The following is a 57,671-nucleotide window of genomic DNA, read 5'->3' as shown; positions in this document are numbered from 1 at the left end:
TCATGCAAACGTTTCTTATTACCAATCAGTTCTGCTTATCAAGATTTAGATTTAATTAATTGTAATAAATCAGGTGGGGGGTTATGCAGAAATGCTTTCAGGAAAAAGTTTTATAAGGAAATAAAAAATGCAGCAGTGAAAAAAATTAAAACTCGTAATTTAAGACATCCACACGCAACTATACTATTGAAACAAGGAGTTAATCCTAAAATTATCAGTGAGAGATTAGGTCATACAGACATTTCATTAACTCTTAGGATTTATTCTCATGTTTTACCGAACATGCAGGAAGAAGGAGTAAAAAATTTTGGTAAAAATATCTTTGGATAGCTAACGTTTGTAGAATGTTTGCATTTTATAACAAAAAGCCAAACTAATCTTGTATTAACAAGGTTTATTCACTTTAACATATGTTATTATGTATAATACATATGTTAAGTAAATTCAGAATAACGAGGCAAATATTATGAACTTTGTTTATATTAATCAAAACGTATTAAATAATCTTCTATACATTTTATGTAGTATATTTGTTTTTTATTTCATATATGATAGCCGGCACTATTTAAAGAAATATAAAATACTACTGATTACCCTTTGTTCTAGTATCCCGCTTATTTTATGTATGCGATACCCTATCTATATGGATGAAAGTTGTATTCATGATTTAAGACAAATTCCGGTCATAATAGGTACGCTTTATGGTGGATTCCCTGTCGGTATCATATTGTTTACAATTTTATTAATTACGAGATTTTTATTTTATGGCTTTAACATGCTGACAGTTGTTGTTTACGGAATAATGTTCATCGTTACAGCACTCGCATCTTCAAAATTTAATACATATAATAGAAAACTTAAAGTAGCTTTTTCCATGTTTTTAACCTTTTTCCTAGCAATATTTACAACTTTAATTGTATTAACCTTATCAGATTTTGAAGTGAATAATTTGTATATTATTTATTTCATGGTATTACCGACTACTTTAATGTTATTTATTGTTTATATAAATGAAGTTATTAAAGATGCTGTATTAATGCGCTCAAAATTAATTAAAATGGAAAAAATGGAGATTGTTAGCCAACTCGCTGCAAGTATATCGCACGAAGTAAGGAATCCCTTAACGGTTGTAAAAGGATTTACACAGCTTTTAAAAACACAAAATTTAACTCCTGAATCAAGAGACGAATATATTAAACATATACTTGAAGAGTTAAATCGTGCCCAAGAAATTATCGATGATTACTTAACGTTTGCCAAACCTGCTCCAGAAAAATTAGATCAAATTTCAGTAAAACAAGAGTTAAATCGAGTTATTAATATGATATTGCCATTGTGTAATATGAATACGATACATATTACACAGGATTTTTCTGAGGCAACCATTGTTGGTAATAAACAGCACTTTCAACAATGTTTTTTAAACTTAATAAAAAACAGTATTGAAGCAATGCCTAATGGTGGTACCTTAAGTATTTCCTCATCTATCAATAATAGTAAAGTTGAAATACGAATTGAAGATAGCGGAGTTGGAATGTCACAGGAGCAAATACATCGATTCGGTGAACCGTATTTTAGTACAAAAACAAAAGGAACTGGTTTAGGTACAATGGTTGCTGTTAAGATTATTGAGACGATGCATGGAAGTTTAAAAATCAGAAGTATCGTTAGTAAAGGAACGACTTTAACGATTACGTTCCCGAAATATAGTAAGAATACGCATTAAAACAAATAAAAAAGGAGCATAGTCGCTCCTTTTTTATTTGTTTCGATACATAAGTATCTTCAATGTTTTTTTAGTTTACATTTGTGAAGACTAATTAAAAATTAGTATCCTCCGCCCCAGCAGCTGCATCCTACAATTATTAATAGAATGAATAACACAACTAATAAAGCGAAACCTCCACCAAAACCACAAGAACCACCGTAACTCATATTTTCTCCTCCTTTTGGTTTGAAAACTAATAGGTAGTTGATCATTTTAACTGGTTCGTATTATACATTATGTGTATATCCCTTTTTTGAGCATGTCTACATAAAAATAAGTAAAAGCACTCATGTAAGAGTGCTTTAAAACGGATACCAAAAGTTTTGAAATACGTTTAATTTTAAATATACCGCAACAATGAATATGAAAAAACCGGCAAATAAAGCGATGAAATCTTCACATTTCGCCTTACTTGTATAAAACCATGTACGTTTATCCTTCTTTCCAAATCCTCTTAAATCCATTGCATTTGAAACCGTATCTATTCTTTCTAGAGAATGAATGATCAGTGGCCAGAAAATTAAAACACGGTTCTTCATACGAACCCATAAACTTGCTTCTCCTTTTTCAAAAGCCACTCCTCTTGCTTCTTGCGCGTGTTTAATAATTTTATATTCAGACTGGATCTCAGGAATATAACGTAGTGCAATATTTATTGCATATGTAATCTTATAATGAATACCAAGTTTACTTAAGCTACTTACAAATTCGCTTGGATCTGTCGTGTAAATAAAAAGAAGTGTAAATGGTAATAACGTAAAATACTTTAATGAAAGTGTAGCTGCATAAAATAATGTTTCATATGTAATCGTTGCATATCCAACATGTAAAAACGCGGTATATGATTCAGTTAATTCAGATCCATGAGTTGGTGTAATAAATAAAATCATGACAGAGTTTAATAAACTAAATGTAAATATGACACTAAAAACAATTAAAATTTTACGAAATGGAATTTTAGCAATGCTGAGTCCGATACACCCAATAATAAATAATATTAGCAACACCCGAAAATCAAAAAACAAAAAAGTAAGCGTCATACAAAAAATAAATAAAAACAATTTCACTACCCCATCCATACGATGAAAATATGTACTATGCACCTTCCTCCCTCCTATTACTGTCTAAATAAAGCTCCATAAATTTTTCTGGAGATGCAATCCCACTAAATTTAACAAGCTTGGTTAAAGAACTCTCTCTTAAGTTGGCTCTTTGAAACGTTTCTTGATCACCAAATACATTAGACACTGTATTATCCGCAATAATTTTCCCTTCATGTAGAACTACTGCACGGTCTGCATATTCTAGTACGAGATTCATATCGTGAGTGATAAAAACAAATGAAATACCCTTTTTAGCTAAAGTTTTAATAAACGACATAAATTGTTTATAATGATAATAATCTTGTCCCGCTGTCGGTTCATCTAATATGATAAGCTTAGGATTTGTTGTTAATACAGATGCGATTGTTAATCTCTTTTTTTGCCCATAGCTTAGCGCTTGAATTGGCCAATTACGAAATGGATATAAACCACAAATTTTTAAAGTTCCTTCTACTTTATTCTTAATTTCTTCCTTAGAAAAATTATGTAATGTTAATGTAAATGAAACTTCTTCAAAAACAGTAGGCTGTGTAATCATATGATTTGGATTTTGCATCACGTAAGATATGATTTCCCCACGTTTACGAATAGACCAAGAATTAATATCTTCACCTTTTAACAAGATTTTCCCATTTTTCATTTTGTTTATGCCTATAAGACTATGAGCTAATGTTGATTTCCCTGCTCCATTATGTCCTAACAGTGCCACAATTTCTCCTTCATATATTGAAAGGTTTACATTTTCTAATATTTTTTGTTTATTAGGGTATGAAAATGATAAATTCTCCACTTTAAGTAATTCCTTGTTTTTAGTATTCCCTTTTAATATGACTTGTTTCTCCATCCACTCTTTTATAACGTTGCTTACCTTTTCTTTTTGAAGGTTTTCCATTGGATATATTACGTCATTATTACTATCAAAATGTAATCTCTTTAATGCTTCGATGTAAATAGGCTCTCTTAAGCCGATACGTGGTAATATATTTGACGCTAAGATTTCTTTTGGTGTTCCTATCGCAATAACTTTACCTTCATCAATTAATATAACTTTGTCTAAATCCAGTTTTAAAATTTCTTCTATTCTATGTTCGATAATAACAATCGTTTTATTATATTGTTCATGTATATCTTTCATAAGTTCTATCGTATGTAAGGCGCTTAGTGGATCTAAATTAGCTAACGGTTCATCGAACAATAATATATCCGCATTTGTTGTTAATAAACCCGCTAGAGAAACTGTTTGCTTTTGACCTCCTGATAATTCATGTGGACTTTGTTTATGAAACGTATGCATCTTCACCTTTCTTAATGAGTCCGAAACAATCTTTTTCATGTCATCTTGCTTTACACATTCATTTTCTAAATAAAAAGCTACATCTTCTTCTACTGTCAGACCAATAAATTGAGCATCTTGATCTTGCAAAATTGTTCCTACCTGTTTACTTTGTTCAAAAATACTTCCTTCCCTCGGATCTTTACCGGCAATTAAAACGTTACCTGTACTATTCCCTTCGTAAGAAAATGGGATTAGCCCATTTATACAATGAGCTAATGTCGACTTTCCTGAGCCACTTCGTCCAGCAATTAGCACTTTTTCCCCAGGGTATATATGAAAGGTAATATCACTTAAAGTAGGCTGCACAGCATGCCCATATTGAAAGGTGAATTGTTCAAACGAAATAATTGGTTGCATGTTAACATCCCTACTTTTCAATTTTTAAATGTGTATGTTTCTTATTGGATTTCGCCAAACCAATTGTAAGTGGCAATCCAAGTACTAAGAAAACGATGACATCGGAAATTGTTGCTCCTAATACTTGTATAACAATTTTGTCAAATGGTTCTCCCATCACAATAATATCGAATGCCCCAGCAAATATAATAGCAATGACAATACCAACTAGCCCAGTAATTGCTAAATAAGAAATATCCCCCTTGTTAAATGACCCGTTTTTCACACTAAAACCAACTCTTTTTTGAATAAGCCCCATTGAAAAACCAATAATACCTGAACTAATAACCCAGCCCCACCAAATACCCCAGCCAGCAATCGTATCTGTTACGGTATGACCGATAAGTCCGATTAACAGTCCTGCCACTGGACCAAATAATGCTCCAAAAACAGTTAATATAGCTAATGCTGGTTTAATAAATGTATTCGGTGCAATAGAAAATCCCCAAAGTCCTAATATCCCGTATAATGCTGCTCCAATACCGATTGCTACTACTAACTTTGTTGATAATTTGTTCATGACAATTCCCCTCTCATATTAGTCAACTTTTATTACTCTATATTTAATTTAAAAATGAATTATGCATCGACACTCCCTTTCTATACAACAAAAAAATGACCTCTTACATAAGAGGTCATTTTCTTTCACGTTCAAGAATCCTCTTATCTTTCAAAAAACACATCGTGTCCTCTGCGGAATTAGCACCTTCCTATAAAATTGCATAGGGGTTGCTGAGGTTTCTTAGGGCCGTTCCCTCCACCTCTCTGGATAAGTATTAATTTGTAATTCGTATTATGGCACTAAAGAATGTAAATTTCAACACTTTTCTTACTATTTTTATTTTTTTGTTAAATAGATCATTTAAATCATTGTATTCTTATCGGAATTATGAAATAATAAATTCAAAATCGTTTCGGGAGGAATGCATTATGAAAGTTATTGGTTTGATTGGAGGATTAAGTTGGGAATCTACATCATTATACTATAAACATATTAATACACTTACACTCTCTCAATACGATCAAAATGCAAAGTTAGTTTTATATAGTATGGACTTTGGTGAAGTAACTACTTTATTACAAAATCATCAATATGAAGAAGTGAAAAATGAACTAGTTACAGTTGCAAAGAAAGTTGAAAAATCTGGGGCTGAATGTTTATTAATGTGTTCAAATACTGTACATCTATTTGCCGAGGAGGTAGAACAAGCAATATCTATCCCGCTTCTTCACATTGGTGATGTAAGTGCTAAAGAAATGGTAGAACAGAATATAAAACGTATCGGACTATTAGGAACAAAACAAACGATGGAGCAAGATTTCTATAAATCACGATTAGCGAAATATAACATTGAGACAATTATCCCAAATGACGAGGAAAGAACTTTTATCCACCATGTCATATTAGATGAATTAAGTAGAGGGATCATTTCAGAAACATCTAAAGAAAAGTTATTACAAATTACAAAATCATTAATTCAAAACGGCGCTGAAGGTATATTATTAGGCTGCACTGAAATACCTTTACTCATCTCCCAAAATGATCTTACTATTCCCGTTTTTGATACTGCTTTTTTACATGCAAATACTGCTGTGCAATTTGCTGGATAAGAATATACAAGCATAAAGGTGAAAACCTCTATGCTTGTATATAGTTACGACTATTTATCCCGCTATTTGCGGGCAGTAAAGCCCCCACCAATTAAAGTTTTACTTTATTTAAAAGAGATTCAATAACTGCAATTGCTTCTTTTGAACCACCACATTCTATAAAGCTATCATTAAGTTTTCTTATACCATGTTTATACTTTTCATTTGAAAGAACATCTGTTACGGCCTCTTTTAAAGTGTGCACATTAACATGTTCTTTCAATAGTCTATGTGCCGCTTCAAGCTCAGTTAATCTTTGCGCTATCATTGGCTGGTCTTTATCATGCGGTATTATTACAAATGGGACATTATAATGAATGGCATCGTGTACGCTATTCATACCGCCATGTGTAATAAAAACATCTGCTTCATTTAATATTTCTGATTGAGGTACGTATGGAGCAATTATAAAATTATCTGGTGCTTTCTTAATTTTAGAAATATCATTTCTATCACCAATTGCCATTACAACTATCCCATCAAAATCTGAAAAAGTATCAATACAAGTATTAAAGAATGGTTCGAGTCCTTCAAGCAGTGTCCCCATTGAAATATAAATAACTTTCTTTTCTTTAAGTGATTCCAGTGGAAACTTTATATTTGTTTTACGCTTTGAAATACTCGGTCCAATAAAAATGTTATTTTCTCCGAACGATTCGCTATTAGGTTGGAAATAACGACTTGTGTATACGAGACAAACATCACCCTTATTATTCATAAATTGAAGATTATTCTTTGGTTTTACTCCAAATTTATGTTCCATCTGATTTAGTAATTTTTCAGAGATTTCCTCTGTTTGGAATGGCATATCTGCATTTGGATGAAAAGGTAATGTCTTCAAAAATTCTGGCGGAATTAAAAATATAGGTGAGGACACTACACCTGGAACTTGTAAATACTCCTTTACTAACTCTCCTGCGCCAAATATATCATAAATTACGAAATCAAAATTTATACTTTCACATAATTGTTTCGTAATTTCTAATATATATAAAGAAGTTTGAACATGCACATGAAAAAAAGCATTTAACCCAGATGAGGTTTCAGCATCAATAGAAATCTCTTTTAATAGATCCGGATGAGTATGTACAGTAGCTCCTAAATCTTCAATTCTATCCTTAAAGTTTGCCGTTGTAATATAATGTACATTATCCCCTCGTTCAGTAAAGGCTTTTACTAAATTTAATGTAGGGTTTACATGTCCCTCTGCTGGAAAATTAACCACTAAAATATTTAGCACTTATTCCTCACTCCTTACATTTCATTGTTTTAATTAAGCATACTGTTATTTGTACAAGTAATCTTCCCCTAATAGTCCTAATATGCTTGCTACATTATATTGATAAATAATTTTCAGTCATCAACATAAAAAAAAGCATCTACCTATGTAGATGCCTAACCGTGATAAGGAGTGTTCTGTGAGGTTAGAACAAGCGTTTCTGCTTGTCCTATGCTATCAATATATGATTTATTTTATAAAATGTGAATCGTTAATAGAATTATTTTATCCATTTTATATGATCAAATGGATAAAATACCATTTCTACTTTACCTATTATATTTGATTCATCAATAAGTCCAAGTGTATTCCTACTATCTTTACTATGATTACGATTATCACCTAACACAAATAATTTATGCGTAGGAACTTTTATTTCTCTAAAATTTGAAAAACGATTGGATACTTGTGACATATCTAAATGTATATACGACTCATCACGCTTTTTACCGTTAATAAATACCTCATCCTTTTTTAGTTGTATGTTATCCCCCGATAATCCAATAATTCGTTTCACATAGTAAGTAGGCTCGTCTTCTTTTTTTATAATGACAACATCTCCATGATGAAAAGACGATAAACAGACGTTTACCTTATTAACAAGTATATAATCTTTTTCATTCAAAGTAGGTTGCATCGAAATTCCTTCTACCATACAAAATAAAAAGGACTTATTAATAAAAATAATCCCTATTATAATTAATATGTAGCTACATATGTTCCTCCAATATTTTAGAATAAACAGCTTCATATATACCTCATTTCTAATCTATCCCCAGATAAAAACGCCTCTAGTTTACAGGAATGCTAGAGACGTTTCGTACATTTTAATTCTCTTTAGAGGCATCTGTTTTTGGCGCTTCACCAGTTAACCGCTTATTTTTCAAATCAAAATAAGCATCTAAAACTTCTTTTCCAATATCGGAGTTAATGCCCGATTTATCATTTTCAACCCACGGTACTACAACAGAAAATGCTACTTCTGGATCATCATATGGCGCATATCCAGCTAATGTTAAGTTATAACATTCTCTACGATCGCCTTTCGCATTTCGCCCAATTGCATTTTCTCCACCATATACAGTTTGTGCGGTCCCTGTTTTACCAGCTGGTTTATATGGTGCTTTTTGGAACGCTCTTACTCCTGTTCCATCTCCTTCTTGAAATACTTTTCTAAATCCTTCTTTTACTTGATTAATATATTCTTGTTTCATATCGATTCTATTTAAAACAACGGGTTCTATTGATTGTACTACTTTACCAACCTCATCTTTTTGAACGGTTTGTTCTCTAATCTCTTGAACAATTTGTGGTTTCATTCGATATCCTCCATTTGCGATAGTCGAAATATATTGTGCAAGCTGAAGTGGTGTATACGTATCATATTGCCCAATAGAATAATCTAATAAGAAACCAGGCTGATTATCTTTTTTTCCAATTTGCCCTGCAGTTTCATTCGGTAAATCAATACCAGTTTGTACGCCTAGTCCAAATTGCCTGAAATAATATCTCATTTTATCAAAATATTCTTGTTTAATATCTAGTGAACTATTTTTCACATAATCCACACCAGCAATTTTTAATGCTATATTAAACATATAAACGTTTGAAGAAACTTGTAACGCTCTTAGATCGTCTATATCACCAAAATTTTTCCAAGACTTCTTTTCCTTAGTTCCTTTAAACTTCATAGGTGCATCATAAAAATGTGTTCCAGGAGTTATTGCATTTGTTTCAAACCCTGTTAACACTGTCGCACCTTTAACCGTTGATCCAAGCTCATATGAACTTGTCAGCGTGCCTAAAGCATAATCTTCTACTTCCATTTTCCCGTCTTTTTCTACAAGCCTTTTCCCAGCCATTGATAATACTTGGCCATTTTTAGGATTCATCATCACTACGAAAGCACGGTCTAACATTGATTCTGATCCTTTATATTGTTTTAATATTTTTTCTATGCTCTCCTCTACTTTTTTTTGCAATTCCATATCTATTGTTAAAGTTAAATTTTTACCGCTTTTCCCTTCAGTAACAGTTTCCGTTCTAATAGTATTTCCTTGTTTATCAGCAATGCTTCTTACTTCTTTTTTTGTACCGTGAAGTACATCTTCGTATTGCTGTTCGATATAACTTTTGCCGACCCTATCATTTCGGCTATAATCACGCACTAAATAATAATCTAATCGTTCACGTGGCAATCCTTCATCAGCATTTGAAACGTTACCAAGAATAGAACGGAATAGATCATCATTTACATAGATTCTCTCCCAATCAACTGATGCGTCTACTCCTGGAAGGTTCGCTAAATTTTCACTAATCACCGCATATTCCTGTTCACTAACGTTCTTTTTAATAATTTGAGGTGCCATTTGAAAACCTGAGGTCATTTTACTTTTAATAGCTAACACTTCTATATCTTTAGCCGTTAGTTCTTGAAGATTTTTGTCTGTAACGCGTTTCCTTTTTAAATCTTCTATTTTTTTGTCTAGCTCTTTTCCGGTAATATCCTTATCTCGGAACTTATCTATTTCTTTTTTTGATACTAAGTCTTGAGCAAGTTCTGGATTTAATTGCATCCAAAAGTCTTTCTTATCAGTCTCCGTTAACTTATCTATATCTTCTTGTGGCATTTCAATAATGTCTGCAAGTTGTCTTGCTGATTTTAATATTTCTTCTTGTTTTACACCTTTCACCTTTGTATATGTAATCGCACGTAAAGACTTATTATCAACTACTGGATTTCCTTCACGATCAAATATTTTCCCACGTGGTACAGAAAGGCCCACGGTTGCATTTTCTCTCTTCTCTACTTCATTTTTATATGTTTCTCCATCAAAAATTTGCACTTTCCCTAACTGAATAATAATGCCAGAAAATAATAAAAATACACAAAGGAATAAAATATTTAACCGGAGAGGTACTACTCTACCACTTTTCTTCTCTTGCTTTTTCACCTTGTCATAATCTCCTCCTTACAATATTCCAAATAATAATCACATTTCTATATTAAAAGTAATGTACAATTTCTATACATTGCTTTGTACAAATATTAATATAGTGTTTAAAACTTAATAGAAATTAAAACAAAGGTAAAGAAAAGGTAAAGTTTACTAAATTAAATATAAAAAATACCCAATAACAAAAAGCTTAGTTTTCACTAATCGCTTTGTTATTGGGTATTAATTGATTTAAGAATTACTACTATTGCGTATTGCTATACATTTGTCGTCACAATTAGAAAGAGATTGTTTACTTAGTACTTTCGGTAAGTAAATAGTTACTGTTGTCCCGACACCAACCTCGCTCATGATACTAATTGTCCCTTGATGACTTTCAATAATTTTATAACTTAACATTAATCCAATACCAGTCCCTTTTTCTTTCGTACTATAAAAAGGTTCACCTAATCTCTTAATTCTTTCTTCAGGTATTCCTATTCCTTCATCTATTACATGAATGATGACACCATCATCATTTATTTCTTTTATGTGAATTGAAATTTCCCCACCATTTGGCATAGCTTCGATTGAATTTTGCAAAATATTAATAAATACTTGTTTCAATTGATTTTCTGAGCATTCAATAATTATATCTTTGTCATCTGTAAATAGTTCAACTTGAATATTTGTCATAATTGCTTTTGTATTCATTAACGATACGACATTTTTAAAAATTTGATAAATATTTTTCTTTTCTGTGTTTATCTCATCTGTTTTGGCAATTGATAGAAATTCTTGTAGGATTGCTTCTATCCTTTCAATTTCAGAAAGCATAAGATCAAAATATCTTTCTTGATCTTCTTTATTAATTTGGAATAACTGTATAAAACCTTTAATTACAGTTAAAGGATTTCTTACTTCATGAGCCACGCCAGCTGCTAATTGACCAATTGCTGCAAGTGTATCTGATTTATTTAGCAATTCTTCTGTCTTTTTTCGCTCTGTAATGTCGCGTACAATAATCATAATTTTATCATGTAATAATGGTAAGCACCTAGCCTCAAAGAAATCAATACTTCCATTAAGTGTGAGTGGATATTCTACAATTACATTCGTTCCTTTTTCCTTCACTTGATTAATGGCTTCCTGAAACTGCTGTGCTACTGAAGATGGTAATACTTCGTAAAACTTTTTTCCCATAAAAGCTTCTGCGGGTACGTAAAACTTTGTAGGAGATCCTGCCTTGTAATCTATAATTGTGCCGTCATCTTCTGTTAAGAAACATAAATCTGGTAAAGCTTTAAAAATTAATTCCAGTTCAGATGTTTGTTGTTTTAACTGCTCTTCTATCGCTTTTAAATGTGTAATATCTACACCAACAGCCCAATAACTATATCCTGTTACAGGAAACTGTTCTGATATATTCGACCACATTATTGTTTTGACTTCACCATTTTTACATGTTAAGTGCATTTCCCAATCTCTGAAATTTTTTCCACAAGTTAAAAATTTCTTTTGTATTTGATGGCGATAATTATAATCAGGATACAATAATTGCAGTGCATTGGGATTTCCAATTATTTCTTCAGCGGTATAACCTGTTACAATTTCACATTCTCGATTCCACAAAACAAAATCTCCATTATAATCAAGCGCATCGACCATAACAGGCATGTTTTGTAAAATCGTATGTAGTTCCTCCTCTTTCCGAGAAAGCAACGTTGTATTTTTACTTTGAAATACTTTTATTGCGCCATCTAAAATTAAACTTGAGAGCATTTCAAAGTATTTTTGACAACTAAAAATTTCACTTTTTTTGGACCATACAACAAAAGATCCTAAATGTTGATTGTATAAGAAAATGGGGATTTCAATCTTTGGAAGTTTACTCTTTTTTATCTCATTCATTCCGAATGAAAAAACACACTCTTTTTCAGCATCAAGAAGTTGATGTGATATGTTAGTTAATTGATAAAATTGTTCTGCCATGGTTTCTATTGTACTCACATCAATAAGTTCCATTAGCCGCGAATTCATTCCTTTTTCACCTCAATATGTAAAATTCATACAAATCTAAAATTCATACTTCTTCATTATACGAAGAAAGCTAGTGTAGGTATATAGCTGTAGAATAATTATTCGAACAAATTTTATTTTTCAATTAAAACAAGAAAAGAATATATATACTGAAGATACCTTTAATTAGTATATATTTCGTTGATTCCTCACTTATTGTCTAGGTAACTTGAATTCCTCCTTACATTCACTGAATTTTCACTTGAGAGTCATACACGTTACTAATAGCGGTATAAACATGCAATAAGTATAAAGTTCATAAAATATTCACAATTTTTATGAAAAATATAAACATTTATTCCAATATATTCTATATAATAAAATGTAATAAGGCTTCTATGAATCTCATAGAATACCTTACCCCTAATAAAAAGAAAAAAGAATCCACTTGGATTCTTTTTTCTTTTTTAATTACATTACATATTTATATAAAGCATGTGCCACACCATGTTCTTCATTTGATAACGTTTCGTATTTACACATTGCTTTTATTTCTTCTACTGCATTCCCCATTGCAATTGATATGTTCGCTTTTTCCATCATAGAAACATCGTTTAGCCCATCACCTATCGCTACAGTGTTTTCAACCGGAATATTAAGATGTTCTGCTAAAGTATATAATCCATTCCCTTTTTGAGCATCTCGATGATTAATCTCTAAATTGTGCCAATATGAAGATGTAATTGCTAAATCTGTATTATGAAGAAATGTTTCTTTGAGTTTTTTTAATTTCTCAATTTCATAAGAAAATGGTAATAGTTTATGCACATGTATATCTGTTTCTACAATTGGTTTACAACTTTCCGCACTATGAAACGCTGTATGCTCAAGATATAATGCTGCGATTGTTTCTAACTCTTTCAAGTCGAAATTTTCTTTTGAATTCTTCACATACTCAATTTCATTACGTACACTCTCTACTCCATAATCCGGTACATACACACCTTTATCAGTATAGAGCTGATAATATAAACCATTCTCTTCAAGATATTCTACAATCTCAAGTGCCTGCATATTTTGAATTGGATATCTCTTCATCATTTTTTTATCTTTATATATAAGAGCCCCATTTTCCGCAATGATTGGACACTCTAAATCAACTTCTAACAATAATCGCTCAATGTCAACAATAGAACGTCCTGTACAAATTGCTACAACATGGCCAGCTTCTTGACATGTTCGAATTGCTTCTGCATTTTCTTTACTTATCATTTTATTCCCCGAAAGAAGAGTTCCATCTAAATCAATTGCGATTAATTTCATTATTTCTTCACCACTTTCTATAAATACACGAGTTCTAATTAATTATTAGGTATCGTTTTCATACAATCCTCGTGAGGTACTTCTTATTTATAATTTATGAAAAGCGTTTCAGGTCAAGAAATAATTAAAAATAAAATCCAAAGCTTTTCTTTTTAAAAAGCTTTGGATTTTAAACTATGAATTATAACTAATGTATTTTGTCTCACACATGTACACATTTTTTTCTTCAGTTGGGATATATACTTTAAACTTTTCTAACCGTTTTCCATAGACATGAATCGTAATAACGCTTTCATTTTTGCTAATTTCAAGAATATGACAATCCGCTGGTGGAATTACTTTATCTGTTTCTCCTTCTCCCAAATAAAGATTTCCTGTATGTGTTAAATAAACAAGTGAATTTCCAAGTTGTTTCGTTTGTATAAAGTTCTGCACCATAATCCTTCCTGAAAAAACGCCTTCTACTCCCCATGTGCCGTCATGATCATGTAAAGGTGTAGATTGTCCATCTTTCCATACGAGAGCTAGTACTTCAAAACGTTTGAGCGGATCTTCATACAATAAATGTCGTGCATATTGAGTCAAATTGGCCTTCTGTTTATCTAACGGAAGCCATGTTTTCTTTTCTAAAAGTTCTTCTAGTAACTTTTCAATGCCACACACTATTTCTTCTTCAAATAAACCGTTTTCCATAAGATCTGTAACACCTTTAATAAACTTTTGAAATGATTTACTTCCATTACAAGTCAACATAAGAATCCTCCTCTACGTTTTATACAATTCCATATTAAGGTGATTACCGAAAACTCACAATTGAGAAACAAAAAACAAGATGCAAATGTATGCACCTTGTTAAGATTTTTATTTAGCTTTCAAACGAATAGGTAAGTATTTTAATGTTTGTTCATTTTCCAATATACATTTTTCTAAACAGAAAGATGGAGATAGCTCTATTTTTTCAAAAGCATTTATAAAGGTAGTTAATGCAATCTCAGCCTCTAAACGTGCAAGTGGTGCTCCTAAGCAAAAGTGAGGACCTTTCCCAAAGGTTAAATGCTTTTCATTTCCTGTTCGATGTACATTAAATTGAGAGGCTTGTGAAAATTTTTTCTCGTCTAAATTCGCTGCACTAACCCACGCAACAATCATCTGATCCTTTTTCATTAAAGAACCAAATATATTTGTATCCTCTGTAATCCTCCGGGCTAATGTAACAGGAAAGCGATACCTTAATACTTCCTCAATCGCTTTTGAAATTAAGTTAGGTTCTTTTCTTAACTCTTCATAAATTCCAGGTGAATCTACTAAAAAGCAATAAAAGCTATTAATAATTAAATTTGTAGTGGTTTCATTCCCAGCTGCTAGTAAACCTAATGAAAAGGTTACAATTTCTTCATCGGTTAATCTTTCGCCTCCATATTCAGCTCGAATTAAATCAGAAATGATATCATCGGTTAAATGATATCTCTTTTCCTGAACAATCGGTAGAAGGTATGCTTTGAATTCATTTAATGCCATCCCTTTCTCAGCATCCAGATCATTAAACTTTTCTTTACTATACGGCATAAATAAAATATCAGACCATTCTTTAATTTTTTTACGATCTGTTGTTGGGACTCCTAATAAATCAGAAATAACGGTAACGGGTAAAGGTGCAGCAAACTGTTCAACGATATTAACTTCACTACATTTTTCGATATGTTGTACAAGTTCATCTGCGATAGCCTGTATTCGAGGTTTCCACTGTTCTAAACTTCTTGGAGTAAATGCCTTAGAAACAATGGAACGTACATTGCGATGTTCTGGTGGATCTGTAGAGTTTATATTTATTCTAGTTTCTAAAGGAGGGATTGAGAATTGTCTGCGCTCCCTTCTACTTGAAAATAAGCGATAATCTGATAAAACACGATTTACATCATCATATAAAAAAACATTCCATACATCCTGCTCTTCATCATAATGAACTGGGTGATTATCCCTCATCAAACGATACCATTCATATGGATTCCATAATTCTTCTTTTGTTTTCAGCTTTGAAATTTCATGAACTAAAATAACATTTTCAGGTGAAGCCATAGTTCTTTCCTCCCTTTTCTTTTACAATAAAAGTGATAGGTCGGCAGTTCAAAGTTGTATAAACTATCATATGTTATTTTAACATATACTAAAGGGGATTTTTCATTAGAGAACTTGAGAAATATATAAGGGGGATTTTTATGTACGTTGATATTTTACTACTAGCAGAATTAACGACCGGACCAAAACATGGATATGAAATCAAAAAAAATGTTCAAAATCGTTTAGGTGAGAATTTTGAATTAAATCACAACATGCTTTACCCTGCCCTTCGGCGCTTTGAAAATATGGGTGCTATAACGAAAAAAATACATAAACAAGTTGGAAAACCAAACCGAAATATGTACGATATAACAGAAACAGGAGAAGAAATTTTTTCTGAAATGTTACGAGAGTTTCCCGAAAAACTTGCGACAAATAATGCAGAATTTCTTGTTCGTATCGCGCTATTTGAAAAACTTGAATATGAAGCTAGAAAAGTGATTTTGGCTGTACGTCAAAACGTACTACATAATCAACTTACCGCTATTCAGTCTCTAGAGGTTACCTCACCCTTTATTACTGAAGTCATTGAATTTAGTAAATCACGAATTGAACATGAATTGAGTTGGATTACTTCACTTATGAAGAAAATATGAAAAAATAACAAAAAAAGCTAAAATTAATGAATGAAAATGATATTTATTATCAATACTATCATTAATAAAAGGGCAACCACGATTTGGCTACCCTTAAAGAATTTACACTTCTGGATCGAATGTTTTGCAATCTGTTTCTTCCGTTGTAGATGCATGTTTACCTTTATGACTTACTACGTAAATTGCCTCTGCACTACATTTATTACCGTTCGCCCAAAATTTACAGTTGTTTACTTCACATAAAACGTCTTGTGCCATAGTATCACACCTCCTTGTTCTATTATCATTAACAAAATTCGGAGGTATGATACTATTTGTCATCCATTTTTCATTCCCTTTTTAGCTTTCTTAATGGTTCAATATCTCCGCGTACAATAGCATCAATATTTCCAGTTATTTTTTCAATATCAAAATGCCACCATTGAATTTGCAATAATTCTTGAATTATTTCATTTGAAAATCTCTCTTTTATTTTATTTGCAGGGTTTCCACCAACAATTGTATATGGTGCGACGTCTCTAGTCACAACAGATTTAGCTGCAATGATTGCACCATCCCCTATTTTTATTCCGGGCATAATTGTTGTATCCATACCAATCCAAACGTCATTTCCTATAACTGTATCACCTTTATAAGGTAAATCAGACAAACTAGGTGTATACTTCTCCCACCCATTTCCAAATATATTAAATGGATATGCCGAAAATCCATCCATCCGATGATTGGCTCCGTTCATAATAAAGTTAACTCCAGATGCAATACAACAAAACTTTCCAATAGTAAGGCGATCTCCAAGAAATTCATAATGATGTAATACTCGATCTTCAAATGTTTCTCCATCTTTCGCATCATAATAAGAATAGTCACCAACAAGTATATTAGGTTTTGTTATTATATTTTTTATAAATTGAACGTTTTGATTGCCTTCAATAGGGTATTTAACATTTGGATTAGGATTCATTTTGTATAGCACTTCCTTTACCACTTATTTCACTTTCTACCGCTATTACTGGCTTTAAATTGTATATAGGTAAAATAAACAATAATCCAATTATAAAAAGTAAAGCCGTCCCTTCATACATCATACTTAATGAAAACATCTCTTTTAATGAGCCAGCTATACTCATCGTTACTACCATTGAACCGGTAAAAAGCGGACTTAAAATACCATTTACACGACCTATAAAATCGGTATCGCTATTTTGAATAATAAGCGTATTAATACCAATTTGGATACAAGGAAGAGCTAAACCACTAAAAAGCTGCGCTGTAAGTGTCACCCATAAATTTGTAGAATATCCTATAATGCCAATACCAATTGCTTGACCAAGCATACCGATAATTAACATCTTTTGCGGAGCAACGTTTTTCGCAAATACCATTGCTAATGCTCCGCCAACAATCATTCCCGCACCATTTACTGTTAGTAGCCACTGTAAACTCTCTTTTGATAATCCTAACTGCTCAGTCACAATAAATATACCTAATGGCTGAATTAATCCTATACCTAGTCCTGCAGCCATAAAACAAAGCCCTAGCAAAGTTAATGCTTTTTTCTTTTTGACATACTTAATACCATCCTTCATCTCCTGCAACAGAGTGATATCCTTCTTTTCTACGTCGTTTTCAAGATCTTTCGGAAGGAATAACAATACAACTGCCGCAAGTAAAAACGAAATACCTGTTATGATGATTGAAATATAAATTCCAAAACTATGAAAGATAAATGTCCCTAGTATTGGTCCTAATACCATAAATATTGCAAATATCGTTTGATATATAGACATTGCTAATTGAATTTGTTCCGTTGATAAATGTTGTTTAAACAACTTCATTCCAGATGGTTGTGAAAACTGTGAAAGGATTGCAGAGATGAGTGTCACAAAAAACACAATTTTCCACGTTCCAAACATAAGCGTAATTAATACAACGAATACTGAAATGGAACTTAACGTTTCACACCATATCATTGTCTTCTTTGGCTTCCACCTATCAGCAAAAGTACCGCCAATAAATGAAAAAATAAAAATTGGAGCGAATTCAGCAACTGAAATCATCGAAATAGCAAAAGCATCACCTTTTGTCATTTCCATTACATATAGTAATACCGCAAAGTTTCGAACCCATATTCCTATTTGTAAAAATAATGCTGATGCTAAAATCCCTTGAACAAACCGATTTTTTAATACTTGTGATACCCCATTGTTTTGTTTCGTTACTACATTTGTCGACATAAAAAAGCCTCCTATTTCATGTTCTGAACAGGAGGCAGCACAAATCATATAAAAAGACTATATATTCGCAGAGCGATATACATCCCTTTTCTATAAATGTACAGACTAACCCTATTCAGAAGAATATTTCGTTTTTTAACGAAGATCTCTTACAAATAGAATTAGTTGATCATTGGGATGTTTTCACCCTTCCGTTTCGAATTTAAATAACACATACATACTCTATGTAAATCATTTTCGATGTATGCATGTCTCCTTTTAACTATTCTAGAAAGTTAAAGGCAATTCCTCTAAAGAACGCATTAAATAGTTACCTTGCCATTTAATTTCTTCACGATTCCCTTTTATTTGTAGTTCAGGCATTCGATTAAACAAAGTAGTAATAGCAATCTTTGCTTCTAACCTCGCAAGTGGAGCGCCTAAGCAGAAATGGCTACCATGACCAAAGGCAATATGACGATTATTTTCCCGAGTAATATCGAATACTTCTGGGTTTTCAAATACAGTTTCATCACGGTTTGCAGAAGCTAAGGCAATGACAACCATATCTCCTTTTTCGATTGTTCGGTCGTGAATTTGAAAAGGTTCCGCTGCCCATCTTGCAGTTGTAACCTCAACTGGAGAATAATATCGTAATCCTTCCTCAATAGCAGCATCAATTAATTTTGGGTTTTCTTTTAATAACTGTAATTGATTTGGATTTTCAAGAAGTGCTAATACCGTATTTGTAATTAAATTCACTGTCGTCTCGTGTCCTGCTACAATTAATAGCATTATCATTGAATATAGTTCCCGAGCGCTAAGTTTATGTCCTTCACTCTCTGCAAGTATTAAAGCACTCACTAAGTCTTCTTTTGGCTCTTTTCGTTTAATATCAACTAAATATTGAAGATATGTAATAAACTCAGATAGTTGTTTTTCGGTCTCTTTTATTTCTTCAGGTGTTTCTGGTGATGCAATAACAGCATGAGACCAAATTCTAAATTTCGCTTGATCTTCTTTTGGAATACCGAGCATCTCACTTATTACAATAATCGGTAATGGAAATGAATAATCATCCACAAGATTTAATGTACCTTTTCGCTCTATATCACTTATCAAATCATCTGCTATTCTCTCAATTCTTTTGTCTAATTGTGCAATCATCTTCGGTGTAAAAGCTTTTTGAACTAAAGATCGTAAACGACTGTGGTTAGGTGGATCTGAATTTAACATATGTGTTGTTAAGTGGTCACTATTATCAACGGAAAGATACATGTTCTTTATATCTTGAGAAAACACATTTGTCCAATCTTTTTTTAAACGATTATCTTTTAAAAGTGGCAGAGCATCTTCATATCTAGTAATGAGCCATTCTTTACCGATTTCAACTTGGTTTACAAATAATATAGGTTGTTTTTTTCGCGATTCTTTATAAATTTCATACGCATCTTCTTTAAACTGAGCTGAAGCTAAATTAATGCCATCCTCTATGCTTAACCCAACTTTGTTTTTCATTGACATTGTATTCCCTCACTCTCATTTGTTTTTGAAAACCAACCCAACATATGCATTATACTCTAATAAAAACGTGAAAATTGTAAATTTTTAATCAAAATCTTACTTCGTATATTGAAAAATAAAAAAGTGAGAGAGTAAAATCGTTTCACTCTCCCACTTCTCTTTATGCGAAGCACATAAAATTACTAATTTGTTGATAGCGATAACTTACTTTACGACGACGACCACCTTGCCACGTGTAACCTGACACTCCATTTCTTCTCACTTCAGTCGGAAAAAACCATAAGTCCCTTCCCAAAGGACCAGGACGATGTAAGCGTAAATAGCCCCATCTTCCTAGACAGTTACACATCCATGATTTCATATTACCTGATTGAGCCGGAGAAGCAAATGTAGACGGTAACGACGGCGCCTGTGACGGTGGTGGTGACGTTGGAGCATCTTCCGCATCATCTGGTCTGTAATCTTCTTGTTCAATATCTCTCACTTCATTTGTAGGTTCATACCCGTAGTCATGTGGATTATAATACATCGCTTGATCATATGGATAATTTTGTTGGTTATACATATTAACAAATCACCTTCTTTTCATTCATTACCTTTACCATTCATATGTGATATGCCCTCTCTGGGAAGCTTATGTATAGCCCAAATTCAACTTAAAAAGCTCGTATTATTAAAAATACGAGCCTTTCAAAAATAGAATGTGTTTATTATTTCCTTAACTTCACACTATAAAAACGCATTTCATCTAACGAACCTTCAAATTCAAATACTTCTTGTTTAATTAATTGTTTCAAACGATATTCTAAGAAAGTATCTCCAACCAATTGTTCAACAAGACCAAGTGCTTCACCAATTACTCTAGGAGCTTTGAGGAACTCTCGATCAGCACCCACACTTTTCGCGCATTCAATTATAAATTGATCAAAATAATCTTCCTGTACAGAATGCACTTCATTTTCTTTCCACACTCTTAAACATTCTATGCTTTCCGAAAATCTATCCCACTCATTTTCAAACTTCATGCGCTTCTCTTCAGTTAAATAAGGTAGCTTTATAAAACTTTTTTGGAATAGAGCTAAACTTTCAGGTGGTAATTCTCCCGTTCCACGAATATCATACTCTTGTTTTAATATTTCTCTACTTGCTTCAGACGTATTAATAACTCGAATGTTTTTCTTATCCTTTAATTGTGCCATTACAAAACTTAGGCCTACATGTTCATGTGCATTATCAGCCTTCCAAATTGTAATAGGCGTTTCAACAGGAATAGTATGTAGTTCTTCTATAGTTGCTATAAATCTTGATAAATATTCTTCTTCAAAATAACTATCATAAGCTGTTAAGTTATTTATTAACCACTTCTGTCTTGCTAGTTGCCCCTCATTCGTATGCAACCTATATATCGGTCCAATTGAAAAGAATTCCGAAAAAGCAACAACACTCTCTTCAAATAATTCTTCTTGACTTAACATATATTTTAAGCAACCAGCCGTTGAATCATCAAAAGCAATATGTACGTGCATACTTTCTTTTACATTCCTTTTATAAGTAGGATTACTTGTTAATTGTTTCGGAATATCCATCAAATTTTTAATTGTATCTTCAGTATAGTTTTCTTCTAATAAGTTTAACTGTATGAGAATACTTTGAAGTAAATCTTTAGCCTCATCTTCGTACATATCCTCTACAGCATTTTTAATTTTATCTATCACACAAATCCCTCTATTCAATTCAAAAATAACGTAGATTATAGTGTATCATTTTAGTATAGTTCTTTAAAGTTAAATCCAGATTACTACAGCAATCTGGATTTTCAACAAAAGCTCTCCTTATATTTTTGAATTGCTAAATATTTTCACTTTGAAAATCCTTGTATCTAAATGTATAATTATATAAAAACAAAAATATAGGAGCTATATTTATGGATAAAGTACTTACAAATTATAAACATTACTTAAAAAATTGGAGATTTATATTTATTTGCATACTACCTGCTATTGCCTTATTCGTTACTTCCGATGTCATCTTTGAACTACTGTTTCATCAAAATTTCTACTTATCTAACTTAATTTCTGCTATCATATTATTTTTAATATTTATTAACGTTAAAGATAAATTTAAAATTAAAGGCTAAAAAACACTATTTCAAAATAGCTATTTATTATTGCATCCTACTATAAAATAAGGCTCGTATTAGATTTTCATAAAAAATAAGAGCACCCTGCAATTGGATGCTCTTATGTGATTAGAGGTTTCTTCTGAGTATTAAGTAGGACACGAAGATCTTGTCCTACTTAATAATATATGCTTGTACTTATTATTTCGTGCATATATTAAGCACCATGTTCAGGTACTTAATATATGCATAGTCATTGCTAAAAAATCTACTCAAATATTCACTGTACAATTTCATATTTATAAATTAAAAAACATCCCCAATGGATGTTTTTTATCTAACATTTTAAGCTTCCATAAACTTAGCCGGTACACCAATTTTTTCAACTACAGAAGATATATTAGTAGGATTAATCATTACATTTTCAATACATACTAATTTATTTTCTAATATCCCATTCTCTGTAGTAATAAGTTCTTCAAACCGATCTAAAGTCATTGAGAATTTATGTTCACTTCCACCATTCATACTAACTTTTACATACTTCATAGTGTCACCGCCTTTCATAATAATTTACATTTCGACAAGAAGGCGCTTACATCCTTTTTATTTACTCTTAGATTTCTCACGTTTACATATATGTTGAGAAAAGAAACTACTATTATTCACTCACAAAATTATTGCTAATAAGAAAGATAAAGATAAAAATGCACAAAGTGGAATATATAAACCCGTATCCATTCTTGCAAAGTGCGTATCTTTTTGTCGTTTAAAGATACCAAAATAGTCAAACTCACCAATTACTCTAATAGAAAAGACAATCATACAAATCCAGGAACCGACTTGAATAATAACATTAGGAACTGCAAAATGAACAATATTTGCTTGTTGCAACAAAATCATTGCTGCCATACTTAATAATAATGCAATGAACAATGTCATTCCGGTGCGAGGTGTAAACGCCTTTTCCCCTGATTTAGTTGGAATAACACTATTTGTCCCCCAATTACCTCCGAAAGCCCAATATACATGTAAAAAGCTAACTAAGAATAATATACAAGCAGATATATATGTAATGATAAGCATTTTATCCTCCCCTTATTTTAGTTCCTATCTATAAAATATGCTATTCCCCTCCGCAATAGCAACCTTCATTTCATTACATAAAAAAAACGTAATGATTTATCAATATTAAGATAAGTCATTACGGGGTTATTAAACTTCATTATGCATTATACCTATTTCTTCGGCGTTCCATCCTTGTTTGACCTTGAACTGCATTTTCTTTGTATGGATCTATTTGCTCTGTCATTTCATATGTTGCAACTGGTTCTTCGTACTTATACTCATGGATTTTTTCTGGCATTTTACTTTTAGATTCTTTCCCACCAAACTTAAATAGTTTCATCCTTAGTTTCGGTAATCTTGGAAGACGAATCTTAAATGATAATCTTTTGCGTTTCTTTTTTGGTCCAAGTAGATTTATATTTTCTTTATTATTATCTTTCTCTTTGCGGTGAATGAACATCGCAAGTAATCCTCCTATTACAAGTCCTCCAATTAATAGTAATATATATACATAATGGCTTGTCATTAAACTCGTTATGCGTTCAAGTATGACTAACGACTGTACTTCTTTTATATCCCATAGTAAAGCGGCCCATAATGAGAATAAGCCCAAAGTAAGTCCATATGTACGAAAACGGAATAAACATGGAATTAACGCGACACATGCAGCAATTTTCGCATTTGCTATGATTGAGCTTGTTGAAATATCTTGATGCCAAATAACTAACAGTAATGTTATAAATGGCGCATACGCTATCCAACTGCATATACGTGAATACATCTTTTTAGCAAAATAACTACCGAAACTAGTAAAAAATAAAAGCCCTCCAATATATATAGATTGTTCTAGAGGGATTTGCTTTGTAAGTCCTGCAATTGGAAAGAGGCCGCTCAGTAGCATTAAGAGCACATCTAATTTCTTCACAATTCCCCATTCCTTTCAAATTTTTTCAATTAATAAAAATCGTTTTTCCATATGAAATAGTTTTTGTATTTCTAAAAAACATATTAATCCTGTCTGCACATAAAGTAAATATGTAAACGAAAAGATACTTGACAAAGGATATCCTTATTTACATAAAAAAATGACAAATCCTGATCGATATAACGAGCAGGATTTGTTTACTAGTATTTAAAGTAGAATAATTGAACCTTTCTTTTCTACTTTTACTACATCTACATCCAATTCATCATCAAATTCTTTAAACTCTCTTGCATCTATGTCAGTAATATAACTCTTTATTACCTTTTCCATATGCATGGAATATGTCATGTGTACATTCTTTTTCGAAAGCATACTAGAATTACAGCACATGTAATGTATCATTTTAGCGATATAATCCCTTTCTACAGGTTTTACACCTAATGGTAGAATTTCAAGTATATATCGCTGAAAAATCCCACTACAATTAAGTGAATATTCACCAGTGCTATAATACATCCCTTTTTGATCTGCATATAAGCCAATGCTATCTAAAGCATCATCACATTCTATTAAACCGTAACTTGGTACATCAAAACCTGTATTTATTCTAATAATATTTAAATTTGGAACCTTTAACACCTCTGGAACAATTTCAGGTAAAATATCTGTATTAATTTCTTTATTTTGTAACTCTTTTATCCAATACCTTCTCAAATTTGCATCTACAATGAAATAAACTTGTTCATTTTGTTCTTTTGCATATTGTACAATTTCCATTAATGTTTCGGAAACATATTGTTTAAAAAGAGCTCCCATATCATTTCTCTTTGATGGTTGTGGTAAAAATGCATTATGTTTATTTATATTTAATAATACGTAATCAATCGTTTGCCATTCTGTATTCCCATATAATTTATATAAAATTTCTTTTCCTTTTATTTTTGAAAGAATAGGTAAGAAATCAAATTTCGATATTCGTTCAATTGATAAATTAACATATATACAAGGTAAATTTATCTTATTCCAACTACGCTTCAAAAATCCTTTTTGCTCTAATAAACTAAAAACACTATTTACAATTGTTTTACGAGATACACTTTGGCCTATAAATAAATTAATAAATGTTGAAATACGGTTTGCTCGTGCAAATCCCTCTCTAATGATTTGTTTTGGATCAATTTTTTCTCGTCCATCACAATTTTTCAATGCGATTAATGCTAATGTCGCATCACTGCGCTCGCCCGCGGTAGCATAGACAGCTTTCGTAACATCATCTACAAGATTTGTTTTATATTTTTGGCAATATTGCATTTTATATGGATTTTGTAACACCTTTTCAATATTGTATCTCACAATCTTTAATAACACTGGAAAATCTGTATTCAAAACATAAGAATTTTCACCAACTTTAGTCAAAACAATTTGACTCTCAAGTAATGCTTGTTCTATTTCCAGCACTATATTTTCAGACCAAACTTCTAATGTTAATGTCTCTAATCCTTTTGGTGCAAATAAAGGAAATAATTCATTTTTGTTATTTGTTGCTATCTTTTTACATTCTGGAAGTATTGTGAAATAAGAGAATTTACGCTGAAATTCTTTAAATAAATACTCTCTTTCCTTTACTTTTATACCCGGTTCTATTTTAGTACCTTGAACTTTATAAATTCTCTCATTGTATGGAAATAACACCCTTTTATTTTCCCCTACAATATAATCTTTCGGATATTGGAGAATATGGTCTAAATCCACCTCTCCCCCTATTTGAAAATCATCTTTTAAATTTCTAAATATTTTAATCCATTTCATACCGGTTGTAGCTTGTTGTATTTTTAGTTTTACAAACCGTATTTTTTTATTATTTGACGCAAACTCTGAGGTAGAAATCAATATCATGCCTCGTTTCCGTCTTAAAAGTAAAGGAATATCTGGATGATTATATTCTTGATAAAATCTCCGAATCCCTATTGAAATATTTAATAATGGAGCGTTCTCACCACCACGGGTTATGCATTGGAATCGATATACATAGGAGAAAAAATCTTGTGTTTTTTCATCTTTTATCGGCTCTGACATCGCCTCACAAATATTTTGTGATCTAAGAGGAGAAAAATAGATTTCTTCTTCATTTGTATTTTCTAAATATATAGGACGCTCACAAAAAATATGTGAGATTAAAGCGGGTACCCACTTAGAATACGTTTCATTATCATGTAGTACTGGCAAATTAGAAATCAAATCGGATTGCCATTCATATTTTGGTGGTTCTACTAATCTATTTGGCTTCCAATCATGAATAATCTCATACCAACTTTGAAAAATATAATCGAGTTGCTCTTGTTTAATAGGTTCTTTTGATACAATCCATGGTATATTTTCATTTAATACGTACGGATTATGCTGAATAAACAATATATCCGAAAACATATCATATAATCTTTTATTCAAACGTTTCAACTTACTCGTTAATAAAAACGTCTTATAATGTATCTCTACGATGTCCAGCCATTCAATAGGAAAGTATATAAATGATACCTCTTCATTTAAAAGGGGTTCTACTATATTTTCAAATGTTAACAGCCTTAATTTTTTCATAAAATGATTCCTTTCTTCGATTGTCTTGATTATCAAAAAGCTAGAACAATAATTACTTAATCTAATTCATTTAAACGAAGTATTTAAAAGAAAAGTAAAAACTATTTATCTAAACAAAACATTATCAAAATGACTCTTTTAAAAATTAAAAGTAATTATCATATACAGCACCCCTTACATTTATATTTTAATACATTTGAATTATACAATTTACTTGGTATATTGTACTTATCATTTACAATAAATTTACAAAAAACTAAAAAAACACCTTAAATCGGTGCTCTCTTTACAAATATTAAGCGTTATGTGACTGAACATATAGATAACAGTAATGCTCCAAATGAAATTGCTCCTAGTAAACCTACTACAAATCCTGTTAAACAAATACAATCAGCGAGACAAATAGAAGACTGCGATAATGGAACGAATGACCTACTTGTACCCGACCCATATTGTTTTATTTTTTTATAATTCATATCTAACATTAAATGTAGACATGTTACACCATCCTCAATAGTATGTAGAGATTCTTTTTCTAATCGCTCCAATAATTTACTATCAAAAGAAACTGATAGAGGATACTGCTTATCTAATTTCATATTTTCATAAATTAGTTGCAAACGAGATAACATATTGTTTTTCTTCTTTTCAGATGTTACTGTACATTTCATATTATTAAATTCATTTAATAACAGTGATAATTCATCTCTTTTTCCGTATAAATCTTTAGCTATTTTTCTCTTTAGTTTATACGAATGGAAAATAGATTTTAGTTCAACCATATTCATACACTTCCTAATTACATATTATTTACCCAATTATTTTATAGATAAACAGTACTTTTTAATCTTATTTAAAATACACTCAAGCAACTTATTTTACTATCGATTAACATTACATTAACCTTACACGGTTGTAATAAAATCATTAGCTAGAAGGAAGCAATTCCCAAACTAGACAGATATTTAATGATAAAACCATAAGAAAAAAACAATGATTAGATTTTAAATCTAGTCATTGCTTTATCCATCACATCTTGATTACATCTATATATCTTATTGTTACTCTTTTACTTGAATGATTGAATATATCCATGAATAATGGCTATATTCTTTGTCGGCACGTACATATATAACTAATGTTTTTTAATTGATAAAGTGAAAATTTAATCAGCTCTCACCAATCGGGATTTTATGGGCAGTCCGCCACCTAACTTCTCTTTGCTCTCACTGAATTTTTTGGGGGATGTTACTACCCGCAACTAGCAAGATAGATGTTATCAATATTCATACGTTACAATAGTACCGGTAGTATCAGTAAAACCATCAAAACAGTTAGAGCAACCACCACAGCCGCCACAACCTCCGCAACCTCCACAACCTCCACAACCAAAACAACCGAAGCAACCAATACAACGGAAGCCACCACAACGGAAGCCGCCACAACGACCTCCACCACAACCGCCACAACGACCACAACCGCCACAGCGACGAGCAGCATCTTCAATATAGTAATACGGATATTGGTTTTGCTGGTCCCAATAGACGATATTTCCAGACCGGTAATCATTAAGGCTTAACGCTTGTAGTTCTTGTTGAAACTGATTCATTTTCATAACCTCCGTTTATAAAATACAACCTCATCAATACTTCCCTATATTCCTGTTCGTTACATCTAAGTAGAAATAGCGCTATAAACTAAGTTCAATACGTACACCAACAAAGTATGACTTATCACTAGATGATGCACCTTGTTCATATACCTATTTTTACTATGGGCTCATTTTTATAAAGTGAAAATTTAATCAGTGGGGTTTTGTTCATCCCCTACCTAACTTCTTTGCTTCCGCTGAATTTTGAGGTGGGGGGCTTACTGCCCGGCAAATAGCGAGATAAATAAAAATTAAAAAATATGAATTCTAGCGTCATATCTTCATACTTACTAAGTTTAATGAATTTTTCAATAATTATGATCCATATCCTATATATTTCCGTCTGCTGCTTAGATTTTTCTGTACTGTAAATGGCTTTCGCTATAACACCTCCAAGTGACCAGTTTCTATGACGGTTAAGAAATTCCAACAAAAAAAGCCCTAATTAGGGCTTTTCATTCTATTTCTCCAGCAAATCTCTATATGAAATTGCTAATTGAAAAAAGACACATTTAGATTGATGCGTCTTTTTTTGATGCCTCTTTTGTGAAATCATATAAAGCAATTGCGCCTAAAAGAACAAGTATCCCTTGAGGAACATCTAGCAAAATAGTTTTCCAAATTTCTGGAATTACCCATTTAATATCTGCTGCTGTTTCAAGATATGTTTGGAAATAGCTGATTGTAAAATTAATTATCCCTAAAAATACAAATAACGATAAACCAAATCGAATTAATTTCTTATTTGTAAACATATAACACCTCTCAAAATTCATTGGATATTCCTGCTTTTGCTTCTTTATATTCGCATATCTCTATATCTAATTTTAACACATAAAGAACTCAAAAAGATACAATATGCATATTTGCATATTGTATGAACAGCATTCCATGATGATTTAGCAATTCCCGTAAAGAAAAAGCAAATCCATTACAATTAACAGAGCCGGTTTCTTTTCTTATTTAACTTCATACCACCAATCTTTACGTTTTTTGAATGTAAAATAAATGTGGCAGAAATTTATCCAGTTAATTCGTAGACAATTAAATTAGCTAACTTATTGATATTCTATTTCGCCATATCCGTAGCACTAATGACTTTACACAAATTTGACAAGAAAAAATATATAGATAGGTATGATCCACACCTATCTATAACATTACTTCTATTCTTTATCCAATTACGTCTTTTACGTCTGTATCCACTGGCCACTTTTCTAATGTATAAGCCATTTCCCAAAATGAATATTCATATTGACTGCTAATAATAAAATGCTGTTTCATACGCTTGCGGTCTGCCTCTGTTACTTTTTCAGCAATAGTATCTAACCGTGTAATTTGTTCTTCAACTAGCGTACGGAACCAATCAGATCCATAAGCAGAAATCCACTCGTTATAAATTGCCTCTTCCGGCTGGCACTCTTTTAAGCGTTCACCAATTTCATAATACAACCAATAGCAAGGTAAAATTGCTGCAATAATATCTCCTAAATGCCCTTCATACGCAGCACGATACATATGTGAAGTATACGCATATGCAGTTGGCGCAGGAATAAAATTATCTTTTTCTTCTTTTGTTATCCCTAGCTTTTTAGCAAAATTCTCATGTAAAGATAACTCTGCTTCATATGTATTTTGAGCATGATGTGCCATACGAGCTGTCGTCTCTAATTCAAGAGCTTTTGCAGCTCCTAAAGTTTGTACTCTAGCAAAATGGCTCAAATAATATGAATCTTGAAGCACATAATAACGAAAACTAGCTAAATCTAACGTTCCTTCACCAAGTTTTTTTACAAAAGGATGGTTAAAACTCGCTTCCCAAATTGAATCTACTTCTTTACGTAATGATTGTGAAAAAGTCATTTAAATCCCTCCAATAATATATAAAATATAACTATTTATCCACAATTATTAAAGCTGTAAAATAAAAAACTTTCTTTACAGGCGTAAAGAAAGTGAAATTGACAGTATTTATTTACTCATTAAATAGCAACGTCTTTCCCACTTCCCTACGCTGGCATTAACCAGATCAGGTACTAAGAGTCTCAAAATCACATTTGATCTCAGCCTATAAAAGGCCCCCCTAGTGGATAAATATTTTGTTTTTATAATGTATTCATCATAGCATACTTCGTGAAACTGTCAAAAAATTAGTTATATAATTCCCTTAAAACCCTTCTTCTTTTCTAACTTTTAATGATGTTTCAATAATCATATCTAATAGTTTGCTATAACTAATTCCCGCTGCTTCTGCACTTTTTGGCAATAAACTTGATTGTGTCATCCCTGGTAATGTATTAATTTCCATTACATATGGAATTCCGTCCTTCACCATCATATCAACTCTTGCATAAACACTACATTTTAATGCTTTATAACAAGCAAGTGACGCTTTATTTACACGTTCATTAATTTCTGCTGGAAGTTCGATAACTTCCTCAACTGTACTAGTATCATCATATTTTGCATTGTAGTCAAAGAACTCGGCTGCATGTCGAATTGAAACTATAGGTAACTGTTTTCCATCCAGAATTGAACATGTAATTTCATCACCTTTTATATACTTCTCAATTACTACTTCAGAATCCCATTCGAATACAGTTTCTAGCATTGAGATCAATTCATTTTTATTATAAACGATTTTCACTCCGACACTCGATCCGCCAGAGTTTGGTTTTACTACTAATGGAAATCCTAACTTATCTAACTCATCAAGATTTAGATCCTCCATTTTTGTAAGTTCAATCCAATCTGGTGTTTCTACACCTTCATAACGTAAAATCTTTTTCGAAATATTTTTATCCATACATATACTGCTAGATAACATATTACTTCCGCTATAAGGAATTCCTAAACTCTCCAGTGTTCCTTGAACTGTCCCATCTTCTCCGTATTTTCCGTGTAACGCGAGCAACGCAAAGTCAATGTCTTTCGCTTTTTCAATTAAATCTACTTTTTCATTTAATGTAATTGGAACTATTTCATACTTATTTTTATCTAAATGAGCAATCATTTCATTCCCCGTCATAATTGAAACTTGTTTTTCAGACGATACCCCGCCCATAATAACACCGATTTTCATTTTCTCAACTCCAAATTTCATTTTTTATTGTATCACCAATTATTTTAATTCCCCGAACTATTTCTTCTTCTTTCAAGCGCGAAAACCCTAATCGGAAAGTGTTCGCTCCTTCTCCATCAGAGTAAAAAACATCTCCAGGTGAAAACGTAACGCCTTTCTCATAACACTTTTGTAAAAGTGTGCGGGCATTCATATGCTCTTCTAGTTCTATAAATAAATGAAGTCCACCATCTCCAGTCATTCTTTTGAAATGAATGTACTGGTTACATGCCCCGACAGCTAACTCATATTTTTTCTTATAAACAGATCTTGCCTTTTTTAAATATTTCTCAAAATATCCCTCATGTAAATATTGAAACAGAACAGCTTGATCTAACGTAGATGTGTGGATCGTTCTTGCTCTTTTTACGCTTTCTAAATAATGAATCAGCTCTTTATCTGCAATAATCCAGCCTACACGTAAACCAGGGAAAAGTACCTTTGAAAAGCTACTAATATAAATCACATTATTGCCAGCTCCAGCAAAAGTTAATAATGGAGCTAAATGTGAACCTGAATAACGTAATTCTTCATTAAATCCGTCCTCTATAATAGGAACCTTGTATTTTGAGAATAACCTCATCAATTCCGTCCTTTTCTCTGAACTCGTAACAATACCAGTTGGATTATGATAAGAAGGAATTAAATAAGCAAAATCAAAATCTTTTTCACGCAAACTTTTTTCAACTTCATTCGTATCAATACCATCCTCATGCATATCAATCCCATGAACTTCAAGTCCATGTAAACGGAAAAGCTTAAGTGCAGCGTGGTGAGTTGGATTCTCACAAATGACACGCCCGGATTTTTTTGATAAAGAAGAGAGTACAATATCCAATCCTTCTGTAAATCCATTTGTAATTAGAATATCTTTATTCGAAATGTCTACACCTTTCATTTCCATGTAATGAAGTAAATAATTCATTAACGGTCTATATCCCTTTGCATATCCGTAGTTCAATACGATGTCTCCTTCAATGGACATACGAGTAAGAAAAGCTCTTTTGAAATTTTCAACATCAAATAGCTTCTCATCCGGGGCTATACTATTAAAAACAATCATTCCTTTTTCCCAACGAACACCATGTTTCATTAAATCTAATTCATCCGCTAATGCGGTCACTGTATTAAGTTTATTTTTCCAATCTATTTCAACAGACGAAGTGTTAGATATATCCACCTTCGCAACAAAGTTCCCTTTTCCTTTAACTGCATAAATGAGTCCTTCTTGCTCTAAATCTGCATAAGCAGCGAGTACAGTGTTTCTACTCACACTTAGTAATTCACTTAGTTCCCTTGTTGATGGGATTTTTTGATCCCCGAGCAAATGCCCTTTCATAATCATCTTCTTCAAATAATCTTTCAATTGAATATAAACGGGACGATCTTTAACAACTTTAAAATCCTTAAACAATTCCTTACCCCCTGCAATCATTTTTGCATATTTATTTCATTCTCAAAAGGTCCACGACATATGTATTTTTTATAAAGGGCGGTACGGTCTTACAAATCTTTTCGATATAAGTTAATTACATCTTTTAAAGCTGCAGCTGCAGCGCCTCGTGGATTAGAAGCCCCACCAATTGTAGTAACTTGTCCCATCGTATCTGTAAAGAACGTAATTCCTTTTTCGGTCCCATTTACTTTTGCTAACGGATGATTTTTTTCTATTTCGCACGGTTCAACATTTAAATTGACATTGCCCCCCTCATCCTTATATGTTGATGCTATTAATTTAATAATTTTATGTTGTTCCTTAGCATTTCTAATTTGCTGTTTTGTAACGTGCTCGATTCCTTTTATATGTATATCAGTAAGTGTTTTCTCTGTTCCCATTAAGCTGTTTGTCAAAAGTAACAATTTACACGCACTATCTGAACCACTTATATCTAATATAGGGTTTGTCTCAGCAATTCCTTTATCTTGTGCTTCTTTCAGTGCTTCTTCAAATATCACATCTTCCTCATACATTTTCGTAAGAATATAATTAGTTGTTCCATTTAATATTCCTTCTATTTTTTCAATACTGCAACCCGCTAAACTAAATTGTCCGATATCTAGGGTCGGTAGTGCAGCGGCTGTTGCACCGCTATATCGAATTCGTACATTTGCGCCTCTTGCTGCTTCATTTATTTCTCTCCAGTTTGTAACGAGCGCCCCTTTAGAAATTGCTACTATATCCATCTGTTTCTCCATCGCTTGTTTCATATATTGTTTCCCTGGATTTCCATCTTTAAGATTTGTAACTGTTGATTCTACCAATACAGTACCACTTATGCTAGTTGTTGCACGTTCCTTCGGATGATACTCTAAATATTTTTCAATTGCAGCGGTACCGCCACCATACATCAATAAATGATGAAGTGATAAGCCGTCTTCATTATGTATCGCAATATTTCTCCCTAATACGCCACTTACAACTAATTGAATCCCATATGTTTCATATATATATGAATATTTTTCATTTAATAATTTTATAAACTCTCTACCTACTGTTCCGTATCCTGATAATACAACTTGAATTTTCATAATATCCCCCCATATTTTTCTACCAAATCCCTCTTTCAATATAATATAAAGCGCTCTCGAATTCCATCGAGAGCGCTTTATTATTACCTATTTCGGTAAACGTGATAGCTTTTCAGCAATTGTTCTATAAAACTCTTGAATGCTAGAAAAACCTAATGAGTCTGAAACACTTAATCCTACCATATCGAGATGATCCCAATTCGCTTTCGTTTCGATATGATTCCATTTTCCAATCTGTAATGACTCATTATTATTTACAGCAACATTAGAAGAGGGTGCAATCATAGAATTTGTATTTACTACACCATCATTTTGCCACCAAGAAGTATCAACTAACGGACGGTTTTCTTCATATCTCGCATAAGAACCTAAGAAAAATGCATTTCCCATTAACACTTTATTCATCGTTATATGAGGCAAATGTAAACCTGTTATAGGTGCTGCTTGTGATGCATGCCCACTATAGGATAAGTAATACACATCTGGTTGCGTCTTTACCCAATTATTTAACTCCTTTGCACCATCTGTACTTAAATCCCATTGACTTATATCTTTTGTATTTTTCCAAAGTGAACTATTTAGAATACGATTACTATATTGGAAAAAGGACTCTCCAGCATTTTTCTTTATACCCCATTGATCCAATTTAAAATCATATAATGATAAATTATTGTTTCCTCCAAAGCTTGCAGCTGTAATGAGTAAATCTTTAACGAACGGCAGTAGAAGACTACCATCCGCAAGTGTTGTACCGTTGTGAGGGGTTGCTAATGTTGTAACACTATGAACATATGATTTTCCGCCTTCAAATAGTGGTGATATTTTGGTGTCTGGGTGATTTTTTACATAATTCTTTTCTTCAAAACTACCTTCTTTTAATAGCTGTACTAATGTTCTAATCGTTTGTCCACCCATGCTATGTCCAACTAAATGAACTTTATTTGTTTCACTCCAATTCGGCGCAAAACCACTATAAGTTCTGCCAAAACGATTATGTCCATGTTTCTCAGCATGTACTGCACCATAGTCTACTGTCCCACCGCTAATTTGTGCATACAATTCACATGCACGATCCCAGTTACTAGAAACAGGTCCAACAGCTGCGGTATGTACCGTATAACCATTGCGTTTCAAATCTTCCTGTATATCATGAACACCACCCCAATATTTTACGCCAAGCATTTCTTCTCTACCCCATCCAGCAAATCCATTCACCAATATGATAGGATAATTATTTTGTTGCCTCTCTTCAGCGTATGATATTTTCGCTGCGAATGAACATACGGTCACTAATGCGAAAAAACATATTTTTAAAAATAACTTCCCCATACTTTCTCCCCCTAATAAAACGTTTACATTTTTCTTTTTTAAAAAATAACAGAATACTTTAATAACTTAAACATAATGTAAAGTATTTTATATACGTTGTATATATAGAAAACATATACAGATGTTGATAAATATTAATTCAAATAAACATTTACTTTTTACAATACAACTTGTAAATCTGTTTATTAGAATTTATAATTAAATATAGTTTCCTCATGTTAAAAAGATTTAAAAACCATAAGAAAACTAATCTCATTGCTTGAAAAGGAGGAAAAAAGCATGCAAATCGGATCAAATATTCATACATTATCTCAACCTACTAAAATAACTCCATCTACTCTTGAGCATAATACTATCTCTTCTACTAAACTTGAAAGTAAGAAAGTAAATGATCCTATCAAGTTCGATATTCGTTCATCCGAAAAAGAAATGAAACAGCCTGAACATAAATTTAATGAATTAGATTTATGGAAGATGTTAAAGGATAAAGGTGTTCCTTTATGGATTATACTTGAAATGCTACAAAAGGCTCGTAAAGAAAAAGAAGCACAAAATAATTCAGTTCAAAATTCAAATGCGATTGAAGAAACGAGTGAGACTCGATTAAATGAAGTAATGTAAAGCATAATAATTGATTTGTCTATAAACTAAAAAGAGTTCGAAGCTGATGAAATTTTTATCAACTTCGAACTCTTTTTTAAGGTTTTTCGCCAATCGTTACAAAGTGAAAAGATACTTCTCCTTCCAAACCTTTAATTAACTTTTTTACTTTGACATTTTCATTAACCAATGTATTATCTGTCGACATTTTAGGTTTTTCGTCACCTAGTGATTTTTTCAAATGAAGAAGATGCATTTTCATTTCATTTGCCTTTATTTCTTTATAAACACTATTTTTTGCTACAATCATATACCATTCCGTTGAATATTTACGATTGTTACCTATCCAAGCATCACTATCGTATGTAACAGGAATCTCTTCCTCTCCTATTTTAATACTTTTCATAGTCTTATTGTCTTCACTTGTAAATAATAGCGCCCCTTCTTTTGGGAATTTCGGTAACGTATCTATAATATAATTGGAGCCATTATCTTGTTTTCGAAAAAGTTTTTCTTTAATCAATGCTTGTGCTGTAGATTCATTTAAAATTAAGACATTTCCATTTCCAACTTCCCCTTTTTTCACAGAAAACACTTCATTTTCTTCCGTAATTTCCTGATAACGATTAATAATTGGTGAAATATTATTTTCATCTCCAATAATTAATACACCGTTTGCAGGAAATGGATTTTCCTTTTTAGAACATGCACTAAAACTTATTAATAGTAGTATCGTTAACATAAAAATAGTTAAAGTTCTTTTCATCTCGTTTCCTTTCATCATACAGTTCATTTTTCTACATACTTTATTGTAGTCTTACAAGCTAATAAATTCTATTGCTCCATAACCTTATAAAGCTTTTGCAGATAACGCCAACGGGTTATAAAGAAATATAAAACTTGTATACATATAAATGAAATTAAAATAACGATAGAGCTATTTATGATAGAAAAATCGACTAATTGCTGTAATGCTATATAAGCGACTACAGTATGAATCACTGCAACGACAATTGGTAATAAGAACATTAATAATAACTGTCTCGTTACAACTTTTTTTAACTCACCTTTACTTAATCCCATTTTCGAAATCATTTTATATTGCTGCTGATCGCGATCCAAATCTGTATATAATCGGAAATAAATAAAACTAGCAGCGAATGTAAAAAAGACGATTCCGACTAAAATACTTACCATAAGTAATAAACCATTCTTTTGCTTTGCTTCCAACAAGTTTAATGTTAAAGCTTCAAAGTAGAAATCTCTGTCCCTAAGATCTTTATCGAATATACTCTTTAATTGATTGGAAATCTCTTTCGTTTTTATCCAATCATCTACAACAAATCCGTAAGTACGATATGGAATTTCTTTATTAACTGGGTCACTAGTAAGAGGCATTCCATCATATACCTGATCTTGAACAGCGATATAAATAGTTCTAGAATCGTGTGGTAAAACTAAATTTTCTACAGCTTTTTTCACATGAAATGTCTTTGTCCAGTCACCTTGAATGACTTCTATATTCTTTTTATACTCGCCATTTTTAAATTCTCGTTTTTGTGATACGACTCCAGGAATTAATAAAATTTCATCTTCTTTTTCAATTGTTTCTTGTTGATAGCCTAGTGCTTTAGCAAGATCGTTGTATTCACTTAACTTCATTACATTTACGCCATTTTCTGTGTATATATATGAAGATGAAGCCATTCGATACGGAATATTAGCATCAGAAAGGTGCTTTTTTATAATAGAAAGATTTTTATTCAATACTTTGTCATTTTCAAAACTTCCATACAAAAATGTATACGGATTTGTCATCCTTACCAAATCCCTATTTCCAATTGCGGCTGTTGTACCAATTGCTGTAAATGCAACTGCTGAAACAATAGATACTATAAAAAACATCGTTGCATTATCTTTCATACGGTAAATTAATTCAGAAAATGTTAATATATTTGTTCTCTTTAAAAAGAAAGATTCTCTCCTTTTAGCAAGGCGCAATATATACACGCTACACTGTGTATATAAAAAGTACGTTCCTATAATTACTAGGAGCACACCTATTCCAAGCGTAATAAAATTGGTACTTGGTATGAAGCGAAATACTGAAAAATATCCATACCCTATACTAATTAAAGAAAGTAGCGATAATAAAACTGAAGATTTCGGTTCAGGTTTTGGCTTTTCCTCTGCTCGAATAAGTTCCACAAGTTCCGTTACTTTTATCATTTTAAATGTAAATAATGAAACAATTAAAAACAAGAAAAGAAATGTGATAACTGTTAATAATACAGCCCGCACTGGTATATAAAAAGGTAAACCATTATTAATCATTAATACACTTGCACTTATCAATAAGACTAGTTTAGAAAATATGAGTCCAATGAAAATCCCTATACAAATTGAACCAAGTCCAATCAACATATTTTCAATTAATAATAATTTCTTAAGCTGTCTCATTGACATACCTTGCATCATTAAAACGCCAAATTCTTTCTTACGCGTTTTTAAAAACGAACTAACTGAATATAAAATGAAGAAAAATGAAAATACAAAAATCAATCCTTGCGAAACTGAAAATCCCAATGTACCAAATGCACTTATTGTTGCACTTGTCGATTTCAACTCACCTTGTAAATCAGGATGAAATAATAAAAGAGCATACGTAAAGAAAATCATAATAGAAAATGCACTACTTAAAAAATGGGCAGCATATGTACGCTTATTACGAAAAATATTATTAAATGCGAACTGACGAAAAGTCATGCCTTTTCCCTCCTAACAAAGAAAGGACATCCATAATCTTTTGATAAAAGGCTTGTCTGCTTTCACCACAATAAATTTCGTTATATAGTTGACCATCTTTAATAAAGATTACTCGGCTGCAAAAGCTCGCTGCATACGGATCATGTGTAACTAACATCATCGTTGCTTTTTCTTCTTTATTTAGAGTATCCAGCATCTCCATTACATCATTTGAAGATTTAGAGTCCAAGTTCCCTGTTGGTTCATCTGCAAGTAATAATTGCGGCTTATGAACAATCGCACGAGCGATTGCTGTCCTTTGAGCTTGTCCCCCTGATATTTCAAACGTTCTTTTATTCAATATATCTGTAATATTTAACTTCTCTGCAATCTCTTCCAATCGCTTGTTCATTTCTTGCACGGAAACACCATCTAAAGTCATCGGCAATACGATGTTTTCTTTTACAGTAAGTGTGCTAAGAAGATTAAATGATTGAAAAACAAATCCTAATTGTTTTCTGCGGAATAACGCTAATTCTTCTGATGATAATTGAAAAGGATTTGTGTCATTAATAAATATTTCTCCCGATGATGGAGAATCAATAGTAGATACCATATTTAATAACGTTGTTTTTCCGCTACCTGATGGACCCATAATTCCTACAAATTCACCTTCTTGAATTGATAAATCAATATCTACTAATGCTTTATAAGGTACTTTCCCTTTATATACTTTACTAATACTTTTTGCATGTAAAATTTCCATGTATATTCTCCCTTCATTTCCACTGCTCACTATAAAGTGTAAATGAATTGTCTTACAGCTCATATTGATTCATCTTTCATTTACCTTACACGCTTGTAAGATTTCTAAAAAAACTGACAACATAATTATTTCAAACTAAAATTAACGCATAACTATCTTATAATAATTGTATAGTAGTAGGAAATATAATGTATAATAAATCTTTATTATATAAATGAGAAAAGACCGATTGCTATCGGTCTTTTACTACCAAACGTTATATTTTTATCCACTCAGATTTTCTCAATATATAATGATTATATATTTGATTTTCTATCCTCTGTTGGCTCTTATAAATAAACCCGCATTTTTCAATAACTTTATTTGATGCTACATTGTTAATTAAAGCAATTGCGTTAAGGACATTTAAATTTGTTTCTTTAAACAAATAGTCAATTAAACCTTTAGTCGCTTTTGTAGCATGGCCATGATTTTGATATTCATTTGAGATAGCATACATTATCTCTCTGTTTGGTGAAGGGAGTTCTTCTTTCATACCTGTGCAGCACCATCCAATGAGTTCATTTGTAGCTTTCTTAAATATTCCTAGCTTTAACATATAATTATCTATGTTATTCGTAGTTTTCACTGCATCAAGAAATGCTTTGTTTGCTGGTATTTCATAATCTGCAATCCAATCCACCCTTTGTTCTTTCGTTGATTTCCAGTCTGGTAAAAATTTTGCTATTTTATAAATACTCTCTGCATCTTTGACCGTAAACTCTTGCAAGTATATATCTCCACAATCTATTTTAAATAACTTAGTGAATCTCTCTTCTCCCATGTTAATCCCCCTTACTTACGTTATAGCTCCTTAATCTGCTTCGTAAGTTCAATAAACCGTTCATCCAGTGCTTTATATTCTTTGTCTTTAGAAGTTAAAAAGCTTAATTTCCCTAATACTTCTTGTCTCTCTGTTTCTAACGTTAAACGTAGCTCTTCAATATCATCTCTTGTTTTAGTAGGTTCTTCTAGCTGCTTTTGTATCGTATTGTTTGAAAACACGAGTTTTGTGTCAGTTGTTTTCTCCAGAAAATATCGATCGTGAGATACAATTACTAATGTTCCGTTATACTCAGCTAATGTATTTTCAAGTTGTTCACGTGAAGGTAGATCCAAGTGATTCGTCGGTTCGTCTAAAATGAGTACATCTTTTTCATCTAAAATATAAGCCATTAGCTTACACTTTACTCTTTCTCCCATACTCATATGCTCAATCGGCTCTTTCCATTGAGACGCTTGGAATCCTAAATGTTTCATTAAATTTTGGACTTTTCCTCGTTCTTCAAACGTCTCTTTAAAAAATAAATTTTCTGGTGTTTTATCAAGCGGTAAATCAAAAACTTCTTGTGTTAAATAGCCGATGTTTGCTGAAGGTGAAATCCATATTTCTCCTTCAGCAGTTTCCATTCCCATAATCATCTTCAGTAATGTTGTTTTCCCACTACCGTTTGGTCCAACAATCGCAACTTTCTCACCGTGCTGAATTGTAAAATTAACGTTTTCAAATAATACTTTCCCATGAAAGTCTTTTTTTAATTGCTTTACTTCTAAAAAGCGTTTTCCTACTTTTTTGTTCGCTTGAATAGAAAACTCAACTGAATACTCTTCTTTCACACGTTCTACTTTCGTTTTCTCCAGCTCTTTTTCAAGTCGTTTTCGTTTTGACTTCACTTGTGCATCCATTCGCTTCGCTTTTACACGATAGAATTCTTTCACACCTTCTTGTTTTGTAGACTGCGCGTGTGCCTTTTGTGACCATGAACTCAATTCTTTTATATGTGTTTCTACTTGTTCTATCTTTTTTTGCTGCTTTTCATATTCACGCTGCTGCGACTTTCTTTTTTGCTCACGTGCTTTCATGTAGCTCGTATAATTACCACTATGCTCAATTAATTTTTTGTCCTCAATTGACCATATTTTTGTTGCGACAACATCTAAAAAATATCGATCATGTGATACAACGATAACTGTACCTTTCATGTTTTTTATTTGTTTAATGAGAAATCCCGTACTGATCTCATCTAAATGATTTGTCGGTTCGTCTAATATTAAGACATTAGGATTTTCAGCAAATCCTTTTGCTAATCGAATTTTCAGCTTTTCACCACCACTTAAAGTATGAAAATCGTTCGTTGGCACGCCCCATTTCGCAAGAAGTTCTGCTTCTTTTGCAATTACATCATTACTAATAAAAGATTCTATTTCTTGCTCAACATATGCGGTTGTCATATTCATTTGCTGCCATTCAACAATCCCTTTTGAAGGCTCAATCTTTCCATTTATTAATTGAAGTAACGTTGATTTACCAGCACCGTTTTTACCAATTAATCCGATAACATCCCCTTGTTTTACTGTCACATTCATTTTCTCTAACAACATATTTTCTTTTATTTCAACATAAACATCATTTAATTTTAATAGTTCTTTCATAATACCGATCCCTTTCATTAAGGGAGAATAAAAAAATCCTCCCAAATAAATTTGGCAGGATTAGTCGTTAAAATATTTACACCCAAATAAGCTATTACGTAACATAAATAGCAATACCGTTCTATGGAAATTGGGCAGACTAATCCTATTTTTTAGAAATTGAAATTTATTGAATTTCAACATTTAAAAATAAGATTAGTTAATCATCGTCCACCCATCATTCCTTTCTGTCATTAATAACCATATTGTACCATGATAATACTGTATGCGTAAATATTATTATTTGTACTTCAAAAGCAATTATTTTTCTTCAAGTTTATTTTTACAATTTCATGTGCTCATATCTTTAATTTTTACTAATTTGTATCATTTATTCATATGAAAACTTTTTAAAAAATACAAAACAAGGCTAAAAAACTTATCTCCAACGTTCTTTAGCCTTGATCAATTTTTACACATTAAAAAATATTACTCGTACTGCCGTACCTTTATCAACTTCTGAATGAATCTCTACACTATGACCTAATTGTTTTGTAATTTCATATACAAGATATAGCCCCATTCCAGTTGATTCTTTAAAATCTCTACCATTTTCTCCTGTAAAGAAAGGTTTGAAGACTCTTGGTAAATCTTGCTTCGGTATACCTACGCCATTATCAGCAATTTCAAGTATAACGGTATTACCTTCCTTACAAGCTTTCACTTTAATCTTTTCTCTACTACCTGATGAATATTTAATCGCATTCGATAGTATTTGCCCAATTAAAAATTGTAACCATTTCGCATCACTTTCTACAGTAATGTCCTTATCAATTTCAAGCTCTGGATATACAAAATTCCGGATAAAGAACCGTTTATGCTCATGTACCGAATCATTCACTATTTTATGTAGTTGTACTCTTTCTACATAAAAATCTTGTGTAAATGCTTCTAAACGTGCGACATACAGAGCCATTTCTAATCCCTTTTTTAATCGATCAGTTTCCTCATTTATACTTTCAAAACGTGAATCTACTTCATCCTGTGTAATTAATTCTATTACAGATAAAGGTGTTTTCATTTGATGAATCCACTGATTCATAAAGGTTAAATGGTCATTATTTTTTCTCTCTTGCATTTGCAGCTGATTTTGATAATGTCGATATTGCACCTCAAGTAGTTCTTGAAGAGCAGCCGATACAGCTGCAAAATCAGATTTTTGAACAGATTCATCCAAAGATTGCATCGGGTTTGCTAAGCGCTCATAAAAAGAACGATGTGTAAAATAACGAAACACTAAATAACTTCCCATAAAGAAAGCCCCTAGAAACATTGCATATAACGCCGTTGTAATATGATTATGCCCATCAAACCAATATACGAGAAATATAGCTAGTAGTTGAATTATAGTAAAGCAAATAAGTGGTATATGATCACGTATAAACAACCTTATCATTTTTCTATACCAGTATCCCAAGTAATATGCAATCTATATCCAACACTACGAATCGTTTCAATCGCACCTTCTATATGTAACGTTTGTAACTTTTTACGCACACGTGTTGTATTTACACTTAATGTATTATCATCAACATAAGATTCGCTATCCCATAATTTATTTAACAACACTTCCCTACTCACAACACGCGGATAATTTTTCATTAATGTCTCTAATAAAATAGCTTCGTTTCTCGTTATATCAATCTCTTCGTTTCTAAGTTTCAATACAAGTCTTTCAGGGTATAAACAAAGGCCTTGTTGCTCAATCATTCGCTCTTCTAGTTTCGGTGCATAATCTCCATATGCACGTCTTAAATGACTACGAATTTTCGCCACTACAACTTCATAATGAAAAGGCTTCGGAATAAAATCATCGCCACCATTTTCTAACGCCATAACTTGATCCATCGTGCCTTCACGGGCCGAAATGAATAGTATCGGACATGTAGAAACACCGCGAATTTGACGACACCAAAAGTACCCATCAAAACTCGGTAAATTAATATCTAATAAAACTAACTCTGGTTGTTCATCTAAAAAAATGTCTAATACATTTTGAAAGTCCGATACAATAACTCCTTGATAACCATATTTCGCGACATGTGTTGATAATAGTTCTGCAATTTTCATATCGTCTTCTACAATCATAATTTTGACCATTATTGAACTCCTTTTTAATCCACATTCTCAAATATACTTATATAAAATAAATACTACCCCTTTTCACAAAATCCGTAAATTAAAAAAGGATGCTTTTATACAAAAGTATCCTTTTTCGTCCCTTATCTATTTAATATGAAATTTACTAAAAGTAAATCCTAGTTTCTCCACATAATCCATCCCTAATTCCATACGCGCCGTTTTCAACGGATCCACAACTTGGCAAACTTTTAAATTACCTGCTGCCGATAATAAAAGAGTTGCATCAGCTTTAGACATTGCTAATTCTTCATGTAAAAATTTCACCATATTATGTACAGCACGACTTGCTGCATCATCTAACAATTTCTCTGAAGCAATCGTCATCATTTTTTCTTTTTGAATAGCCATTGGTAACGGCCATTTCTTTCCTTTTATAATTTGAACTGTTACCGTTACCTCACCAGCAACCTCTACACCACTAACACCAATTTCACCATCACCCATTGCTGCGTGTAAATCACCTAACGCTAATAGTGCTCCTGGGACATTAACTGGTAGTAGTAATGTTGTTCCTTCTTTAATTTCTTTACAGTCCATATTCCCGCCGTGATCATGCGGTGTGCCACATGAAATGCTCTTTTCTTTCGGTGCAGTACCAATTACCCCAATCATTGGATTAATCGGGATTTGTAGTTCACTTGAAAACAAAACATGTTCGTTATGTATTGGGACAATTTTCACTGTATTTTCATTTAACTCATCCCCCATTACACCAAGGTTTGCACCTGTAGTTAAAACGCCCTGCTCTGCAATTTTAATTTTTTCAATCGTTACAACTAATATATCGCCAGGTTCTGCTCCTTTAATATATACAGGTCCAGTCGCTGGATTAATTCGATTCCAATCTAATTCTTGAAACACAATATCTTCAGAATCGATTTGATTTTCAAAGCAATCATATGTTTCAAATACAAGACTGCTCCCAATTTCCACTTCCATACACGGCTTATTCTCTGGTGACATTGAGTAAATGATATGGTCTTTATGAATTCGATACATAATACCTCTCCCTTTTATATTTATCTACTATTACTAATTAGCTTTTTTTATACAAGCTCCTCTTAAAATTAAATGTTATTTTTATGTAAAAAAGCACGCAGATTGTTTTATAACATACACTCTTTACTATAACAGAAAGGTGGTATCACTATGCCCCTTATTCCATACAACGAAAGTGATGTTGATTTACTAGCTCGTTTAATTCGTGCTGAAGCTGAAGGCGAAGGTCGCCAAGGTGAGGAGTTAGTTGGATGCGTTGTAGTAAACCGTGTATTTTGTGATTGCTTAGATTTTAAACAACTCCGTACCGTACGAGATGCTGTATATCAAAGCCCCGGCGGATTTGAAGCCGTACAATATGGATATTTTTATCAACGCGCTCGTGAATCAGAAAAAGAAATCGCACGAAAAGTTTTACAAGGTGAATGGCGCTGGCCTGCACGATGGGCTCTTTGGTATTTCCGTCCAGTTGGAGCTTGTCCACCTGAATGGTATAATCAGCCATTTGTAGGACAGTTTAAAAGCCATTGTTTTTATGAACCAAGTGGTGATGAATGTCCGAAAATGTATTCACGATAGTAAAAAAGAAAACACCGAAAGTACCTGCTTTTATATATACTTTCGGTGTTTTCTTTTCATTCAAGTAATCTAATAGTAAGATAAAATATTTAACTCCTATAACATTTTATTAATCGAATATTCAACATGTACTGAAGTTTCTTAGACTAATAGAAACCAAATGGTATATAAGAGGTTATCACTAAATAACAACTTTTAGTTTTAATGTATATATTTGTTTATAAAAAAATGATAAACTAATTTACGCATTGGAAAAATTTTATAATGATAAAAAGGGGATCACTATGAAATTACTACGTTTATTTCTCATTCTAACTCTTGTTGTATTATTAAGCGCATGTGGTAATACAGCAGTAAAAGTCACCAAGGTTCAAAAAAACGGCGAAACAACTTTAAACATTGGCTCCCTGAAAGGGTATTACGATGTACAAACGATCAAAACTGAACAAGGAAATGTACAATTTCCTTTTGATGCAACCGTTGAAGAGGGTACAATTTTATTACAAATCACTAAAGACGATAAGGTCATTTACGAAGAAGAAGTCACTTCTCAAAAAGAAGGTTTACTTTCTTTTGAAGCACCAAAATCTGGATCTTATAATTTAATTGTACGCGTAAAGAACGAAAAAGAAAAAGCAAAAGGTATACAAATACATACAAAACTATAAAAAAACGGCAAGCGAATTCTAGCTTGCCGTTTTTATTTCTAACTCAATTTTCATAATATATACTTATCGATTAAACGAATTGTTTTGTGTATACTTCATCTTTATTTACATTCTATATTTAGACATTATTCTTAAAAAATCTTCTAAAATAAAAATTAAGTTATGATTTCCAGAATTTTAGTTTAATTACCTAAAAAAATTCTTTATCGCTTCTAATTGAATTTTATGACTACACTCATCACAACAATATGCCCCGTTTGGTTTCTCTTTAAATCGCTTATATTTTTCACTGCCTTCGTAAACACGAAATATATTCTTACAAGAAAAGCAAACAATTTCATAAAACATCATATGCATTTTCCTCTCCTTGTTTATACACTTTTTTAATCACTTGTGAGAAGGTCATTTTTCTACAGTATAAATCTTAATATCCTCTAACTAAAAGGTTTACCTCTATTCTTATCGAATTATATTAATATCTTATAACGCGAGGTGAACATCTTGTTCAGTAATATAGAATTAGTTTTAGATGCTAAAGCAAGTTTAGCTGAAGGACCATGTTGGAATGAAAAAAAGCAACTTTTATATTGGGTTGATATTATGGAGAGAAAATTATGCATCTACAATCCTACCGCTAATACGAACCGAGTAATTGCACTCAATCAACAAATTGGCTGTGTTGTTCCATATTTAGAGGATGTACTACTCTTAGCTATGGAAAAAGGCTTTTATTCTATTAATGTAAATACCGAAAAACTGACACATATTTTTGACCCTGAACCACATTTAATAGAAAATCGTTTCAATGATGGAAAATGTGATCCAGCTGGTCGTTTCTGGGCAGGTTCTACAGATACATACGGTATGAATGCTGCAGGTTCCTTGTATTGTTTACATCATAATTTAAGTGTAGAGAAAAAAGTTTCACATGTAAATACATCAAATGGAATTGCTTGGTCACCTGATCATACATACTTTTACTTTATAGATACACCTACTAAAAAAGTGGTTCGCTATCAATATAATATACGTACTGGAGACATTCATAATCCAAGTGATGTAATCAATTTCTCTGAAAATGATGGTCTACCTGATGGTATGACAATTGACGAAGAAGGTTGTTTATGGATTGCACATTGGGGAGGTTCAAAAATAACTAGATGGAATCCATCTACTGGAGAACAAATATTAAATATTCCAATTCCAGCTTTATATGTAACATCATGTACATTTGGAGGACCTAATTTAACAGATTTATATGTTACAACAGCCAGAACAAGAATGACGGATGACGAATTAAAAGAGTATCCACATGCTGGTGGTATTTTTCGAATTCAAACAAATATAAAAGGTTGTCCTACATATGAATTTTGCAATAAAAATATTGGGGCTGAAACAATATGAACCGTATCGATTACATAAGACAAGAAGAAAAGAAATATCACGACCTTTGCTATGAACACAATATAAACTATTTGAAATTGGCTCTTGGTTGTACAAACCGGTTAAAACAGTTATGAACTTGATGGATCACTTTGAAGGACAAAACAACTTGCAAGTACTTGATCTTGGCTCTCGCGTCGGTAGAAATAGCATTCCAATTGCACAAAAGATAAGAAATACTAGCGGCACTGTTACATGTGTTGATTTACTTAATTCCGCTTTAACAAAGCTACAAACTTATAGCAAAGAACATGATGTATTCGAGGTTATAAAAACAGAACAAGCAGCAATTGAAAACTATCATATTGACTCTAACGCTTATGATTATATCGTTGCAGTATCAAGTTTAGAACATATCAAATCAGAAGAAGATTTTAAAAACGTACTTCATTCTATGAAAAAAGGGAAAAAAACGGCGGTATTAATTGTTTGATTATTAACTCTAACATACAAGAAATTGATTTAAAAACGAATGAAGAATTAGAAGCTTTAATTGAAATTAATCTCTCAACCGAAGAACTGATACGTCTATTAAAAAACTTTTATAAAGGATGGAAAGAAGTAAAAGTTGAAATAAAAGAATTAGCTTATAATATAGTTCGTAATGAAAGACACATTCAATTAAAAACAAATGCTATAACGTTTGTAGTTCAGAAATAATCGTATAATAAAGATATGGTTATTTCTCTCAGATTTATTTTTATTGCACGAAATTTGCAAGTATAAATATTTATGAAACAAAGAAATAAAAGAGCACTTGTTTCCGCAAGTGCTCTTTTGGGGATTTTGAGATACCCTATTAACGAAAGTTAAGGTTACTTAAAGTTAAAAGGTATTTATATTATATGCTTGTCCTTTTTATTTGTGCATAATCAATATATAAACATCTTTAATCATTCTTAATAACTTTTAGTTATCGTTCTTTCTTACATTTTATCATTAAGAAATTGATTGAAGGTTTATTTACTATGTTCTTATTTGGTTCATCAATTTCCGAAACTTGTACTAATCCATATTGATTAAAATCTTTTTTTATAGATTCAGAATCATAGAAGAACATTTTTACACCTTCCATTATCTCATAATAATCTTTATCCAACTGTTTTCCTTTTCCGTACATGGGAGCTTTTTTAGAAACAGTTGTAAAAACCATATATCCTCCTGGTTTTAACTGATTATAACAATCTTCAATAAATTTCTCTCTTTCCTGTCCATTCAACAAATGAAGAAGTGCATGACTAAATATCCCATCATACAGTTTATTATCAAAAGGCATTTCGTTTACTGAACCGTGATACATACTAACATCTTCTAGTCCGTTTTCTCTTGCTAAATCGATCGCTGTTTTCGAAATTTCAATACCTGTTACATTTATACTATTTTCGATAAATACCTTTGCGTTTCTACCATATCCAATACCGGGAACTAATATGTCCTTAATGTTCTTTTCTAGAAAAAAATCTTTTGTCAAAATTGCAGATTCTGTAGGTTCAAATCCCCACATTGTTTGTTTCTCAATAAAACTTGATTCCCAAAATTCCATTTTATTTTTATCTCCTTATTCTTATCTCATGTTTAATATCACATGAAAGACCTATTTATTTTAACGCTGCTTTTTTCAACACAGTCACTATAGCTCCATTGAATATAGCATATTAATAAGCCTATATCTAATTTAAAGATTGGCTGAATATCTATTCTAAATATTAACTTTTACATTTAGAAAAAATAAAAAATGCCAATAATTCAATTGTATATTGGCATTTCACATAAGAAATTATCTTTTTATTTTGTGCTGATCTAATGTTTTTTCTAACATTTCTAAAGTTATCGGTTGAGCTTTCTCTATTAATTGATAACCAATACGCCCATTCGGCTCAGCTGTAACTTGCTGCAAAATCTTTAAATCATGTATTCCTTTTTCTCTTAATTGCATATAAAGTTGTTGTTCAGACATTTTTGCCTTCATCAAGTTCGCTTTAATAATCTCTCCATTTTCAACAATTACAAAGCTACTGCCATTTAGGAATTGTTCCAACTTCCTTGATTTTAATTCAAAGAAATGAATAATAAGTAATATGCTTGCAAATATGATAGCCGCAAATATAGATGGGACTACTTTCCTACTTAATACAGGCTCTACAATAATACGCGCAATTGATACTACTATAATGATTTCAGCTCTTGTCATTTGGCTGACAGATGTACTACCTGTCATTTTTAATGCAAGAATCCCAGTGAGAATTAAAATAATGCTTTCAACAATAATATGCATAATAGCCCAATCCTTTAATGGTAAATGTTATTAGCATTCTAGATGCACTTTAAACTTTTTGGTGAAAATTAAAACTTACATATATAGAAAATGGATCTATTTAGATCCATCTTTTTTCAATAAGAATTTGATGATCTATTTTCTATTGTCAAAAAAACAAAAGCACCCAAATGGATGCGTATAGATTAAACTTATTCATTATTACTTTCTCCACTTTTATCATCAACTGATTTCGAGTCTAACATGCTGCCTATATCAGGCGGTAAAGCTAGCTCTATACCAGCTACTGGTTGATTATCTTCATTAAACCATTGTTTCTTAAATTTAATCAATTCTTCATCTTTCTTATTTTCATCCATATTACCCCGCCTTTTATGTACATGATATTAAACACTTTACTTAATATGTACATTGAGAAAGATAATATACTATTTGTACATAATGAAAGCGCAACAGCCCTTCTCACTTTACACAACCCGTTGTACCTATAAAAAATTCCGTACATGTTACTCCGCGCTCTGTTATCATATTAGTGTCGAAAAATATGTAGGCTATGTGACAAGTATCTGTTTGTTTTGTTCATTATTCATATGAGACAAATACTTTTAAAGGAGTAATTATTCCTTGACTTAATTCCTCAAAACATTTTTCAAGTGCAGTATAATGAATTTCATGTTGAAAAATCTCTTCTATCCATGGCGTCTGTTCTATTTGACTAAAAAACCAATCTGCATGTTTTTGGTAATCATATCCATCACTTGAACCAATGATTTTCAATTCTTTTCGATAAAAGTCGGCGGTTAATGTTAAGTCTTCTATATTACCATCAGAAAGAATACATATCGCTCCATTACTATTAATAGCCTTTTGTAATGTGTGAAACCCTCTATTTGTAGCAGAACATTCCAAACCGTAATTATATGTTTCTATTATTTGTTTTTCTGAATCAAAGAGATTTTTCGCACCAAACTTCTTTGCAAATTCTCTTCTATTTTTATTAGGCTCAACAACATCCACATGCTTAACACCTACATAGTATTTTAAGAAATAACAAGCGAGTAAACCGATAACTCCCATTCCAGTAATAAGTACTTTTTCATCCTGTCGCGGGTCTAGCTTCAATACCTCTTTAGCAGCATCACACGAAAGAATAGATAATAAAGCAACTTTAGGTTTTATATAACTAGGCACTCGAATTACTTTATCTCCCTTAACTATTCCTATCGTTTCATGTCCATAAAAAGAAACTACTTTATCACCTACATTTAAATTGGTTACTTTATTACCAACTTGAATTACTTCACCATAACTTTCATATCCAGTTTTTCTTGGATAGATAGGATTTGTATCTGTAACATCCGATTCTTTATACTGTGGTAACTCTGCTCCAATACTTATTGCACCTGCAATTGTTTTAACGATAATTTCATTATCCTGTATAGACTTAATTTTACATGTTTTCCACTTAAGACGTTTTGGTCCTTCTAAAACTAATTTATTTTATTCCATTTATACCCCTCACATTTTATAAAATATATTCTCACTAAATTTCAAACAATGTATAATAGATTCATCTAAAATTAAGCTATAAAGTTGGCTAGCAACCAACAGTGATAATATGATAATTGAATTTGATGGATATGAAATAAATGAGTATGTTATTGGCTTTACCTGCTCTATACACGAAATAAGAACAATGTATTTACATGTTAAAAGTGAAGAGTTATCTAACGAAGATCTTCTAAGCTTATTTTGTATACGATATCATTATGAAAAAATCCCAAAGTTACTACGAGAAGACGTCATGAGCGCTGTTGTCATTGATTTAGATACAGACTATATTTATATTCCTAATAGATAACAGTAAACTAGTTGAAAATGAATAGAAATTACGATTCAGCTAAGTGTTTAATAAAATAAGTGAATGCCCAAATTAATGTCGCAAATTGAGTGACAAAATACATTGTCCATTCAAAACCAGTCAATTTCCTCTCTCGTTTCACTTTCTTTAAGTATCTGTAAAATATAAATGTACTTAAAAACATAAGTAACAATGATAATTGCTGTAAATCATCGACTATACGTACCCCCATAGACTCCATCACCCTCCTATTCAAAGTAAATGCTATACTTTAAGGATATCACCTATTGGTAGTTTATTTCCATTTAAAACAATTATGTCCTAAACAAAAAGAGCACTCAACAATTGGGTGCTCTAAAAATTATTAACATAACACTTTTCTTCTACTTTTTATAACTCAGTTCTATCACTTTGGGTATATGATTGTTATCATATTTCCTTTTATAGAGGTAACGTCAGGAAAATACGAATATACAATGTTAAGGAATTTTCATTACTTTATAACCATTTTTAAGTTATATTCAATAACCATGCTTTGACATTGTCTAGAACATGGTTATTTTTTAAACAAATATAAATCTACTTAGTTGATTTTTTAGTTCAGCAATTTATTGAATTCATTAACTGGAAGAAGTATTCAGGTTTGTGAGTTTTATTTAGGTTATACCATGAATGTAATGTATCTGGTGCAAATACATCTAATTTTTTCAGTACTTCCATCGCAAATTCCAGAGGAGCTATTCCTGATGCAGTAACTAAATTCGCATCAGATACCGCAGATCTCAACTCATAGAATTTTTCTCCTTTATAGTTAGGACATACCATTTTAGTGTATTCTAAATTATTAGTTGTATGCTTTCTAGTATCTAAGTATCCCCTATTTGCAAGGGCCTCAGTTGCACCACAAATTGCAGCAACAATAGTACCAAACTTTAAAGCTTGGCCAACTCTTTCCAAGATAGGTTGATGAATCTCTTCACTCCAAGTAGTCCCTCCTGGTAAAATTAAAAGATCTTTACTCTCAAAAGTACATTCATCAAGGGAAATATCTGGTTTTATGCTCAGTCCCCCCATAGTAGTAATCATTTCTTTATTAGCTCCTACTGTAATTACTTTTAAAGGTACTAAATCTTTTTTAAAAAATCTTCCTGAATTTAGTTCGGTAATTAAATATCCATATTCCCAGTCCGACATTGTATTAAATACATATAGAAAAACTTTTTTTGTTTGCATCCCATATCACTCCAATCACAATTGATATGGATATTATAATATAACTTCCCTGACAGTTAACGTCAGGGAAGTTATCATACTTCATGAAACTTTATTAATTCCGACAGAACTTCAATAAGTCTTTTCTTAAGACTTATTGGCTCAATAACTTTAATAGATTTATTGTACGGTAAAAGTAAATAAGGTACATATGTATGTATCATATCTTTTTCAAGAAGAAAAACTGCTTGATTTGAAGTCCGCACTTGTAAATAATGTCCTAAAAACCAATGTTGGCAAATATCAGCCAATACACTTTTATCCCCACTAATAACCAAAGAAATAATCCCTTCCTTATCTTCTATAGTTGGAAAAAGATTTTTTATAAAAAAGTCACGTGCTGAAAAATTTTCTGGCCGGTTAAACTTATTTTCGGTTAGCATTAAATTTTCAATTCGATCTACCCTAAAACTACGGATATCATTCCTAAGATGACAAAATCCAATCACATACCACTTATTATTCCAATAGATAATTCTGTACGGATTGACCAATCTATAATTTAATTGCTTTTTCTCACTTTTATAATAAAGAATTTTTACTGAATACCCATCAGTTACGGCCTGCTCCAACTCCTTCAAAAAGTGTTCCATAGAGGATGAACTAAATCGACTTATTACTTCTAGACTACTTAAATGTCGGTTTATCTTTGCTTCCTGCTCTTGATTTGAGTATTTACTTAGTTTTGAAATGGCCCTATTTAATGCTTCACCCCCATAATATCCGGCTTCTTCTGCAAAAACAGCAGCGTGAAATAGTGAAGTTTGCTCTTCAAAATCAAAAAAAAGAGGAGCCTCAATAAAATTGTTTAATAACGTGTATCCACCGTTATGTCCTGGTTCTGAAATTATAGGTACACCACTTGTTGAAATTGTATCAATATAACGATACACAGTCCTTATATTCATCTCTAACTTTTCTGAAATTTGTTTTGCAGTAATTTTTTTACCTGAGCGAAGCATCCATAGAATCGCTAACATATTATCAATTTTAGGCATGTAATTCCACCTCTCTATGGAATTTATCCCTTATTATATATTTCTGATTTTTAGTATAACTCATCAACTGTTCCTTTCCGATAGCTTTCTAAATAATGAGGCCCTAGACACATTTGTAATTTCACAAATTTGATTTACATTCATATCTACCTCTTCATAAAGCTTTACTGCATAATTCATTCCTGCATGATTTTTATGGTATTTCTTTAACCAACCTTTAAATTTTCCTTCTTTCTTATTCAGTTCAATCCCTTTATGTTTCCACCTACGGATCAGATCACGTTCTAATTGGTTTACACCCGCCATAACCTTAATTAAGCATTGGCTTTAGGAATTATCTTCTGATAAATCTAGCCATGTTTCTTTGAAGAATTATAATTATCATCCTTATTATAATATTTAGTTACAACAGTAGTTTCAATTATTATAGCAATACACACAAACAAGAGAATTATTTTGCATCTTACAACAAACCTCCTTTTTCATTTTTTTCTTTTTTAAATTGGAAGGTTATATGTTCCAATTGTTTGATTTCCTCCATTATTTTACGAATTCCTTCTTCCATCCTATCTTCCTTCACATTCGATACGTTTAACTTTAATAGTCTTTCTTTCGGAAAACCTCTCACATAATTTTTATCAATTGTATCAATACTTATTTGTTTTTCACTTAGTCTTTGGAAAAACATTTCTGAAATACTCGTTTTATGTAATTTTAAACAAGTATGAATTCCAATTGTATTATGCTTTTTATATGTGAATAAAAGTGGGTTTTCACTATGAGTTCTTTCTAGTGTTTCTGCTAATTTTTTAGATCTATCGTGATAGGAAGATTTAATTTTATTTTTATGACGTTCAAACATGCCACTCTTTATATAAATTTCTAAAGCAGCTTGAGATATCATTGGGCTATCAATATCTAAAATCTTTTTATATGTATAAAAAGCATTCGCAATAATCGGTGGAATAACTGCTACACCAACTCGTAAACCTGGAAAAATGATCTTCGAATAACTTTTCAAATATATGACATGATTATCATGATTCAAGCTATATAACGGATCAGCTTTCGAATCCGTTTCTAAATCTGCTAAATAATCATCTTCCACTATAAATACATTATATTTCTTAGCCAATAATACGATTTTTTCTTTCTCATCTTTAGAATAAGAAGTTCCAAGTGGATGATGAAATCTTGGTATTGTATAAAAGAATTTTATTTTACCTGTTCGAAAAATACGTTCCAATTCATTTAAGTCAATCCCTTCATTCGTACGTTTAATACCGATTACAGGGATTTTATTTATTTCTAGATATTCAATATATAGATGATATGTTGGTTGTTCAATTAATATCGTTTCATTTTCATTTGGAAATGGTATTGAGGTTAATATTGCTAGCGCCTGCTGTACACCTGACGTTATAAAAATATTTTCTTCTTTAGTGAAGACTTGATAGTTTGCTAATTGTTTTTGAATGACCGGAATTAAAGACGGTAAACCTTTTGGCGTCCCATATACGAACAAGTCATTTTTATATGTATCAATGGCTTTATTAATACAATGTTGAAAATCTAAATATGGAAAAACATCTGGATCTGGTGCTGAAGAGGCAAAGTCAATTATCTCGTTACTTTCTATGGTACTCCCTGATTTTTTTACAACGTAGTATCCACTCTGAGGCACGGAATAAATAATATGACGCTTTTCTAATTCGTGAAGTGCACGTATAACTGTTGCCTTATTACACTTATATTGCATAACGAGTGACCGTATAGACGGTAATTTCTTTCCTTCTTTTATCTCTCCATATTGAATCATGTTTTCTAAATCATTTAAAACATGTAAATACTTATACATTATGACACCTCTTACGTTTATTTTGTACCGGTACAGTTTGTATTTATTCACATTGTAGCACTAGATCAGAAAGATTAATATGTACGTATACTGGCCAGTAAAAAATCAGTTACTATGAGGTGAAATTATGAAACTTACAACAAAGGCATATTTATCAGCTTTACTCTATTCATTTATTATTGGATTTTCCTTTTTATTCGTGAAACTAACACTAACCATTACAAGCCCTCTTGATACTCTGGCTCATCGTTTTACAGTTGCTTTCATAGCAGCAAATATTCCGATTATTTTTGGATTCGTAAAGTTAAATATATCATTAAAAAACATACTTTCTCTTTTACCAATTGCGTTTTTTTATCCAGCACTTTTTTTTGCTTTTCAAGCTTTTGGCTTAGTGTATACAAGTTCCTCTGAGGCGGGAATTATACTAGCGGCGATTCCTATATTTACAATGATGTTAGCTTCCTATTTTTTAAAAGAGTATACAAATACATGGCAAAAAATCTCTGTACTCATTTCTGTCATAGGTGTCATTTATATATTTATCATGAATGGTATAGGAACTCATGAAACTAGTTTCATAGGTGTTATTCTTATTTTGCTATCGGCATTATCATCTGCTTTCTATAATGTGTTAGCTCGAAAAATGACGAAGAAATTCAAACTAATGGATTTAACTTACACTATGACAGTAATCGGCTTTATTAGCTTTAATTTAATCGCAATCGCCAGCCATATAAGTAAAGGTACAATAACGGTATACTTTAAACCTTTTACGAATGGAACATTTCTTATCTCAATTTTATATTTAGGGTTACTATCGTCCTTGCTGACGGCATTGCTATTAAACTATTCCTTATCTTATATTGAAGCAGCTAAAATAAGTGTTTTCAGCAACTTATCTACACTTATTACAATTATCGCGGGTGTTGTATTCTTACATGAACAAATCGCATACTATCACATCATCGGAACAATTTTGATTGTTCTTGGAGTAGTGGGCACAAACTTCTTAGTAAAAAAAGGGATTGTAGTAAAGAAGAAGAATACTTCCTTAAGTAAATAAAAAGTGAGGGATATGTCATGCAGCGCTCAAATACAATTGATATTAGTAACGTTCTAGAATTAGAAAAAACTCTTTCTACTTTATTAAATAAAGAGATTTCTTCAAAGCTAGAGCTTGAAAACTGGTTAAAAAAACAATCTACAGTCATTTGGGAAATCGAAGAACAATTAAGATCACACTATATCGCCTTTCAATGTAATACAAATAATAAAAAAATAAAAGATACTTTTGAATATGATCAACAATATGTACGACCTCTTTTGAAACGTTATCAAAATTCATTTGATAAT

General features: G+C 31.8%; 57 protein-coding genes, 3 pseudogenes and 2 riboswitches (1 of these 62 cut by a window edge). Of the genes and pseudogenes, 13 read left to right on the top strand and 47 right to left on the bottom strand.

The genetic code is table 11. The features are described 5' to 3' along the window. Positions 1 to 24: 24 nt before the first annotated feature. Together ACTFRY_RS16935 and ACTFRY_RS16930 are read left to right on the top strand one after the other, a co-directional pair. Positions 25 to 330 (top strand): annotated as a pseudogene (locus tag ACTFRY_RS16935) (tyrosine-type recombinase/integrase); the annotation flags it as partial. A gap of 136 nt (positions 331 to 466) precedes the next feature. Continuing rightward, a complete protein-coding gene (locus tag ACTFRY_RS16930) occupies positions 467 to 1,726 on the top strand; it encodes a sensor histidine kinase (RefSeq protein ID WP_098616595.1) in 1,260 nt (419 codons plus the stop codon). Between the two features lie 101 nt (positions 1,727 to 1,827). Here ACTFRY_RS16930 and ACTFRY_RS16925 read toward each other — a convergent pair whose 3' ends face one another. The 4 genes from ACTFRY_RS16925 to ACTFRY_RS16910 form a co-directional block, all read right to left on the bottom strand. Beyond that, positions 1,828 to 1,935 (bottom strand): YjcZ family sporulation protein, encoded by a 108-nt coding sequence (locus ACTFRY_RS16925; RefSeq protein ID WP_000120182.1) that lies wholly within the window; start codon positions 1,933 to 1,935, stop codon positions 1,828 to 1,830. Positions 1,936 to 2,070: 135 nt separating this feature from the next. Then, the gene (locus ACTFRY_RS16920; RefSeq protein WP_098616594.1) at positions 2,071 to 2,871 is read right to left on the bottom strand and encodes an energy-coupling factor transporter transmembrane component T family protein; all 801 of its coding nucleotides are present in this window, start codon (positions 2,869 to 2,871) and stop codon (positions 2,071 to 2,073) included. Continuing rightward, positions 2,864 to 4,564, bottom strand: coding sequence for an ABC transporter ATP-binding protein (locus ACTFRY_RS16915; protein WP_098616593.1), 1,701 nt, complete (start codon positions 4,562 to 4,564; stop codon positions 2,864 to 2,866). The genes ACTFRY_RS16920 and ACTFRY_RS16915 overlap by 8 nt, the downstream gene beginning before the upstream one ends. A gap of 10 nt (positions 4,565 to 4,574) precedes the next feature. Then, the gene (locus tag ACTFRY_RS16910; protein ID WP_001038210.1) at positions 4,575 to 5,123 is read right to left on the bottom strand and encodes an ECF-type riboflavin transporter substrate-binding protein; all 549 of its coding nucleotides are present in this window, start codon (positions 5,121 to 5,123) and stop codon (positions 4,575 to 4,577) included. Positions 5,124 to 5,263: 140 nt separating this feature from the next. Beyond that, a riboswitch (SAM riboswitch) is annotated at positions 5,264 to 5,379 on the bottom strand. A gap of 154 nt (positions 5,380 to 5,533) precedes the next feature. On the opposite strand from ACTFRY_RS16910, the gene ACTFRY_RS16905 reads away from it, so the two are divergent. Next, entirely contained in the window at positions 5,534 to 6,214 is a 681-nt protein-coding gene (locus ACTFRY_RS16905) for an aspartate/glutamate racemase family protein (RefSeq protein ID WP_016081435.1), read from the top strand. A gap of 91 nt (positions 6,215 to 6,305) precedes the next feature. Here ACTFRY_RS16905 and ACTFRY_RS16900 read toward each other — a convergent pair whose 3' ends face one another. The 7 genes from ACTFRY_RS16900 to ACTFRY_RS16870 all read right to left on the bottom strand — a co-directional run bounded on the left by ACTFRY_RS16900 (position 6,306) and on the right by ACTFRY_RS16870 (position 15,886). Next, the gene (locus ACTFRY_RS16900; protein WP_000932148.1) at positions 6,306 to 7,493 is read right to left on the bottom strand and encodes a macrolide family glycosyltransferase; all 1,188 of its coding nucleotides are present in this window, start codon (positions 7,491 to 7,493) and stop codon (positions 6,306 to 6,308) included. Positions 7,494 to 7,752: 259 nt separating this feature from the next. Continuing rightward, the gene (gene lepB, locus ACTFRY_RS16895; protein WP_016117995.1) at positions 7,753 to 8,283 is read right to left on the bottom strand and encodes a signal peptidase I; all 531 of its coding nucleotides are present in this window, start codon (positions 8,281 to 8,283) and stop codon (positions 7,753 to 7,755) included. 76 nt (positions 8,284 to 8,359) lie between these two features. Next, positions 8,360 to 10,486 (bottom strand): peptidoglycan D,D-transpeptidase FtsI family protein, encoded by a 2,127-nt coding sequence (locus ACTFRY_RS16890; protein ID WP_098616592.1) that lies wholly within the window; start codon positions 10,484 to 10,486, stop codon positions 8,360 to 8,362. A 234-nt stretch (positions 10,487 to 10,720) separates the two neighbouring features. Further along, entirely contained in the window at positions 10,721 to 12,508 is a 1,788-nt protein-coding gene (locus tag ACTFRY_RS16885) for a PAS domain-containing sensor histidine kinase (RefSeq protein ID WP_136986045.1), read from the bottom strand. Positions 12,509 to 12,958: 450 nt separating this feature from the next. Next, entirely contained in the window at positions 12,959 to 13,810 is an 852-nt protein-coding gene (locus tag ACTFRY_RS16880) for a Cof-type HAD-IIB family hydrolase (RefSeq protein ID WP_000766387.1), read from the bottom strand. A 174-nt stretch (positions 13,811 to 13,984) separates the two neighbouring features. Then, positions 13,985 to 14,563: a cysteine dioxygenase family protein gene (locus ACTFRY_RS16875; protein ID WP_000954437.1), complete on the bottom strand. Its 579-nt coding sequence runs from the start codon at positions 14,561 to 14,563 to the stop codon at positions 13,985 to 13,987. A gap of 108 nt (positions 14,564 to 14,671) precedes the next feature. Next, positions 14,672 to 15,886, bottom strand: a complete 1,215-nt coding sequence (locus ACTFRY_RS16870; RefSeq protein WP_098616591.1) for a cytochrome P450 — start codon at positions 15,884 to 15,886, stop codon at positions 14,672 to 14,674. Between the two features lie 140 nt (positions 15,887 to 16,026). On the opposite strand from ACTFRY_RS16870, the gene ACTFRY_RS16865 reads away from it, so the two are divergent. Continuing rightward, positions 16,027 to 16,524: a PadR family transcriptional regulator gene (locus tag ACTFRY_RS16865; protein WP_098616590.1), complete on the top strand. Its 498-nt coding sequence runs from the start codon at positions 16,027 to 16,029 to the stop codon at positions 16,522 to 16,524. A 102-nt stretch (positions 16,525 to 16,626) separates the two neighbouring features. Here ACTFRY_RS16865 and ACTFRY_RS16860 read toward each other — a convergent pair whose 3' ends face one another. The 6 genes from ACTFRY_RS16860 to ACTFRY_RS16835 form a co-directional block, all read right to left on the bottom strand. Beyond that, positions 16,627 to 16,782: a DUF1540 domain-containing protein gene (locus tag ACTFRY_RS16860; RefSeq protein ID WP_000046095.1), complete on the bottom strand. Its 156-nt coding sequence runs from the start codon at positions 16,780 to 16,782 to the stop codon at positions 16,627 to 16,629. A 70-nt stretch (positions 16,783 to 16,852) separates the two neighbouring features. Further along, positions 16,853 to 17,485, bottom strand: a complete 633-nt coding sequence (locus ACTFRY_RS16855; protein ID WP_001069249.1) for a Vat family streptogramin A O-acetyltransferase — start codon at positions 17,483 to 17,485, stop codon at positions 16,853 to 16,855. Further along, positions 17,475 to 18,758: an MFS transporter gene (locus ACTFRY_RS16850; protein ID WP_098616589.1), complete on the bottom strand. Its 1,284-nt coding sequence runs from the start codon at positions 18,756 to 18,758 to the stop codon at positions 17,475 to 17,477. Before ACTFRY_RS16850 ends, ACTFRY_RS16855 begins: the two co-directional genes overlap by 11 nt. 267 nt (positions 18,759 to 19,025) lie before the next feature. Beyond that, positions 19,026 to 20,261 carry a cytochrome P450 family protein gene (locus ACTFRY_RS16845; protein ID WP_098616588.1) on the bottom strand — a complete coding sequence of 412 codons (1,236 nt, stop codon included), beginning with the start codon at positions 20,259 to 20,261 and terminating at the stop codon, positions 19,026 to 19,028. Positions 20,262 to 20,421: 160 nt separating this feature from the next. Beyond that, complete coding sequence (locus ACTFRY_RS16840; RefSeq protein ID WP_098616587.1) at positions 20,422 to 20,826, bottom strand: hypothetical protein; 405 nt, start codon at positions 20,824 to 20,826, stop codon at positions 20,422 to 20,424. Positions 20,827 to 20,971: 145 nt separating this feature from the next. Then, a complete protein-coding gene (locus tag ACTFRY_RS16835; protein WP_098616586.1) occupies positions 20,972 to 21,976 on the bottom strand; it encodes a DUF1835 domain-containing protein in 1,005 nt (334 codons plus the stop codon). A 209-nt stretch (positions 21,977 to 22,185) separates the two neighbouring features. Between ACTFRY_RS16835 and ACTFRY_RS16830 the strand changes: the two genes are divergently transcribed. After that, the gene (locus tag ACTFRY_RS16830; protein ID WP_000362070.1) at positions 22,186 to 22,398 is read left to right on the top strand and encodes a hypothetical protein; all 213 of its coding nucleotides are present in this window, start codon (positions 22,186 to 22,188) and stop codon (positions 22,396 to 22,398) included. 327 nt (positions 22,399 to 22,725) lie between these two features. Here ACTFRY_RS16830 and ACTFRY_RS16825 read toward each other — a convergent pair whose 3' ends face one another. The 12 genes from ACTFRY_RS16825 to ACTFRY_RS16770 form a co-directional block, all read right to left on the bottom strand. Continuing rightward, positions 22,726 to 22,929, bottom strand: coding sequence for a hypothetical protein (locus ACTFRY_RS16825; protein ID WP_000878369.1), 204 nt, complete (start codon positions 22,927 to 22,929; stop codon positions 22,726 to 22,728). 120 nt (positions 22,930 to 23,049) lie between these two features. Then, positions 23,050 to 23,466, bottom strand: a complete 417-nt coding sequence (locus ACTFRY_RS16820; protein ID WP_098616585.1) for a DUF3995 domain-containing protein — start codon at positions 23,464 to 23,466, stop codon at positions 23,050 to 23,052. 139 nt (positions 23,467 to 23,605) lie between these two features. Further along, the gene (locus ACTFRY_RS16815) at positions 23,606 to 24,373 is read right to left on the bottom strand and encodes a DUF3959 family protein (RefSeq protein ID WP_000732185.1); all 768 of its coding nucleotides are present in this window, start codon (positions 24,371 to 24,373) and stop codon (positions 23,606 to 23,608) included. Positions 24,374 to 24,580: 207 nt separating this feature from the next. Further along, positions 24,581 to 26,968, bottom strand: coding sequence for an RNaseH domain-containing protein (locus ACTFRY_RS16810; protein ID WP_098616584.1), 2,388 nt, complete (start codon positions 26,966 to 26,968; stop codon positions 24,581 to 24,583). A gap of 302 nt (positions 26,969 to 27,270) precedes the next feature. Next, on the bottom strand, positions 27,271 to 27,756 hold the full coding sequence (locus tag ACTFRY_RS16805; protein WP_098616583.1) for a homoserine dehydrogenase: 486 nt from the start codon (positions 27,754 to 27,756) through the stop codon (positions 27,271 to 27,273). 491 nt (positions 27,757 to 28,247) lie between these two features. After that, entirely contained in the window at positions 28,248 to 28,577 is a 330-nt protein-coding gene (locus ACTFRY_RS16800) for a heterocycloanthracin/sonorensin family bacteriocin (RefSeq protein ID WP_113710692.1), read from the bottom strand. A 554-nt stretch (positions 28,578 to 29,131) separates the two neighbouring features. Further along, on the bottom strand, positions 29,132 to 29,395 hold the full coding sequence (locus ACTFRY_RS16795; RefSeq protein WP_002101034.1) for a DUF3937 family protein: 264 nt from the start codon (positions 29,393 to 29,395) through the stop codon (positions 29,132 to 29,134). A gap of 397 nt (positions 29,396 to 29,792) precedes the next feature. Continuing rightward, positions 29,793 to 30,482 carry a thiaminase II gene (tenA, locus tag ACTFRY_RS16790; RefSeq protein WP_000144508.1) on the bottom strand — a complete coding sequence of 230 codons (690 nt, stop codon included), beginning with the start codon at positions 30,480 to 30,482 and terminating at the stop codon, positions 29,793 to 29,795. Between the two features lie 126 nt (positions 30,483 to 30,608). Continuing rightward, positions 30,609 to 30,714: riboswitch (TPP riboswitch) on the bottom strand. Between the two features lie 72 nt (positions 30,715 to 30,786). Next, positions 30,787 to 31,701: a D-alanine--D-alanine ligase gene (locus ACTFRY_RS16785; RefSeq protein ID WP_001999863.1), complete on the bottom strand. Its 915-nt coding sequence runs from the start codon at positions 31,699 to 31,701 to the stop codon at positions 30,787 to 30,789. Positions 31,702 to 31,705: 4 nt separating this feature from the next. Then, the gene (pdxR, locus tag ACTFRY_RS16780; protein WP_000471609.1) at positions 31,706 to 33,154 is read right to left on the bottom strand and encodes a MocR-like pyridoxine biosynthesis transcription factor PdxR; all 1,449 of its coding nucleotides are present in this window, start codon (positions 33,152 to 33,154) and stop codon (positions 31,706 to 31,708) included. An 89-nt stretch (positions 33,155 to 33,243) separates the two neighbouring features. Next, a complete protein-coding gene (locus tag ACTFRY_RS16775) occupies positions 33,244 to 34,269 on the bottom strand; it encodes a homoserine dehydrogenase (RefSeq protein WP_000701767.1) in 1,026 nt (341 codons plus the stop codon). 87 nt (positions 34,270 to 34,356) lie between these two features. Further along, positions 34,357 to 35,598, bottom strand: a complete 1,242-nt coding sequence (locus tag ACTFRY_RS16770) for an esterase/lipase family protein (protein WP_061662919.1) — start codon at positions 35,596 to 35,598, stop codon at positions 34,357 to 34,359. 279 nt (positions 35,599 to 35,877) lie between these two features. Here ACTFRY_RS16770 and ACTFRY_RS16765 point away from each other — a divergent pair, with 279 nt between their 5' ends. Then, complete coding sequence (locus ACTFRY_RS16765; protein ID WP_001165518.1) at positions 35,878 to 36,219, top strand: DUF3914 domain-containing protein; 342 nt, start codon at positions 35,878 to 35,880, stop codon at positions 36,217 to 36,219. 76 nt (positions 36,220 to 36,295) lie between these two features. Here ACTFRY_RS16765 and ACTFRY_RS16760 read toward each other — a convergent pair whose 3' ends face one another. The 8 genes from ACTFRY_RS16760 to ACTFRY_RS16725 form a co-directional block, all read right to left on the bottom strand. Then, the gene (locus ACTFRY_RS16760) at positions 36,296 to 36,982 is read right to left on the bottom strand and encodes a lipoprotein BA_5634 family protein (protein ID WP_000975419.1); all 687 of its coding nucleotides are present in this window, start codon (positions 36,980 to 36,982) and stop codon (positions 36,296 to 36,298) included. A 50-nt stretch (positions 36,983 to 37,032) separates the two neighbouring features. Then, positions 37,033 to 38,964 (bottom strand): ABC transporter permease, encoded by a 1,932-nt coding sequence (locus tag ACTFRY_RS16755; protein WP_098616581.1) that lies wholly within the window; start codon positions 38,962 to 38,964, stop codon positions 37,033 to 37,035. Then, a complete protein-coding gene (locus tag ACTFRY_RS16750) occupies positions 38,939 to 39,709 on the bottom strand; it encodes an ABC transporter ATP-binding protein (protein WP_000404273.1) in 771 nt (256 codons plus the stop codon). Before ACTFRY_RS16750 ends, ACTFRY_RS16755 begins: the two co-directional genes overlap by 26 nt. A 256-nt stretch (positions 39,710 to 39,965) precedes the next feature. Then, entirely contained in the window at positions 39,966 to 40,532 is a 567-nt protein-coding gene (locus tag ACTFRY_RS16745; protein ID WP_098616580.1) for a GNAT family N-acetyltransferase, read from the bottom strand. A gap of 20 nt (positions 40,533 to 40,552) precedes the next feature. Beyond that, on the bottom strand, positions 40,553 to 42,181 hold the full coding sequence (gene abc-f, locus ACTFRY_RS16740; RefSeq protein ID WP_098616687.1) for a ribosomal protection-like ABC-F family protein: 1,629 nt from the start codon (positions 42,179 to 42,181) through the stop codon (positions 40,553 to 40,555). A gap of 451 nt (positions 42,182 to 42,632) precedes the next feature. Further along, complete coding sequence (locus ACTFRY_RS16735) at positions 42,633 to 43,616, bottom strand: sensor histidine kinase (RefSeq protein ID WP_098616579.1); 984 nt, start codon at positions 43,614 to 43,616, stop codon at positions 42,633 to 42,635. Continuing rightward, positions 43,613 to 44,320 carry a response regulator transcription factor gene (locus tag ACTFRY_RS16730; RefSeq protein WP_000238990.1) on the bottom strand — a complete coding sequence of 236 codons (708 nt, stop codon included), beginning with the start codon at positions 44,318 to 44,320 and terminating at the stop codon, positions 43,613 to 43,615. Before ACTFRY_RS16730 ends, ACTFRY_RS16735 begins: the two co-directional genes overlap by 4 nt. Positions 44,321 to 44,446: 126 nt before the next feature. Beyond that, complete coding sequence (locus tag ACTFRY_RS16725; RefSeq protein ID WP_098616578.1) at positions 44,447 to 45,361, bottom strand: acetamidase/formamidase family protein; 915 nt, start codon at positions 45,359 to 45,361, stop codon at positions 44,447 to 44,449. A gap of 150 nt (positions 45,362 to 45,511) precedes the next feature. Here ACTFRY_RS16725 and ACTFRY_RS16720 point away from each other — a divergent pair, with 150 nt between their 5' ends. Further along, the gene (locus tag ACTFRY_RS16720; protein WP_001128398.1) at positions 45,512 to 45,940 is read left to right on the top strand and encodes a cell wall hydrolase; all 429 of its coding nucleotides are present in this window, start codon (positions 45,512 to 45,514) and stop codon (positions 45,938 to 45,940) included. Positions 45,941 to 46,224: 284 nt separating this feature from the next. Next, positions 46,225 to 46,608, top strand: a complete 384-nt coding sequence (locus ACTFRY_RS16715) for a BA_1872 family lipoprotein (protein WP_000771814.1) — start codon at positions 46,225 to 46,227, stop codon at positions 46,606 to 46,608. Between the two features lie 186 nt (positions 46,609 to 46,794). On the opposite strand, the gene ACTFRY_RS16710 is transcribed toward ACTFRY_RS16715, so the two are convergent. After that, entirely contained in the window at positions 46,795 to 46,965 is a 171-nt protein-coding gene (locus ACTFRY_RS16710; protein WP_000551047.1) for a DUF2197 domain-containing protein, read from the bottom strand. 144 nt (positions 46,966 to 47,109) lie between these two features. Here ACTFRY_RS16710 and ACTFRY_RS16705 point away from each other — a divergent pair, with 144 nt between their 5' ends. Together ACTFRY_RS16705 and ACTFRY_RS16700 are read left to right on the top strand one after the other, a co-directional pair. Next, on the top strand, positions 47,110 to 48,012 hold the full coding sequence (locus tag ACTFRY_RS16705; RefSeq protein ID WP_000492422.1) for an SMP-30/gluconolactonase/LRE family protein: 903 nt from the start codon (positions 47,110 to 47,112) through the stop codon (positions 48,010 to 48,012). Continuing rightward, positions 48,009 to 48,711, top strand: a pseudogene (locus ACTFRY_RS16700) (class I SAM-dependent methyltransferase). Before ACTFRY_RS16705 ends, ACTFRY_RS16700 begins: the two are co-directional and overlap by 4 nt. A gap of 253 nt (positions 48,712 to 48,964) precedes the next feature. On the opposite strand, the gene ACTFRY_RS16695 reads toward ACTFRY_RS16700, so the two are convergent. The 4 genes from ACTFRY_RS16695 to ACTFRY_RS16680 form a co-directional block, all read right to left on the bottom strand. After that, complete coding sequence (locus ACTFRY_RS16695; RefSeq protein ID WP_000397589.1) at positions 48,965 to 49,594, bottom strand: class I SAM-dependent methyltransferase; 630 nt, start codon at positions 49,592 to 49,594, stop codon at positions 48,965 to 48,967. A 234-nt stretch (positions 49,595 to 49,828) separates the two neighbouring features. Next, positions 49,829 to 50,326: a DUF421 domain-containing protein gene (locus tag ACTFRY_RS16690; RefSeq protein ID WP_098616577.1), complete on the bottom strand. Its 498-nt coding sequence runs from the start codon at positions 50,324 to 50,326 to the stop codon at positions 49,829 to 49,831. A 191-nt stretch (positions 50,327 to 50,517) separates the two neighbouring features. Next, the gene (locus ACTFRY_RS16685) at positions 50,518 to 50,685 is read right to left on the bottom strand and encodes a hypothetical protein (protein ID WP_098616576.1); all 168 of its coding nucleotides are present in this window, start codon (positions 50,683 to 50,685) and stop codon (positions 50,518 to 50,520) included. Between the two features lie 223 nt (positions 50,686 to 50,908). Next, a complete protein-coding gene (locus tag ACTFRY_RS16680) occupies positions 50,909 to 51,775 on the bottom strand; it encodes a zinc-binding dehydrogenase (RefSeq protein ID WP_229172908.1) in 867 nt (288 codons plus the stop codon). 169 nt (positions 51,776 to 51,944) lie between these two features. Here ACTFRY_RS16680 and ACTFRY_RS16675 point away from each other — a divergent pair, with 169 nt between their 5' ends. Then, complete coding sequence (locus ACTFRY_RS16675; protein ID WP_098616575.1) at positions 51,945 to 52,187, top strand: hypothetical protein; 243 nt, start codon at positions 51,945 to 51,947, stop codon at positions 52,185 to 52,187. A 28-nt stretch (positions 52,188 to 52,215) separates the two neighbouring features. Here ACTFRY_RS16675 and ACTFRY_RS16670 read toward each other — a convergent pair whose 3' ends face one another. From ACTFRY_RS16670 to ACTFRY_RS16650, 5 genes and pseudogenes are all read right to left on the bottom strand, one after another. Further along, positions 52,216 to 52,419: a hypothetical protein gene (locus tag ACTFRY_RS16670; RefSeq protein WP_000538966.1), complete on the bottom strand. Its 204-nt coding sequence runs from the start codon at positions 52,417 to 52,419 to the stop codon at positions 52,216 to 52,218. Positions 52,420 to 52,787: 368 nt separating this feature from the next. Next, positions 52,788 to 53,420 carry a type 1 glutamine amidotransferase family protein gene (locus ACTFRY_RS16665; protein WP_098616574.1) on the bottom strand — a complete coding sequence of 211 codons (633 nt, stop codon included), beginning with the start codon at positions 53,418 to 53,420 and terminating at the stop codon, positions 52,788 to 52,790. Between the two features lie 74 nt (positions 53,421 to 53,494). Next, the gene (locus ACTFRY_RS16660) at positions 53,495 to 54,457 is read right to left on the bottom strand and encodes a helix-turn-helix transcriptional regulator (protein WP_098616573.1); all 963 of its coding nucleotides are present in this window, start codon (positions 54,455 to 54,457) and stop codon (positions 53,495 to 53,497) included. 63 nt (positions 54,458 to 54,520) lie between these two features. Continuing rightward, a pseudogene (locus tag ACTFRY_RS16655) lies at positions 54,521 to 54,823 on the bottom strand (helix-turn-helix domain-containing protein); the annotation flags it as partial. A gap of 97 nt (positions 54,824 to 54,920) precedes the next feature. Beyond that, a complete protein-coding gene (locus tag ACTFRY_RS16650; RefSeq protein ID WP_098616572.1) occupies positions 54,921 to 56,315 on the bottom strand; it encodes an aminotransferase-like domain-containing protein in 1,395 nt (464 codons plus the stop codon). 127 nt (positions 56,316 to 56,442) lie between these two features. Here ACTFRY_RS16650 and ACTFRY_RS16645 point away from each other — a divergent pair, with 127 nt between their 5' ends. Together ACTFRY_RS16645 and ACTFRY_RS16640 are read left to right on the top strand one after the other, a co-directional pair. After that, positions 56,443 to 57,381 (top strand): DMT family transporter, encoded by a 939-nt coding sequence (locus tag ACTFRY_RS16645; protein ID WP_098616571.1) that lies wholly within the window; start codon positions 56,443 to 56,445, stop codon positions 57,379 to 57,381. A gap of 17 nt (positions 57,382 to 57,398) precedes the next feature. Continuing rightward, on the top strand, positions 57,399 to 57,671 hold the 5' end (the start) of the coding sequence (locus tag ACTFRY_RS16640) for a M3 family oligoendopeptidase (RefSeq protein ID WP_098616570.1). 1,419 nt of this gene lie beyond the right edge of the window; 273 of the gene's 1,692 nt are visible here — the first part of the coding sequence; its start codon is at positions 57,399 to 57,401; its stop codon lies beyond the right edge, outside the window.

It is taken from the genome of Bacillus cereus group sp. MYBK195-1, assembly GCF_051916605.1.
In the GTDB taxonomy this organism is placed as follows: Bacteria; Bacillota; Bacilli; order Bacillales; family Bacillaceae_G; genus Bacillus_A; species Bacillus_A cereus.
This window is presented reverse-complemented; position numbering and strand designations above follow the sequence as displayed.

Bases quoted from the DNA above. Each gene is read 5' to 3' on its own strand.
- ACTFRY_RS16735 (WP_098616579.1), bottom strand. From the start codon at position 43,616: ATGATAAGGTTGTTTATACGTGATCATATACCACTTATTTGCTTTACT.
- ACTFRY_RS16710 (WP_000551047.1), bottom strand. From the start codon at position 46,965: ATGCATATGATGTTTTATGAAATTGTTTGCTTTTCTTGTAAGAATATA.
- ACTFRY_RS16915 (WP_098616593.1), bottom strand. From the start codon at position 4,564: ATGCAACCAATTATTTCGTTTGAACAATTCACCTTTCAATATGGGCAT.
- ACTFRY_RS16730 (WP_000238990.1), bottom strand. From the start codon at position 44,320: ATGGTCAAAATTATGATTGTAGAAGACGATATGAAAATTGCAGAACTA.
- ACTFRY_RS16805 (WP_098616583.1), bottom strand. From the start codon at position 27,756: ATGAATATGGTTGAACTAAAATCTATTTTCCATTCGTATAAACTAAAG.
- tenA (WP_000144508.1), bottom strand. From the start codon at position 30,482: ATGACTTTTTCACAATCATTACGTAAAGAAGTAGATTCAATTTGGGAA.
- ACTFRY_RS16830 (WP_000362070.1), top strand. From the start codon at position 22,186: ATGGATAAAGTACTTACAAATTATAAACATTACTTAAAAAATTGGAGA.
- ACTFRY_RS16765 (WP_001165518.1), top strand. From the start codon at position 35,878: ATGCAAATCGGATCAAATATTCATACATTATCTCAACCTACTAAAATA.
- ACTFRY_RS16660 (WP_098616573.1), bottom strand. From the start codon at position 54,457: ATGCCTAAAATTGATAATATGTTAGCGATTCTATGGATGCTTCGCTCA.
- abc-f (WP_098616687.1), bottom strand. From the start codon at position 42,181: ATGAAAGAACTATTAAAATTAAATGATGTTTATGTTGAAATAAAAGAA.
- ACTFRY_RS16885 (WP_136986045.1), bottom strand. From the start codon at position 12,508: ATGAATTCGCGGCTAATGGAACTTATTGATGTGAGTACAATAGAAACC.
- ACTFRY_RS16785 (WP_001999863.1), bottom strand. From the start codon at position 31,701: ATGAAAATCGGTGTTATTATGGGCGGGGTATCGTCTGAAAAACAAGTT.
- ACTFRY_RS16925 (WP_000120182.1), bottom strand. From the start codon at position 1,935: ATGAGTTACGGTGGTTCTTGTGGTTTTGGTGGAGGTTTCGCTTTATTA.
- ACTFRY_RS16910 (WP_001038210.1), bottom strand. From the start codon at position 5,123: ATGAACAAATTATCAACAAAGTTAGTAGTAGCAATCGGTATTGGAGCA.
- ACTFRY_RS16720 (WP_001128398.1), top strand. From the start codon at position 45,512: ATGCCCCTTATTCCATACAACGAAAGTGATGTTGATTTACTAGCTCGT.
- ACTFRY_RS16645 (WP_098616571.1), top strand. From the start codon at position 56,443: ATGAAACTTACAACAAAGGCATATTTATCAGCTTTACTCTATTCATTT.
- ACTFRY_RS16875 (WP_000954437.1), bottom strand. From the start codon at position 14,563: ATGTTGACTTGTAATGGAAGTAAATCATTTCAAAAGTTTATTAAAGGT.
- ACTFRY_RS16855 (WP_001069249.1), bottom strand. From the start codon at position 17,485: ATGAATCCTAATCCAAATGTTAAATACCCTATTGAAGGCAATCAAAAC.
- ACTFRY_RS16870 (WP_098616591.1), bottom strand. From the start codon at position 15,886: ATGGCTTCACCTGAAAATGTTATTTTAGTTCATGAAATTTCAAAGCTG.
- ACTFRY_RS16715 (WP_000771814.1), top strand. From the start codon at position 46,225: ATGAAATTACTACGTTTATTTCTCATTCTAACTCTTGTTGTATTATTA.
- ACTFRY_RS16755 (WP_098616581.1), bottom strand. From the start codon at position 38,964: ATGACTTTTCGTCAGTTCGCATTTAATAATATTTTTCGTAATAAGCGT.
- ACTFRY_RS16725 (WP_098616578.1), bottom strand. From the start codon at position 45,361: ATGTATCGAATTCATAAAGACCATATCATTTACTCAATGTCACCAGAG.
- lepB (WP_016117995.1), bottom strand. From the start codon at position 8,283: ATGAAGCTGTTTATTCTAAAATATTGGAGGAACATATGTAGCTACATA.
- ACTFRY_RS16685 (WP_098616576.1), bottom strand. From the start codon at position 50,685: ATGGATGAAAATAAGAAAGATGAAGAATTGATTAAATTTAAGAAACAA.
- ACTFRY_RS16650 (WP_098616572.1), bottom strand. From the start codon at position 56,315: ATGTATAAGTATTTACATGTTTTAAATGATTTAGAAAACATGATTCAA.
- ACTFRY_RS16675 (WP_098616575.1), top strand. From the start codon at position 51,945: ATGATAATTGAATTTGATGGATATGAAATAAATGAGTATGTTATTGGC.
- ACTFRY_RS16670 (WP_000538966.1), bottom strand. From the start codon at position 52,419: ATGGGGGTACGTATAGTCGATGATTTACAGCAATTATCATTGTTACTT.
- ACTFRY_RS16695 (WP_000397589.1), bottom strand. From the start codon at position 49,594: ATGGAATTTTGGGAATCAAGTTTTATTGAGAAACAAACAATGTGGGGA.
- ACTFRY_RS16770 (WP_061662919.1), bottom strand. From the start codon at position 35,598: ATGGGGAAGTTATTTTTAAAAATATGTTTTTTCGCATTAGTGACCGTA.
- ACTFRY_RS16665 (WP_098616574.1), bottom strand. From the start codon at position 53,420: ATGCAAACAAAAAAAGTTTTTCTATATGTATTTAATACAATGTCGGAC.
- ACTFRY_RS16745 (WP_098616580.1), bottom strand. From the start codon at position 40,532: ATGGGAGAAGAGAGATTCACTAAGTTATTTAAAATAGATTGTGGAGAT.
- ACTFRY_RS16750 (WP_000404273.1), bottom strand. From the start codon at position 39,709: ATGGAAATTTTACATGCAAAAAGTATTAGTAAAGTATATAAAGGGAAA.
- ACTFRY_RS16825 (WP_000878369.1), bottom strand. From the start codon at position 22,929: ATGAAGTATGTAAAAGTTAGTATGAATGGTGGAAGTGAACATAAATTC.
- ACTFRY_RS16810 (WP_098616584.1), bottom strand. From the start codon at position 26,968: ATGAAAAAATTAAGGCTGTTAACATTTGAAAATATAGTAGAACCCCTT.
- ACTFRY_RS16795 (WP_002101034.1), bottom strand. From the start codon at position 29,395: ATGAATTTTGAGAGGTGTTATATGTTTACAAATAAGAAATTAATTCGA.
- ACTFRY_RS16930 (WP_098616595.1), top strand. From the start codon at position 467: ATGAACTTTGTTTATATTAATCAAAACGTATTAAATAATCTTCTATAC.
- ACTFRY_RS16690 (WP_098616577.1), bottom strand. From the start codon at position 50,326: ATGCATATTATTGTTGAAAGCATTATTTTAATTCTCACTGGGATTCTT.
- ACTFRY_RS16840 (WP_098616587.1), bottom strand. From the start codon at position 20,826: ATGTATAACCAACAAAATTATCCATATGATCAAGCGATGTATTATAAT.
- ACTFRY_RS16860 (WP_000046095.1), bottom strand. From the start codon at position 16,782: ATGGCACAAGACGTTTTATGTGAAGTAAACAACTGTAAATTTTGGGCG.
- ACTFRY_RS16760 (WP_000975419.1), bottom strand. From the start codon at position 36,982: ATGATGAAAGGAAACGAGATGAAAAGAACTTTAACTATTTTTATGTTA.
- ACTFRY_RS16845 (WP_098616588.1), bottom strand. From the start codon at position 20,261: ATGTCAATGAAAAACAAAGTTGGGTTAAGCATAGAGGATGGCATTAAT.
- ACTFRY_RS16800 (WP_113710692.1), bottom strand. From the start codon at position 28,577: ATGAATCAGTTTCAACAAGAACTACAAGCGTTAAGCCTTAATGATTAC.
- ACTFRY_RS16820 (WP_098616585.1), bottom strand. From the start codon at position 23,466: ATGCTTATCATTACATATATATCTGCTTGTATATTATTCTTAGTTAGC.
- ACTFRY_RS16865 (WP_098616590.1), top strand. From the start codon at position 16,027: ATGTACGTTGATATTTTACTACTAGCAGAATTAACGACCGGACCAAAA.
- ACTFRY_RS16880 (WP_000766387.1), bottom strand. From the start codon at position 13,810: ATGAAATTAATCGCAATTGATTTAGATGGAACTCTTCTTTCGGGGAAT.
- ACTFRY_RS16905 (WP_016081435.1), top strand. From the start codon at position 5,534: ATGAAAGTTATTGGTTTGATTGGAGGATTAAGTTGGGAATCTACATCA.
- ACTFRY_RS16850 (WP_098616589.1), bottom strand. From the start codon at position 18,758: ATGTCGACAAATGTAGTAACGAAACAAAACAATGGGGTATCACAAGTA.
- ACTFRY_RS16775 (WP_000701767.1), bottom strand. From the start codon at position 34,269: ATGAAAATTCAAGTTGTATTATCAGGATACGGAACAGTAGGTAGAGAG.